This is a genomic window from Flavobacterium davisii, from assembly GCF_042182265.1.
GTDB lineage: Bacteria > Bacteroidota > Bacteroidia > Flavobacteriales > Flavobacteriaceae > Flavobacterium > Flavobacterium davisii.
The window spans coordinates 3052913-3110583 of sequence record NZ_CP097869.1; the positions used below are offsets into that span (position 1 = coordinate 3052913).

Below are 57671 nucleotides of genomic sequence, written 5' to 3' on the forward strand. Positions count from 1 at the left end.
AAGTAACTGCTGCTGAAAAGAAAATAGCTATTAAAGCAGCCAAAGCAATGGATTTAAAGGTAGCTGGAGTAGATATTATTCGATCCAGTAAAGGACCTCTATTATTAGAAGTAAATTCTTCTCCAGGTCTAGAAGGCATAGAAGGTGCTACACATAAAGATATTGCAGGTGAAATGATAAAGGCGATTGAAAAAAATTTTAAAATTAAATGATGAACGCTTTTTTAGATATCATAATACGTAGTGCATCTGTTTATTTATTCATGATAATTGCCCTTCAATTATTTGGAAAAAAAGAACTTTCACAACTTAATACAGCTGATATTATTCTAATTTTACTAATTAGTAATTCCGTGCAAAATGCAATGGTAGGAAGTGACACTTCTCTTTCAGGGGGCTTAACAGCAGCTTTAGCACTTTTTATAATTAATCTCATTTTTAAAAAAGCAATGATAAAATCAAGTACGATCAAAAACTTGATGACAAATAAACCCGAAATATTAATACATGACGGAATTACTGATTATAAAGCATTAACACGTTTAGGAATAACTTTAGAAGAATTAGAACAAGCCGTACGAGAACATGGTATTGAACATTTTGACAATGTTAAACTTGCAATGTTTGAAACAAATGGAAATATCAGTGTCATTTCTGGAGAAAATAATTTAGTCCAAACTAAACATAAACGTAAACACATACACAAGTCCATGCTTTAATCTATAAAATACCTAAAATCCGAGTTCCCTCAATAAAAAAATAAATAATCATTTGGCATGTAATATAATTTTAATAAATTATAATCAGATTAGGTGCTAAACTTAATAATCGAAATAAAAAAGTAAAGAAGATAAAAGATATACAGCTTTTTCAGGTAGATCTAATTCTACTAAATTAAGAGTAAAAAAGGCAAAGTTATTTTTATCTAGAACGACTTAATTATCAATATCAAATCTATCAAAAAACAGTTAAAATATTACAATTTATAAAAAAATCAACTATGTTAATCTTAGCCAAAACTATTATTCTTTTTATAACATTCATTCATATATATATCCTATGGATTGAAATGTTTGCTTGGACTACAAAGGCTCCTAAAGTATTTAAAACCATTCCTAAAAACCTATTCGAACCTACCAAAACTCTAGCTGCAAATCAAGGCTTATATAATGGTTTTTTAGCTGCTGGGTTAATATGGTCTCTCTTAATAAAAAACATTGAATGGTTTGAAAATATTGCTCTATTTTTTCTAGGTTGTGTAGCTGTTGCGGGCATTTATGGTGCTTTAACAGTATCTAAACGCATTTTATTTGTACAAACAATTCCTGCATTACTAGCAATAATTACTCTCTTATTTAGTTAATCCTTTTTTAAATTTTATATGTCCTTATCATTTTCAATTAAAAATAAATTTACAAAGGAACTACCGGCTGATCCTATTAACGAAAATACAGTTCGAAAAGTATTTGAGTCTGCTTTTTCATACACAACCCCTACTTATCCAAAAAAAACCAGTTTAGTACATGTAAACATTCTTTTTGCTAAAGAATTAGGTCTTTCAATAAATGACCTAAAATCAGAGGACTTTATATCTATTTTTTCTGGAAAAAAAATATATCCTGAAACTACCCCATTTTCAATGTGTTATGGCGGTCATCAATTTGGTGTCTGGGCTGGTCAACTAGGAGATGGCCGTGCTATTAATTTATTTGAAATTGAAATTAACAATAAACAATATACACTTCAATTAAAAGGAGCTGGAAAAACACCTTATTCAAGAAATGCCGATGGTTTAGCTGTACTACGATCTTCCATTAGAGAATATTTATGTGCCGAAGCCATGAATGCTTTAGGTATTGCCTCTACTCGGTCACTTAGCATCATAACAACAGGTAATGATGTACTAAGAGATATTCTATACAGCGGAAACCCAGCTTATGAAAAAGGGGCTATTGTATGCCGTGTTGCTCCTTCATTTATTCGATTTGGAAATTTTGAATTATTTGCCGCTCGAAATGATTTAAAAAATTTACAATTATTAACTGATTTTACCATCAAACATTATTTTCCTGAAATTAAAAAAACAGGAAAAGAAGCATATATCCTTTTTTTTAAAACAGTTGCTCAATTAACACGAAAATTAATCACAGATTGGCAACAAGTAGGTTTTGTACACGGAGTTATGAATACAGATAATATGTCTATTCACGGTATTACTATTGATTATGGCCCTTACGGTTGGTTAGAAGACTACAACCCTAATTGGACTCCTAATACTACCGATTCTCATCAGCATAGATATGCTTTTGGTAATCAACCTCAGGTATCTCTTTGGAATTTATATCAACTAGCAAATGCCTTATATCCTTTGATCAATGAAACAAAAGACTTAGAAGAAATACTTCATGAATATGAAAATGAGTACGAAAATGACTATATCAATATGATGCGAAAAAAATTAGGTCTTATACAAACTCATGATTCTGATCGCGAATTAATCTACCAATTAGTTAATTTATTACAATTAAAAGAAACAGATTATACTATATTTTTTCGATTGTTAGGCAATATTTCAAAAGAAAAAACGATACAAGATGCTTTTCAAGTCATACAAGATGCTTTTTACGAAGTAGCAAATAATACTCCTGAAAATGAAAATTCATGGTTCGTATGGTTTGAAAATTATTTGAATAGAATTAATTTAGAGTCTCTTTCTAATGAAGAAAGAAGAAAAAATATGAACTTAGTAAATCCAAAATATATCCTTAGGAATTACATGGTTCAACTAGCAATAGAAAAATCTGATTTAGAAGACTATAGTTTATTAGAAGAGCTATATCAAGTAATACAACATCCATACGATGAACAACCAGAATATGAAAAATGGTTTGCTAAAAGACCCGATTGGGCAAAAGAAAAAATAGGCTGCTCTCAATTATCTTGTAGTTCTTAATTTTTTAATAATTCCGGTTTTATACTTCCAAAATAGAATGGAAGTATAAAACCGATTTTTTTTCAAAAATTATATTAGAACAAAATTTTAATTATTTTATCTTCATCGCAAAATCTATAACGTAACTCTATCCAACTTAGCTAAAATTATTCTATACGAGATAACATAGTGTTTGATCATTGATTGTCTCAAAGGACTTCCAAATGGAGGCTTTTTTACATTTCAGCACTTTTTACAAAGGCTTCGCTCGCAAATGCAAATTAGCTCTCATTTCTCAAAGAACAATACTTTCTTGAAATCGGGGTTAAAAACCTCAAAGATCTTAAATCATACCATTAAACCCAGATTACGCATTAGACCCGAGCGTAGCGAATAGACGAAGTAAATCTATTCAACTTTATTTTCCTCAAATTCAAGCACGTACTCAAATTTTAATCATCAAAATAGTTCACTATTTCTTCTTCTAAAATTTTCCGTGAGCACTTGAATTTATTTAAAAATTTTGTTTCACAACCAAGTCTAATACAGAATCTGGGTTAAAAAGAGAAATTACATAACATTGATAATGTAATTTCTCCTATGGGGTTTAGTATACTAGTGCTCTTTAAACCGTTTTATTACTAAAATGTTTTTTTATCATCCTTAAAATTTCCAATCAAATTCATCCGAACTATCATTAAATACAGCTCCTAATTCAAAACGGATTACTTGATTGTACTCAACTTGAAAAATCATCCAATTTGATTCGTTAAAATAATTATCAACCGAGTCAAACGATTCTATTTCTAATGGTTTAAAATTTTTGGCTTTCAGTAATTCTTGAATTAGATGAATAGGTTTTGCTATGATTGTTTGATCAAATAATAACAAATTGGGATTTGATGAAATAATATATCCCAAACGAAATTCTTCTTCTTCATAAAATGTCAAACGCCATTTTTGTTCATTATAAAGGTAAATTAAGTTTTCTTCTTCATCTTTAAATTCTTTGTTGGGTTGTCCATACAACTTTACTACATCATTGGGTTTCATCCCGAAAACCAATTGATCAATTCCTATTTTTGGATTAATTTTCATCTTTACTCAGCAAATTCATCATATCGCACAGGGACTTGCGGATCGTATAATGGACATTTAAATTCATCCATAATTTGACACAGTTTATCCATGTCAGTTCCTTTTGTACCGTAACAATTTATCAATAGACTTTGATTCGTTATTTTTATATGAAACGCTCCAACTCCTGTTGTATTTTTAAAACTCATGGAGTCTATTTTTTCCCATTTAGCAAACACATTTGATATACGACTCAAAATAATCGTAACGGGAAGTTCTTCTAGACCTTCAATTAATTTGTTTTCTAACAATTTTTCATAAACTTCATGATTGTTAAGATAAACTTCCTCTTTGTATCTCCAAAATAGTAATTCGTACATTTAATATTTATTTTAGATTAGTTGTTTAATTTTTTTACTATTAATAAATAATCATTTAGCATTTTTTTTTATTATTCTTATCTAAAATTAGTATTCAAAATTACCAAATTCAGATTTAATCGTTAATTTTTTGGTTCTAGAAGCTTCCACTCGCCCTATAATTTGTGCGTCAATACTAAACGATTGGGCTATGGTTATGATATCATTTGCTATTTCGGCAGGTACATATAATTCCATTCGATGACCACAGTTGAAAACTTGATACATTTCTTTCCAATCGGTTTTTGATTGTTCTTGAATTAACTTAAATAAAGGGGGAATTTTAAATAAATTATCTTTAATAATGTGAAGGTTATCTATGAAGTGTAAAATTTTTGTTTGAGCTCCTCCACTACAATGTACCATCCCATGAATTTGATTTGGTGTATATCTTTCTAAAATTTGTTTAATTACTGGAGCATAAGTGCGCGTAGGAGATAATACTAATTTACCTGCATCTATTGGAGATCCTTCAACTGTATCCGTTAGACGAACTTGTCCTGAATAAACTAACTCTGACGGTACGGAAGCGTCATAGCTTTCAGGATATTTAGTGGCTAATTCATGAACAAATACGTCATGTCGAGCTGAAGTTAAACCATTACTTCCCATTCCGCCATTATATGTTTTTTCATAAGTAGCTTGTCCATAGGAAGCTAAACCTACAATCACATCTCCTTCAGTAATACGGGCATTATCTATGACTTTTGAACGTTTTATACGAGCTGTAACTGTTGAATCTACAATAATAGTACGAACTAAATCTCCTACATCGGCTGTTTCGCCACCTGTGGAGTGAATTGTAACTCCAAAAGTTTTTAATTCTTGTATTAATTCTTCTGTCCCTTCAATAATAGCAGAAATAATTTCTCCTGGAATTAAATTTTTATTACGTCCAATAGTAGACGATAACATTATATTATCTACTGCGCCCACACACAATAGGTCGTCTATATTCATAATAAGCGCATCTTGTGCAATTCCTTTCCATACGGATAAATCGCTTGTTTCTTTCCAGTACGCATAAGCTAATGAAGATTTTGTACCGGCACCATCGGCGTGCATAATTAAGCAATAGTCTTCATCTGCTGTTAAATAATCGGGAACTATTTTACAAAAAGCTTTTGGAAATAAACCTTTATCAATATTTTTTATAGCGTTATGTACATCTTCTTTGGATGCAGAAACACCTCGCATTGCGTAACGCTTTGAAGTATCGGAAGTCATTATATAAAAGTTATGTTGTTGTGGCGCAAAGATAAAAAGAAGTTAATTCTTAACCGTAAATCATATCACTTTTTTTAGATTGCTAATTTTCTACTATTTCTATTTCTACTCTTCTATTGGCGGCTCTTTCTTCTTCGCTTTTTTCAGGCAACTCATATAATGGTTGACTACTTCCAAAACCTTTGTAAGACATTCTGGACTTATCAACATTTTTAAATTCTAAAAATTTATATACGGCTTTTGCCCGTTGGGTTGACAAGTCTTGTCTATCTTTATTAACACAACAAACGTGGCCTTGTATTTGAATTTTTAATTTTGGATTTTGTTGCATAACTAACCATAACTCGTACAGTTTTCCTCTCGATTCTTGGGTTATAGCATAGGTATTTAATACAAAATTTAAATTTTCGATTTTTAACTTCTCTCCTACTTTTGCTTCATGTATTTTTTTCATGAATTGCGTATCTAATTTTATTTCTGTTTCGCTACCATCTGGATTATTTAGTAGTAGGCTGTGGGGAAAAATAACTAAATCACGGGAGTTATTCGTTGGCAATTTTGGTGCTATAATTTCTTTTTCTTTATTTAAATCTTTTTCTTTTAAATAGAAGACTACTACTTTTCTATTTTCTGCTTTTATTTTGGATTGTTGGTGTAATTCTCCAAAACTTATTTTTTTAAAATCTTCTCGAATTACAATCTTTCCTTTTATTAAATTAAAAATAGTTTCTGTTCTTTTTTTAGCTAAACTATCATTGTATTGATTGCTTCCATCTTCATCTGTATAACCACTTAATGTTAATATCTTACTTTTTTTATTTTCTTGAATCCAATTTTCTACTCCCTGCTTTTCAGATGGGGTTAAATCATATTTATTGCTTTTAAAATAAATTGAAAATTGTTCTTGTCCAAAGAACTTCCAATTAAAAAAAAGCATAATAATAAGGAATGATAGCTTACTCATCTAATTTCTTTTGTTTAGATTAAAGTTAAGAATATAATATATAATATGTAAGAAAAAGTTATAATATTATACCAGAAATGCTTATTTATATCAAATTCAACTCAATTTACGTATTAGAAAAAGAGGTTTAAGGCAATAAGAAATTTCTTTTATATTTTTGTAAAAATAAAAAAGTTCGAAATTTTCGAACTTTTTTATTTTCTTTTTTCAAAGTATTAGTCTTCTAAATAAATTTTACATTTTCTTAATTCTGGTTTTTCATGTGTGTACTGATAAAACCAAGATGATAACTCTTCTACTTCATAAGGCAAAAGGTTTTTAAGTGCTTTTTGTAATTCTTTTGCAAACAATTTGGCATCAAAACTTACTCTCTCTAAGATTGATTTAACAAAATCAATATTTCTCTTTGGCATGTTATTCTAGTTTAATTTTTGTTTACCAAATTTAATATTTTTGGGGTTAAATAATTCTTAAAATAACTATAATTTTTTTTTAAATTTTCTTAAATCCTATCATCATTTCTCTTTTACCTGGAGGCCCTGGAACCTTAACTACCTCAAAACCAACAGATTTCATATTTCGTTTTACAACACCTCTAGCGGCATACGTTACTAATATCCCTTTGTCCTTTAGTGCGTTATACATTTTAAAAAATATTTCTTCTGTCCATAAATCAGGTTGTACTTGATAGCCAAAAGCATCGAAATAAATTAAATCAAAGCGATTAATATCTTGTATCTCATGAAAAAATTGTTTTCTTTTTTTTAATGTGAATTTTTCGCTTAAGTGTAACTCTTGCTCCCATTTTGAATAATGTATTTTTTCAAAAATATGTCTTTTACTACCCTCTTCTAAAGCGGTGGCATAATTCATATTTTGAGCTTCTTCTAAACTTATAGGATAAGCTTCTATTCCTTCATATAGTATATTTTGTTTTTTTCTTTCCGATTCTAAAAATGTAATAAAAGCATTTAATCCTGTTCCTAAACCTATTTCTAAAATTGAAACAGATTCGTCTTCAAAAAAATCCAAACCATTTTTTATAAAAACATGATAGGCTTCTTGAATTGCTCCCATTTTTGAATGATAACATTCATTCCAATCGACTAATTGAATTGTTGTTGATCCGTCTAAAGTTGTTATTATCTTTCTTTCCAATGTTATTTTATATAATTTCTATTTATTTTGTAAACTTATTTTGTATCAAAGATATTTTCTAGATTTCAATGCGTTTTATCTTTTTTACAAATCTATAAAGTTCATTTCATTTTTTAAAGAAGTGAATCCTTCTGATTTTTTATTATATTTATCTAATACATAATATACTTATCTTACTATTGATTTATTTTTTCTTACGAATATTTCACTAATTGATGAAACTATAATTTTCATATAATCTAATGCTTATCAGTCTATCTCTTAAAATTTAATTTTATTTACTCAAAAGCTTTTTTGTAAATAAATTTAATTCAATTCTTCTTAATTTATAAAAAAAACACTAACAAGAAGCATTTTTTTTTAATAAAACAAAAAAATAAACTCTTTTAAATGAAAAAAATTACATATTTCACAACAAAACGTATTATTTTTTTAACTTAGCAAAAAAAAAGGTGATGAGCTTACAAACTATAAGTGACATTGAAATAATTAGAAGTACTTCTTCCAAAATCAGTCAAATTGATTTTGATAATTTAGCTTTTGGTAGCGTATTTACAGATCACATGCTTGTTTGTGATTATAGAAATGGTATTTGGGAAAAACCTATTATCAAACCTTATGAACCCTTTACTTTAGATCCTTCTGCCAAGGTTTTTCATTATGGACAGGCTATTTTTGAGGGGATGAAGGCTTATAAAGCAGAAGATAATTCTATTTGGTTATTTCGTCCTGAAGAAAACCATATTCGCATGAATAAATCGGCTGTACGTATGTGTATGCCTGAGGTTCCTGAATTTATATTTATAGATGCTTTAAAAGAATTATTAAAGATTGACGAGGAATGGATTAAAAAAGGAATAGGTAACACACTTTATATCAGACCATTTATGATAGCTATAGGTAGTGGTGTTATAGCACAACCTTCTTCGCAATATCGTTTTTGTATTATTTTATCACCAGCTAAGGCATATTATTCGGGAGATGTAAAAGTAATGATTGCGGACTATTATAGTAGAGCTGCTAATGGTGGAATTGGTGCCGCAAAAGCTGCCGGTAATTATTCTGGGCAATTTTATCCTACTAAACTTGCTAATGAAGCAGGATTTCAACAAATAATATGGACTGACGATGCAACTCATACACAACTGGAGGAATGTGGCACGATGAATGTATTTTTCAGAATTAACGATACGTTATTTACAGCTCCTACTAGCGATCGTATTTTGGATGGTGTAACACGCAAAACTCTAATTACTCTAGCGGAAAGTGAAGGAATAGAAGTAATGGTTCGTCCTGTTCTTGTTTCTGAATTAATTAAAGCGGCAAAAGAGGGCAGTTTACTTGAAATTTTTGGAGCTGGTACTGCTGCTGCTGTAAGCCCTATAAAAGGTTTTCAATATAAAGAGGAATATTATGAACTTCCTAGTATTGATCATTCTTATGCAAAAAGATTAAAAGATAAATTAACGTGTATTCAACACAAAATAACAGAAGATCCTTTTGAATGGACCGTTATGATATGATTGAGTTTGCTCATTCATGAATAAATGAAGATTTAAGAGCTTATTACTCCTAAATTTAACCCCCTTTTTTAAGTAAAAGCCTTAAAAATGGGGGTTACTATTTTTTTTTAATACATTCTATGGAAAATATTTTAAAAGTAAAAATCAAAAAGGAACACCATATATTTTTATTTCTTTTTGAATATTTGAAAAATTATCCTGATTTTGTTTTCTCATTAAGACCTAGAATCCTGATACATTTCCTTATAATTTTACTAAATGTCTTTACTATAAGTACATCTTCTTTTTGTTATTTTAGGATTAAAATTTTTCCAAAGGTTTTGTATTGCTGCATTTTCTTCTAGCTCTGGCGTACGAACACATTTTGTTACACCTTTTTTAGTAAAAACCTTGTGATATTCTTCAAATATAACAGCTGTTACGCCTTTACTTTGATATTCGGGTGCTATACCTATTAAATAAAAGACTGCTTCTTTATTATTTTTTTTTGCCTGAAGCATTTTTAAAAAACCAAAAGGGAAAAGTTTTCCTTTTATTGCTTGCTGAGCGGGAGCATAATTAGGCATAACAATGGCAAAAGCAATAATATTCCCGTTAATATCTTCTACAAATTTTATATATTCTGGGTTGACAAAGGGGATATATTTTTTCTTAAAATAATTAACTTGGTCTTTATTAATCGTTACAAATGATTGTAATTTTACGTATGTTTTATTAAACAATTCAAACATTCGATCAACATAAGGTTCAATTTCTTTTGTATTATTAAAATTTATAGATTTAAAACCATAACGTTTTTTTACAATATCGGAAGCTTTTTTTATTGGTTCATAGGCAACTTCATGAAAACTAAATTCACTTTCTATATATTTTTTTTCTACCTTAAAACCCAATTCTTCAAAATGCTTTATATAATAAGATGGTGTATACCAACCTATAGCCGTACTTATTTGGTCATATCCCTCTGTAAGAAAACCTACTTTATCTAAATTAGAAAAACCCATTGGTCCTTCTATATGATCCATTTGATTTTTTAAACCTAACGCTCTTACTTTTTCAATTAATTGTTTCGTTATTTCTATATTATCTATAACTTCAAACCAACCAAATCGCGTTTTTTTTCTACCTAATTGTTCTACTTCATCCCAATTAATAATGGCTGCTACACGTCCTACTATTTCATTATTCAAATAAGCTAAATAAAAATGGACTTCTGCATTTTTAAAAACAGGGTTTTTATTTTTATCAAAAGTTTCCATTTCGTCACTAATTAATGGCGGCACCCAATAAGGATTATTCTTATATAATTGAAATGGAAATTTTATAAATTCTTTTATTTGTTTTTTTGTCTTTGCTTCAATAATTGTTATCATAATATATAAAACAGCTTAATTACCTGATTCTTCTAAATCATCAACGCGCTTTTTCTTTTCCTCTACAGGTTTTACTTCTTCTATTTTATTTTTTTCATTTTTCTTTTTTTTCCTTTCTGCTTTTTCCGCTGCTTTATCTAATTCTTCTTCTGACAAGATTCCTGTTTTTGATTTTTTCTTTTCTTCTTTTTTAACTTCTTTAACTTCTTTACCCTCTTTAATTTTTGGATCTTGATGATTTTTATCTAACCTCCAGGAAACACCAACTCCACCGTATAATAAATCAGGAGTCGATTTTATATTTTTACTAATAGAGGCATCTAATTGAAGATTCTTGTTTAACAAATAAGTTCCTCCTACAGTAAAAATACCATCTGAGTAATAATTCCCTTTAATCCCTCTATTTTCAAGCATTGCAGACCATTTTTCATTAATTCCATACGTAACAGTTATTATATAACCGTAATTAAATGTTTTAGAAATAATTTTATCTGCAAAAAAATTGGCAACAATTACCCATCTTCTATCTAAATGATGTTGCGTAATTAACATGGCTTTGGGTGAAAGAGTTAGTTCATCAGGTATGGCGTAATCATTATTCATTGTATAATTAACTCCTACATAACCTGATATAGCGGGGATCAATCGTTTCCAATCAAATTTATGATTAGCCCTCCAACTGTAAATATTAGGTTTTTTTTCTTTCGCTTTGAATGGATCGTAAAAAAGATATTTACCTCCTAAAGTTGTTTGACGTAAACCGTTTCTATTTTTTTTAAATATACCTGTTGTATACTGATCCATTTGAAATTGTAAATCAAGAGACAACTCTAATTCTTCTTTTAAAAGACCATAACGGGTGGTTAAATCAACCCCAAAACCATTTGCATCATAATTTAGGACTGAATGGGATTCATTAGCATAATATACGCCTGCTTCTACTTGTAAAACCTTTTTTCCAACTGAAAAGGCACCAGCTGAATTACCCGGTCTATTGGTATTAATTTCATCTGTATACTGTGCAGTTAGTTGATTAAAAGCGATTAAATAAATTGTTATAATTAAATGTTTGATTGACTTCATGACTTATGTTATGTAGTTTCAAAAGTACTATTTTATTTTTAAGAAAAAAGAAATTTTAAAACAAGGCTTTTAAAAATAATCGCAATAATGATAAAAAATAAGTTAAAACAGTTTAACTGTGAAATGAATCTTTTTATTTTTGAAAAAAAAATAAAAATGCAAGAAGCTTCTATACCTGGATTATTTAAAACTATTGTTTACATTTTAGGTTTTTATTATTTAATAAAAATTTTAAGTCGCGTTTTTCTACCAATCATCATGCGAAAAGTAATAAATAAGGCGCAAGAAAATTTTAATCGTCAGTACTCAAATGAAAATTTTGATCAATCTACAAAAGAAACTTACTATGATGAAAAGAATTCAACTAGAGATTTTAAAAAACCAACGAAACAAGTAGGTGAATATGTGGATTATGAAGAAGTAGAATAAACTCTTAAAATAGATGCTTTATTCTTTTTTATCTCTTTTTCACTTTAATATGAAGTCAAAATTATTTTTTACTTTTTTAAGAATAATCTAAAAAGTTACGGAGTAGCATTCAAGAACCTTAGATAAAGGGATGAAGAGTGAATTAAATTTTAAAGTAACCAATCTAATGACAAACCTTGGTAAAGTATATTCATTATAACTTGTAATTCCTACTATCTAAAATTTTACTATCTTCACGCCTTATTTTGATTGTGCTTCATTTATGAATAATTTAAAACGTTTTTATCCACACGTACTAGCCATAATCGGTTTTGTACTCGTTTCTATCATTTATTTTTATCCTGTTTTAAGTGGTAAAAAAATTCTACAATCTGATATTGTTCAATATACAGCAATGGCTAAAGAACAAAATGATTTTAGAGCACAATATCATGAGGAACCTTATTGGACTAATAGTGCTTTTGGCGGAATGCCTACTTATCAATTAGGAGCTAATTACCCTTATAATTATATCAAGAAAGTTGATTCTGTTTTGCGCTTTTTGCCAAGACCAGCAGATTATTTATTTCTTTATTTTCTTGGTTTTTACATTTTATTAATAGTATTAAAAGTAAAACCCATAAAAGCTTTTTTTGGTGCTTTAACTTTTGGTTTTTCTACTTATCTAATCATTATATTGGGAGTAGGACATAATGCAAAAGCCCACGCAATTGCTTACATGCCTATGGTCATAGCTGGTGTACTACTGGTTTTTCAAAAAAGATGGATAATTGGAGGGATTTTAACCATGATTGCTGCAGCATTAGAACTTAATGCTAATCACTATCAAATGACTTATTATTTGTTTATTTTCTTACTTGTTTTGACTATTTATTACATTTATAAAGCTATTAAAGAAAATGATTTAAAAGAATTAATTTATAGTTTTGGAATATTTGTAATAGCTGGAATTGTATCTATTGGGGTTAATGCAACAGGAATATTAGCTACTCAAGAATATGCTAATGAAAGTACAAGAGGCAAAAATGAATTAACTTTTAGTCCTGATGGTAAAAAAACTAATACTAAAACTTCTATGACTTATGACTATATAACGGAATATAGTTATGGGATTGCAGAAAGTTTTAATTTAGTATCTGCCAGAATTTTTGGCGGTTCTAATAGTGAAAATGTAGGCACAAAATCAGCTATGTATAATTTTGTTTTATCGCAAGATGTACCTGAAGATCAAGCTAAAGAAATAGTAAAAGGCCTACCTACCTATTGGGGAGATCAACCTATAGTAGCTGCTCCAGCATATATAGGGGCTATTGTTTTCTTTTTAGCCATTTTAGCCTTACTCATTGATAAAAGAAAAATTAAATATGCTTTTTTAGCAGGTGCTATTGTTTCATTAGTTCTATCATGGGGGAAAAACTTTCCGTTATTAACTGATTTCTTTATCTATTACGTCCCTTTTTATGATAAATTTAGGGCAGTATCATCTATACAAGTTATTTTAGAACTTTGTATGCCTGTTTTGGCTATACTTGGACTTCAGGCTTATTTTATTGCTGAGAAAAAAGAACAAAAAGAAGGTCTTATAAAGGCTACTATAGTGAGTATAGGAACACTACTACTATTATTATTATCTAAATCTTTATTTAGTTTTTCAGCTTCAGGAGATACCTACTTTATTGATTCTTATGGTCCTGGGTTTGTTGATGCCTTAAAAGAAGATCGTAAATCACTTTTTACATCTGATTTATTACGTTCCATCTTTTTAATAGGATTAACGGCTGGAAGTTTATTTTTGAGTTTCAAAAAAACTATTTCAAATAAAGCAGCTACTTTATTTGTGGGGTTATTAATGGTAGCTGATTTGTTTTTAATTGCCAAAAATTATGTAAATGCTTCTGACTTTGTAAATGCTTCCGAAGTAGAAATCCCTTTCGTTATGGCTCCTTTTGATGAAGCCATTCTGCAAGACAAATCACACTATCGCGTTTTTGAAGTTTCCCAAAATGTAATGAGTGATCCTCGTGCATCATACTTTCATAAATCTATTGGTGGTTATCATGCAGCTAAACCAAGGAGAATGCAAGAACTTTTTGATTATCAAATTTCAAAAAACAATATTGAGGTTTTGAATATGCTTAACGTAAAGTATTTGATACAAAAAAATGAAAAAGGAGAACAATTTCCTATTCGCAATGAACAAAGTAATGGTAATGCTTGGTTTGTAAAATCTATACAATTTGTAAAGTCAGCAGATGAGGAAATGAAATCTTTGAATAAATTTAATTCAAAAGAGGTTGCTATCTTAAATAGTACTTCAATAAATGAAGATTTTAGAGAGAATAAAAAGATTTCAAATAAAGATGCTAAAATAATATTACAGTCTTATAAATCAAATGATTTAAAATATGAATCCGTAAATCCTCAAAATGGTTTTGCTGTATTTTCAGAAATGTATTATGGCAAAGGATGGAATGCTTACATAGATGGAAAATTAAAGAATCATTACCGTGTAGATTATATATTAAGAGGCTTACCTATTCCTGCTGGCAAACATATCATTGAGTTTAAATTTGAACCTCAAGTCGTTAAAACGGGTAGTATTATAGCTTTGATTAGCTTTATCTTAATGATAGGTCTTATAGTAGGAGGTATTTATTTAATTAAAAAAAATCAAAGAAACTGAAATCATTTTTTTATATAGGATTAGGAGGAGGCATAGGTAGTATTTTACGCTATCTAGCCTCTCTTTTTTTTAATCGTTTTTTTATAAGCAATTTTCCTATTAGCACCTTTATCGTAAATAGTTTAGGTTGTTTTTTAATTGGCTTATTTTTTGGCTATTTTGAAAAACAAACTGATAATACTACTGAGTTAAAATATTTTTTAATAACTGGATTTTGTGGTGGATTTACTACTTTTTCTACTTTTTCTAACGAAAACATTCAATTATTACAAAACAATCAAATAGGTATTGCTTTCTTATATACTTTTGTAAGTTTAGCTATTGGTTTTGGCATGACTTATTTAGGTATTTTTTTGATAAAAAGTTGAATTACTAAATCTTTTTTAATTATTGTAATGAAAAAAGTATTAATTATAACATATTATTGGCCTCCTGCTGGAGGGCCAGGTGTTCAAAGATGGTTAAAATTTGTAAAATATTTACCCGATTTTAATATCGAACCTATTGTATATATACCTGAAAATCCTACTTATCCTTTACTTGATCAAAAATTAATCGAAGAAATATTACCTACTACAACTATTTTAAAAAAAACAATTATAGAACCTTATGCTTGGGCTTCTCTTTTTTCAAAAAATAGTACAAAAAAAATAAGTTCTGGAATTATTCCAGCTCAAAAAAAGCAGTCCTTTATCCAGAAATTATTATTATGGATCAGGGGTAATTTATTTATTCCTGATGCACGTGTTTTATGGGTAAAACCTTCTATAGCTTATTTATCAGAATACATACAACAAAATAACATAGACACTATAATTACCACTGGTCCTCCCCATAGTTTACATCTCATTGGATTGGGTCTTAAAAAAAATCTAAATATCAAATGGCTAGCCGATTTTCGAGATCCTTGGACTACAATTGGATATCATAAATCGTTGAAATTAAGTAAAAATTCGGCTCTAAAACATAAAGAACTAGAGTATAAAGTAATGAATACTGCGGATGAGCTAATTGTTACGAGTCCAACTACCAAAAAAGAATTTCAATCTATTACATCTAAATCTATACATGTCATTACAAATGGTTATGATATAGAAAAAGTAAATAAACAAGTCTTAGATTCAAAATTTACATTAGCTCATATAGGTTCTTTTCTTTCTGATAGAAATCCTCAAATTTTATGGCAAGCTTTAAGGGAATTAATTTCCGAAAACCCTAATTTTTCTGAACATTTTGAGTTAAAATTAATGGGTGCAATCAGTCAAGAAGTTCTTAATTCTATCAAGGTATTTCATCTCGATTCATTTACAAATAATTTAGGATATGTTTCGCATGAAGAAGCTGTTATACATCAGCGAAAATCTCAAGTATTACTTTTAATAGAAATTGACTCAGAGGAAACAAAAAGTATTATCCCTGGTAAAGTTTTTGAGTATATAGTTTCTGAACGTCCCATAATAGCAATTGGCCCAAAAGATTCTGATTTTGCTTCTATTATAACAGAAACTAATACAGGTAGCTTTTTTACTTATAATGAAAAGGAAGCTCTTAAAGAGAAAATATTAATTTATTTTAATGCTTATTTAGAAAATAATTTAAAGGTATATGCTGTAGGGCTACAACAATATTCTCGCAAAAACTTAACAAAAAAGTTAGCTGATATATTATAATATTCTTATTAACAGGTAATTTTAGAGGGTATTCAAAAGACTCCCGTTTTATTCATTTCGACCAGCGAAAGTAATGATATAATACTGATAATATGCCTTCTACTCTTTTATTATTAGGCAAAAGTCTGAGACTTTAATAAAATATTTAAAAGAAGAGTAATTTATTTTTTGGATTTTTTCTTGAAATAGTATTCATGCAAATCTATTAAAACAAACCCTGTTTTTAGAGCAAAAGCCTTAAAAACAGGATTTGAATTCAGAAATAAGAAATCTTAAGCCTTGATTTATGATACATCTTATTTCTAAATATTCATAAGAAATAAGAAAATTTAAGATTTAATTTTTAAGCCAAATTCCGAATTAGACTCGAACGAAGTGAATTGGCGAAGTAAATCTATATCTTTCTTTTTTGCTTTCTTCTTATTCAGACACGCACTTTGTTTTAATTATCAAAAAGTATCTTTATTTCTTCTTCTAAAATTGTCCGCGAGCATTTGAATATATTGAAAATTTTTATTTTACAACGAACTAATATCGAATCTTGGGTCAAAGGAGTCTTAAAAATAAAAACAATCTAATTAATTAGCTTATTCTAATCTTCATTTAATGAACTAGTGGAGCTACATAATCTTTTTACTTTTAGGACTTCTTCTTTACATCTTTTTAGTTTCTATTTTTTATTTAACTTACTATTTTTAAATCCGTATGAAAAATAGATTATTAATCCTATAATTAACCAAATTCCAAACCATTTCCAATTACTTACAGCCATTCCTGTTAACAAATAACAACATGATATTAGTCCCAATAAAGGAATCAGTGATAGTTTTTTTAAGAAAGATAAAATAGTCATAACCAAAGTAAAAGCAAAGAAAACTATTAGAGGCAAATTGGTTGCTAAATTAGATTCGTTTAAACTTAAAGTAGAACTAAAATAATCTGGGAATAAAAAATGAATTGTTAAGAATGAAATAACAACTATAGTTGGAAAAATCCATTTTGAATTTATGTATGGTATTCTAAATTTTCCTCTTGTGGGAGCATTTGCTTCTTCTTCATTATGGGGAGCTAACATAAGAACACCGCCACAAACTAATACAAAGGCAAATAGAGTGCCTATACTTGTAAAATCTAGGACAAAATTTTCATCTGTAAAAAAGATAGGTAATCCTACAACAATTCCTGTTACTATTGTAGCAAATCCTGGTGTCTTATATTTAGGATGTATAGAAGCAAATTGTTTAGGCATTAATCCATCACGACTCATCGTCATCCAAATACGAGGTTGTCCCATCTGAAAAACTAACATTACACTAGTCATGGCTGCCACTGCTGCAATTGATACGATGAATAACATCCATTTAATTCCTTTTAAGGCAAAAATTTCAGCTAAAGGATCACTAACGCCTAATAAATCATATTTTACCATTCCTGTTAATACTAGAGCTAAAATGATATATACGATCGTACAAATCACCAATGAATAAATCATTCCTCTAGGTAAATCATGTTGTGGATTTTTACTTTCTTCTGCTAAGGTAGAAACAGCATCAAAACCAATATAGGCAAAGAAAACAGCTGAAACTCCAGCCATAACTCCTTTGAAACCGTTAGGCATAAAAGGATTCCAATTATCAATATCTATATAAAAGACTCCTACTGCTATTACAAGTACTATGACTATCAACTTTAAATAGACCATAAAGTTGCTGACATTTTTTGATTCGCTGGTTCCTTTATAAATTAAATAGGTTATCAATACGTTTATTAATACAGCTGGCATGTCAAAAATAATTTTAAATCCTGCTATTTCAGGAGCATTTTGCCAAGCTAATAAACCTTCACCTATTTTATTTTCTAGAAAAGCTGTATGTGCTGATTTGTAATTTATTGTTAACCATTCTGGTAAATGTAATCCAAAAGATTCTAACAAATTAGTAAAATATCCACTCCAGGAAAAAGCTATATAAATATTTCCAATAGAATATTCCATTAATAATGCCCAGCCTATAATCCAAGCAAACAATTCACCAAAAGAAACATAGGCATAGGTATAAGCGCTACCTGAAACAGGAACTCTTGCTGCAAACTCAGCATAACACATAGCTGTAAAACCGCATGCAATAGCACAAATAACGTATAACAGAATTACACCTGGCCCTCCTGAAAAACAGGCATTTCCTATAGCTGAAAAAGTCCCTCCTCCTATAATAGCTGCAATTCCAAAAAAGGTTAAATCTTTTACTGTTAACACTTTATTTAATCCCGAGTGTTCTCCATCACCTCCTTGTTTTAAGATTACGTCAAGTGATTTTTTTCTAAATAAACGTGTTAATGACATATTTTTTTGATTGTTTTTTTTATATTAAGATGAACAAATATATAAAACTTGTCGAAAAATTTTTATTTATATATTTTTTTTTACGTTTTTATTTGTTTTTTATATAATATCTCTATTATGAAATGAAAAATTTATGACATCTTTAAAGAGTATCTAAGCCGTATATATTATGGCTATTTTTATATAGTGTTATTTTTTTAGAATTGTTTAATTTTAAGAAATCTATTTTAATTTCTTAAAAGTCTATCTATTTTTACTAAGGATCCTTTTTTTAGATTTTCAATTTTTATAAAATAGTAATCTAAAATTTAACCTAAATCCCACATTAGGCTCAAACAAAGCGAATTGAATACAGCTATCTATTCTACTTTACTTTTTTTTAAAGTTCAAGCACATACTCCAATTTTAACCATCCAAAAGCTCTCTATTTCTTTTTATAAAATTCCTTATAAACACTTGATTATCAAAAATTTTTATTTCAAAATAAAGTTTAATACGGAAATCTGGTTTAAAAGAAAAGTATTCAATTATTTCTAAGATATTTTTTGATACTACTTTGAGTATATTGATTATTTCTTTTAACAATTGAATACTAATCTAGAAATACTAACAATGTATAAAGGAGATTAAATACCTGCTAAGTATTTTAATTCGTTAACAAAACGTTCTGCTAAAACATCTGCTTCTTTTTGAGAAGGTGCTTCTGTATAAATACGAATAATGGGTTCTGTATTTGATTTTCTTAAATGTACCCATTCCGTTGGAAAATCAATTTTTACGCCATCAATTGTTGAAATGTTTTCATTAGCATATTTTTCTGCTATTTTATTCATTATGCCATCAACATCTATTTGAGGTGTTAATTCTATTTTGTTTTTACTCATGAAATACTGAGGAAAATCGGCTCTCATTTTTGCGACTGTTACGTTTTGATTTGCTAAATGAGTTAAAAATAGGGCTACTCCTACTAATGCGTCACGTCCGTAATGAATTTCAGGATATATAATCCCCCCATTACCTTCTCCTCCAATAATTGCTTGTGTGGCTTTCATTAATTCTACTACATTAACTTCTCCTACAGCACTTGCTTGATAGGTACCTTTGTGTTTTTCGGTAATATCTCTTAACGCACGGGATGAAGACATATTGGATACAGTATTTCCTGGTGTTTTACTTAACACATAATCTGCTACAGCAACTAATGTATATTCTTCACCAAACATTTCACCATCATTTGAAATAAAGGCCAAACGATCTACGTCTGGATCTACTACAATTCCAAAATCAGCCTTTTCTTCTACTACTAATTTACAAATATCGCCTAAATGTTCTTTTAAGGGTTCAGGATTATGAGGAAAATGCCCATTAGGTTCACAATATAACTTAACTACTTCTACCCCCATTTGCTCTAATAACTTAGGAATAATAATTCCTCCTGATGAATTAACGCCATCAACAACTACTTTAAACTTTTTTTGAGCAACAGCTTGAGCATCTACTAAAGGTAAATTCAACACCTCATCAATATGAATATCCATATAGGCATCATTTTCAATAACTTTTCCTAATGAATCAACTTCTACAAAATCAAATGCTTCTTGTTCTGCAATTTCTAATATTTTAGCTCCATCAGCACCACTTAAAAACTCGCCTTTATCATTTAATAACTTTAGAGCATTCCATTGTTTAGGGTTATGAGAAGCGGTTAAAATAATACCTCCATCGGCTTGCTCTAAAGGTACTGCCACCTCAACTGTAGGGGTTGTAGACAACCCTAAATCTATAACATCTATTCCTAAGCCTATTAATGTATTAACCACTAGGTTATGAATCATTGGTCCTGAAATACGCGCATCACGACCAATACAAACTTTTAATTTATCTTTTGTTGCATTTTGTTTTAAAAAAGTTCCGTAAGCTGAAGCGAATTTTACCGCATCTACTGGGGTCAAATTATCTCCTACATTTCCTCCTATCGTCCCTCTAATTCCTGATATTGATTTTATTAAAGTCATTTTTGTTATGTTTATAATTGGATAACAAATATACTTTAAAGATTCAAGTAAAAAAACTATATTTATAACACCTATAAAACAATATATAATTGAATTTTCTAGCTCACATTTATTTATCTGGTAATAATGAATTACTAAAAATAGGCAATTTTATGGCTGATGGCATACGTGGAAAAGAATATAATAAATTTGATATTGAAATTCAAAAAGGAATACTTTTACATCGATTTATAGATTCTTTTACGGATAGTCATCTTATTTATAGAAAAAGTAAACATCGACTTCATAAAAATTACGGGCATTATGCAGGTGTTATTATGGATATTCTTTATGATCATTTTTTGGCCAAAAACTGGTTAACTTACCACTCTACACCTTTGGAAGAATATGCTGATGATTTTTATCAATCACTAAAAAATAATTATAATTTACTTACTCTTAAAACTCAAAACATGCTTCCCTATATGATAGCTCATAACTGGCTTGTGAGCTATGGCTCACTTTCTGGAATTGAGAAAATTCTTTTTCAAATGGATCATAGAACGCAATACAGAGCTAATATGGGCGGCGCAATTCGGGAATTAAAAGAATTTTATTTACTCTTTGAAGAGGAATTTACTATTTTTTTTGATATTCTGATAAAGGAATCGGAAATAAAGTTAATGGCTCTTGAGAATACTATAGAATTTAATAATAAGCTTATCTAGCTATTTTTGTGCTTTTTTAACGGATTTTCAATTGGTTGCAAAATTATTTTCTACTCTCTATTTCATCTTGCTTATTTGTACCCCTGCGATAGGGTACATATAAACTAAAACATGAAACAAAAATCCTTATTTTCGTTTCAATCAAAAAATTTTGAATTGTTTTTTGTGATAAAAGAGATTATTTTTTCACGCTAGGCTATTCTGACTTTTTAATCCCTTAATATTTTTATAAACCCAAAATCCGCATTAAACTCGAACAAATTAAATTTGCAAAGCCTATTCTCCTTATTACTCTTCAAATGTAAGTACGTACTCAAAATTTTAATTGTCATAATAGTTCTTTATTTTTTCTTCTAAAATTTTTCGTGAACACTTGAATTTGTTTTTTTATTTCACAACGAAGTCTAATGTGGAAGCTGGGTTAATTTTACAATAATATTAAATTTCCAATATTTTTTTATCTTATTGATTCTTTTAAACGATTAAGGTGTTTTTAATATTTGCAATGTATGTTCTTTCGTTTTTACTTTTAGAATAACGTCTTCTATAATTCCTTTTTCATCTATTACAAATGTTGTGCGGTGAATACCGTCAAATTCTTTTCCCATAAATTTTTTAGGTCCCCATACTCCGTATGCTTGAATTATTTCTTTGTCTTCATCTGCTAATAGAGGAAAAGGAAAACTAAATTTATCTGAAAATCTTTTTTGTATCTTCGCATTATCTGCACTTACTCCTAGTAACACATAATTAAGGGCTGTAAATTTTTCAAAATTATTACTTAAATCACATGCTTCAGCTGTACATCCTGGAGTATTGGCTTTTGGGTAAAAAAACAATACGACTTTCTTTCCTCTGTAATTTTTTAATTCTTGTTTATTCCCATTTTCATCTAAAACTGAAAAATCGGGAGCTTTATCTCCAATTTTTAAATTTGTCATTGTTTTACTTATTTTTGGTAAAAATAAATAATAATGAACAAAGCAGAAAAAGTTAATTTTGTAATTAACACTCTTAACGAGCTCTATCCTACTATACCTATTCCTTTAGATCACAAAGATCCTTATACACTCTTAATAGCGGTTTTGCTTTCGGCTCAATGCACAGATGTAAGGGTTAATCAGATTACGCCTCTTCTTTTTGCTAAGGCGGATAATCCTTATGATATGATTAAATTAAGTATTGAAGAAATTCAGGAAATTATTAGGCCTTGTGGTTTATCTCCTATGAAATCAAAAGGAATTTATGGATTATCGCATATTTTAATCGAAAAACACGAAGGAGTAGTTCCTGCTTCTTTTGATGCTTTAGAAGCTTTACCTGCTGTAGGACATAAAACGGCTAGTGTTGTTATGAGTCAAGCATTTGGAGTTCCAGCCTTTCCTGTTGACACTCATATTCATCGACTAATGTATCGTTGGAATCTATCAGATGGTTCTTCTGTACAACAAACTGAAAAAGATGCTAAAAGACTTTTCCCTAGAGAAACATGGAATGATCTTCATCTACAGATTATATGGTACGGAAGAGAATATTCTCCTGCAAGGGGCTGGAGACTTGAAAATGATATTATTACAAAAACAATTGGACGAAGTAGTGTTATAAAAGAATATAACAAAAAAAGCATCCTTAAATAGGATGCTTTAAACATTACATAATCAAGCATTAGCTGGTAACTAACTCAAATTTTTTACCATCTACTTTTATTATTTTTAAATCTTTTGAGTAATTTAAAATAAATTTTATTGTTTCTCTTTTTGGCATTATTTTAGGAAATTGAGATGTATTTTTCATGTAAAGTTTTGCCATAATTTCTTTTTATATTTACTTAAATATATAACGTAAACTTTATCCCTTTATTATCTCAACTTGCTAAAATGATATTATTTTTTTCTATACTTCTTCTCATATTAAGCAAAGCATAGCGCATACGCCCTAAAGCAGTATTAATACTAACGCCTGTAATTTCTGCAATTTCTTTAAAACTTAAGTCATCGTATATGCGCATCTCTAACACCTGACGTTGATCATCAGGTAATTCTTCTATAAGACGAATCAGATCATTTTCTACTTGCTCTGCAATCATCTTCATTTCTATATTAGGTGAACCGTCTGTAATTAAAGAAAAAACTGAAAATTCCTCTGTATCTCTATATTTAGGCATTTTCTTTTCCTTTCTAAAAGTATCTATAATTAAATTATGGGAGATCCTCATAACCCAAGGTAAAAATTTACCTTCTTCGTTATAGTGTTTTCCTCCCCCTTTTAATGTTTTAATTACTTTGATAAAGACATCTTGAAAAATATCATTTGCGATTTCACTATCCTGTACTTTTGAATAGATGAAACTATAGATTTTGGTTTGATGACGATCAATCAACTGAGCTAAAGCATTTTCATTACCTTCTATATAGCTCCTTACTAAGAGTGCATCTGGAATTGAAGTAGTAGTCATAAACAATACTTTTTAAAAGTTATTGGGATAAAAAACTGTAATTAAAAGTATTATTGCTCTATAGGCTTTTGTTTAAGTGTTATAACACAAAGTTATAATTATTTTTCAATAAAAATAATTATATACTTTTTTTTAACATATTTTTTAAACTTTTTTTTAATTCTTTCATAGGTTTTTTTAGTCTATTTAAATTCAATACTAAGTTAACAAAATAAAAATCCCAACCGCCAATAAACCTCCTAAAATAGGGCCTAAAACAGGAATCCAACTATAAGACCAATCAGGGCTTCCTTTTTGTTTAATGGGCAAAATGGCATATACAATACGAGGTCCTAAATCTCGTGCTGGATTAATAGCATATCCTGTAGCTCCTCCTAATGAAAGGCCTATCCCTAATATTAATAAAGCAACGGGTAACGCATCCAAACTTCCTAACGATTTTTCTGATCCTGTTAGGAATAAAATTCCCAAAATTAAAACAAAAGTCCCTATTATTTCTGAAATTAAATTATATGAAACATTTCTAATAGCTGGTTCATTACAAAAAGTAGCTTTTATTAATGCTATATCCTCTGTTTGATCATAGTGTTTTTTGTAGGTTAAATAAACCAATATTGAACCTGCCATAGCACCTAAAAACTGGGATATAATATAGAAAGGCAGATCCCTCCAGGCTAATTTTCCTAAAATAGCTAAAACGAATGATACAATGGGATTTAAATGTGCCCCACTACTTGATGCTGTCATATATACTCCTACAAAAACAGCTATTGCCCATCCAAAAGTGATAACAATCCAACCTCCATTATTACCTTTTGTTTTATTTAAAACAACATTAGCAACTACTCCGTTACCCAATAATAATAAGATCATTGTTCCTATAAATTCTGCTAAAAAGGGATTTATCATTTTGAATTAATTAAATATTGCTTGGTTAATTTTTTAAAATCTTCTATTTCTTTTTCCATGCTTTGAAATGTGATTCCTCTTTCTAAAGCTATTATTTGTCCTACGATCTCTATACATTCAAAACAGGCAAGCGCATCTAAAAACAGTAAACGTATACGTCTTGCTAAAATATCTTCTATTGTTTGAGCCATTTCATTTCTAAGAAACCATACTACTTCTGCTTTTGTATAAGGATATTTAGGGTGAAGTAAGTCTCTTAATTCCGTATTTTTATATAATAATTTCTTTATTTGAGGTGCATCAGTTCCATAAACAGCAAAATGAGTAGTATCATTTTGATTAGTCCAACCGTGAATTTTTAGTTGTTTTGTTCTGCATTTTTTAACTGGTAATTTAGCGGCTTGAATAGCGGTATCTATAGTATGTTCTGCCATACTTCTATAAGTTGTCCACTTCCCTCCTATAATATGAATTAATCCTGAAGGAAGAACTGTTACTACATGATCTCTAGGCATTACTTTAGTAGCACTTACCCCTTCTTTTTTCACTAAAGGTCTTAATCCAACAAATACACTTTTGATATCGTTTTCTGTTATCTTTTTTGAAGAATATTTATTAAAATGATTTAAAACAAACTGAATTTCTTCTTCTAACGCTAGAGGTTCGACTAAAACCTTATTTATAGCGGTGTCCGTAGTCCCTAAAATTATTTTATCATACCAAGGAATAACGAAAAAAACTCTTCCATCATCGGTTTTAGGCATCATTAGTGCGTGATTTCCTTTAAAAAAACAGGAATCAATTACTAAATGTATACCTTGTGAAGGTGCTATAGTTTTAGAGATATTATTTTCGGCTAAGGATAATAGATCATCGGCAAAAACACCTGTAGCATTAATGATTACTTTTGATCTGATACAATATTCTTCTTGAGTTAGTACATCTTTTACTTTAATGCCTTTTAAATCTTCTTTTTCTTTTATAAAATCAAATACTTCAAAATAATTAACAATTATAGCATCTTGTTCAATAGCTGTTTTTGCTAGGTTTATTGCTAATCGACTGTCATCAAACTGTCCATCATAATATAAAACTCCTCCTGATATTTTTTTTGATTTTAAATCAGGTAACAGTTCTTTTGTTTGTTTTTTTGATAAGAAGCGAGTATTTCCTAAACTTAATTTACCAGATAACAACTCATAAATCCACAAACCAATTCCGTAAAACCATTTATCATACCAACGATAGGCTGGCATTACGAAAGGGATTTTTTTACAAACATGTGGTGCATTTTTAAGTAATCTTCCTCTTTCTATTAAGGCTTCTCGAACTAAACGTACATTACCTTGTGCTAAATACCGAACTCCTCCGTGAACTAGTTTTGTAGCTCTACTTGAGGTACCTTTTGCAAAGTCATTTTTTTCAACTAATAACGTTTTATATCCACGAGAAGCTGCGTCTACTGCACATCCTAAACCTGTTGCTCCACCTCCTATTATAATAAAATCAAAGTCGTTTATCGACTTTAATTTAGTTATTTGATTTTGTCTGTTCATTTATATAGATGCTAATGAGGCATTAATAGCTTTTTTCCAACCTTCATTTAAAGCATTTCGCATTTCGGGTTCCATAGTTGATGTAAATGCTTTTTGTACTTGCCATTGTTTTTGTAATTCTTCTAAACTTTGCCAAAAACCAACAGCTAAACCAGCTAAATAGGCTGCTCCTAAAGCTGTTGTTTCTGTTATAATGGGTCTTATTACTTTAGTATTTAACAAATCTGCCTGAAATTGCATGAGTAAATTATTAACAGTAGCTCCTCCATCTACACGTAATTCTTTTATATAAATATGGCTATCTGCTTGCATGGCTAATAAAACATCACGGGTTTGATAAGCAATACTCTCTAAAGATGCTCTAGCTATATGACCTGATGTAGTACCTCTTGTTAATCCTGTAATGGTTCCTCTTGCATGCTGATTCCAATAGGGAGCTCCTAAACCAGCAAATGCAGGAACCACATAAACACCTTCTGTTGTTTGTACTGTGTTTGCTAGTCTTTCTATATCTTCTGAAGATTTTATAATTCCTAAACCATCCCGTAACCATTGTACAACGGCGCCTGCAATAAACACACTCCCTTCTAGAGCATAATGTGTAATACCGTTTATTTTCCAAGCAACGGTTGTTAATAAATGGTTTTGAGAAGGGATTAGTTCTTCTCCTGTATTCATTAACATAAAACAGCCTGTCCCGTATGTATTTTTAACCATTCCTGGCTGAATACACATTTGACCAAAAAGAGCTGCTTGTTGATCTCCTGCTATACCTGCAATTGGAATATTAATTTCTGAATTTAAGACATTTGTATAACCGTAAATCTCACTACTACTACAAATTTGTGGTAAGATAGAAGCTGGAATATTTAAAATATCTAACAATTCTTCATCCCATTCACAAGTATGAATGTTACATAATAAGGTACGACTTGCATTACTTACATCTGTGGCATGAACTTTACCTTGAGTTAGATTCCATAGTAACCAAGTATCAATGGTGCCAAATAAAATTTGATTTTCTTCGACTCTTTTTCTTGCTTCTTGAACGTTATCTAAAATCCATTTTATTTTTGTTCCACTAAAATAGGAATCAACGACTAGCCCTGTTTTTTGCTGAATTATATTATTTAATCCTCTAGATTTCAAATCATCACAAAAGGCAGCAGTTCTTCTATCTTGCCAAACAATTGCGTTATAAATAGGTTTTCCTGTATTTTTATCCCATAATACTGTGGTTTCACGTTGATTAGTAATACCAATAGCTTCAATTTGAGAGACTTTAATTTGGGCTTTTTCTAATACTTCAAAAATGGTGGCTAGTTGTGATTCCCAAATTTCTATAGGATCATGCTCTACCCAACCTGGCGTAGGAAAAATTTGAGAAAATTCTTTTTGTGATACGGCTACAACGTTTCCTTGTAAATCAAATAAAATGGAACGGCTACTTGTAGTTCCTTGATCTAATGATAAAATATAACTTGACATAATATGCACGCATAGTTTTATCAAATATAACGAAATAAAAACCTATTTTAAACAATAATTATTAAATTTTGTTGTTTTTATTATTTTATAACTTTTATTGCATTTAACCCAGATTACGCATTAGACCCGAGCGTAGCGAATAGACGAAGTAAATCTATTCCACTTTATTTTTCTTCAAATTCAAGCACATACTCAAATTTTAATCATCAAAATAGTTCACTATTTCTTCTTCTAAAATTTTCCGTGAGCACTTGAATTTATTGAAAAATTTTGTTTCACAACCAAGTCTAATGCGTAATCTGGGTTTAATTCGTATTATAAAAAAATAATAAGATAAAATATTTATTCATTTTAAGAATTAGACAAAAAAGAGGCTATCCCAAAGATTGTACTTGCATTTTATTTTCTAATTCAACTCTATAATAAGTTTGATTATCAGAATTATAAAACTTCTTCCGCTGATTGTGATGAAAACAACAATCTTTAGGAGATCCTCTTTGTTCTTTTTTTGTTCTTAAATAGTTGTTAATTTTTAATATTATCTTAATTTCTGAAAACCAAGTGATTATCAAAACAATCTAAAAGGATCATAGTATCAGTTGTTATTTTTCCTGCCAAGATTTCTTTTGATAATTGATTTAAAACTTCTTTTTGAATTACTCGTTTTACTGGTCTTGCACCAAATTCTGGATCAAATCCTTTTTCTGACAAATAGTTAATAGCTTCGGGAGTTGCATCCATTGTTACATTTTGATGTGCTAACATTTTCGTAACACTTTTTAGCTGTAAGGTTACAATTTCTTTAATATTAGCATTTGTTAATGGTGTAAACATCACAATCTCATCAATTCTATTAATAAATTCTGGTCGAACTGTTTGTTTTAATAACCCTAATACTTCTATTTTTGCTAACTCTGTAGCGGCTTCTATGGATCCTATTAAATTTTCAAATTTTTCTTGTATTATTTGACTTCCCATATTGGAGGTCATGATAATAATTGTGTTTTTAAAATCTGCTAATCGTCCTTTATTATCGGTTAATCTACCTTCATCTAGAACTTGTAATAAAATATTAAAGGTATCTGGATGTGCTTTTTCAATTTCATCTAGCAAGATTACGGAATAAGGCTTTCTTCTAACGGCTTCTGTTAGCTGTCCCCCTTCATCGTATCCAACATAACCTGGAGGTGCTCCAACTAATCTACTTACACTATGACGTTCTTGATATTCGCTCATGTCAATACGAGTCATGGCATTTTCATCATCAAAAAGATATTCTGCTAATGCTTTAGCTAATTCTGTTTTACCTACTCCTGTTGTTCCTAAAAACAAAAAGGAACCAATGGGTTTTTTCACATCTTGTAATCCTGCGCGACTCCTGCGTACTGCATCACTAATAGCCTGTATTGCTTCTTCTTGTCCTACAACTCTTTCATGTAATTCATCTTCTAATTTTAATAATTTTTCTCGCTCACTTTGCAGCATTTTAACTACAGGTATACCTGTCCATTTAGCTACTACTTCGGCAATATCATCTTGTGTAACTTCTTCTTTTATTAATGTATTTTCTTGCTGATTTTCTTTTAATTGTTTTTGTAATTGATCCAATCGTTCTTGGGCTTCTTTAATTTTCCCATATCTAATTTCAGCTACTTTACCATAATCACCGTCTTTTTCTGCTCTTTCTGCTTCTAATTTAAGATCTTCAATTGTTAATTTTACATTTTGAATACCATCTACTAGATCTTTTTCTGATTTCCAACGGGCAAAAACTTCATTTCTTTCTTCTTTTAAATTAGCGAGATCTATACCTAATAATTTTAATTTAATTTCATCATTTTCTCTTTTTATGGCTTCGATTTCAATTTCTAATTGCATGATTTTGCGATCTAAAACATCTAGTTCTTCTGGCTTAGAATTGATTTCCATGCGTAATTTAGAAGCGGCTTCATCCATTAAATCAATTGCTTTATCGGGTAAAAAACGATTTGTGATATAACGTTGGGATAGTTCTACAGCAGCTATAATTGCATCATCTTTGATACGTACTTTATGATGAGCTTCATATTTTTCTTTAATTCCTCTTAATATTGAAATAGCGCTTTCAATATCTGGTTCATCAATATTTATTTTTTGAAAACGACGTTCTAGGGCTTTATCTTTTTCAAAATATTTTTGATATTCATCTAATGTAGTAGCACCAATAGCTCTTAATTCCCCTCTTGCTAATGCTGGTTTTAATATATTTGCAGCATCCATTGCTCCTTCTCCACCTCCAGCACCTACTAACGTATGGATTTCATCTATAAACAATACAATATCTCCTCCTGCCGAGGTTACTTCTTTTACAACGGATTTTAAACGTTCTTCAAACTCTCCTTTATATTTTGCTCCTGCTATAAGGGCTCCCATATCTAAAGAAAAAACAATTTTATCTTTTAAGTTCTCTGGTACATCTCCATCTACTATTCGATGTGCTAATCCTTCTGCTATAGCTGTTTTTCCTACGCCAGGTTCACCTATGAGCATTGGATTGTTTTTGGTTCGTCTTGTTAATATTTGTAATACTCTTCTTATTTCTTCGTCTCTCCCTATAACTGGATCTAATTTTCCTGTTCTTGCTAATTCGTTTAAATTTTTAGCATATTTACTTAATGAGTTATAGGTTTCTTCCGCAGATGCAGATGTTACTCGTTCTCCTTTTCGTATTTCAGCGATGGCGCTCTCAAGCCCTTTTTCTGTAACGCCTTGATCTTTTAAAATCTGGGCTACTTTACTTTTTGATTTAAAAATAGCCAAAATGAGATGTTCTATTGAAACATATTCATCATTCATTTTTTTAGCTATATTGTTCGCTTCAATTAAAGTAGCATTTGCTTCGCGAGAAAGCATCAAATCTCCCCCTGATACTTTAGGAAAACTTTGAATGGTACTTTCTATTATTTTTTTAAAAAGTTCAACATTTACATTCAATTTTTTTAGTATAAAAGGAGCTACATTTTCATCTACTTCTAATATTCCTTTAAAAATATGTTCATTTTCTAATTGTTGTTGTCCGTAACCTTGCGCAATTTGCTGTGCTTTTTGTAAGGTTTCTTGTGATTTAATTGTTAAATTATTTAAGTTCATCTTATTTTAGTTTCAAGTTCAACATTTTTAATTTTAATCTTTTACTTAAGCTTGAAGTTTATTTTTATTTAGAATAGACAATTTATATTCCATTGTATTATTTAGGACAAAATGTCTATATTTAAAATAAAAAACAAACAAAAACAAGTCAAAATGACATATTCTAACTCTATTTACAGGTTGGAAATTTATTATAAGTAAAAAGACTTTAACCCAGATTTCAAGAAAGTATTGTTCTTTGACAAATGAGAACTAACTTATAATTGCGTGCTAAGCCTATCTATAAAATGATGAATTTATCCCCTCCTAAATTTTGGCTGAAATGTGAAAAAGCTTCCATTTGGAAGCTCTTTAAGACAATCAATAATCAAACACCATCTTATCTCGTATAGAATAATTTTAGCTAAGTTAGATAGAATTACGTATTAAAAATTAAAAATCTATTCCACTTTATTTTCTTCCAATTCAAGCACGTACTCTCATTTTATTCACCAAAATAGTTGACTATCTCATCTTCTAAAATTTTCTGTGAGTATTTGAATTTATTCAAAGAATTTATTTTACAACGAAACCTAATGCAGAATCTAGATTTAAACACTCGTTACTTTGAGAAATTTTTTTTGTGCATTTATAACTTCTTTTTCCTTTTTTATCTTTACCACGAGGTCTAATGCGGAATTTAGGTTAAAGAAATACGATTTCTTGAATAAGCTATTTATAAAAAAATAAATTCATATCAAACATCTAAATCGAACAATTTTCTTAGAACATCTAAGGCAGGATTGATATCTCGCATTAATTGATATTTTTCCTCTGCTGTAAATGCTTTTTTTGTTTCAATCGTCTCATTGAGTCTAATTTCTAGATTAATGGTGTGATTATGCAATTTACCTCTTAGATATCCCAAAAGGTCATGCTTTTCTCCTTCAAAATCTATTTTTGAACTTTCGTTAGGTAATTCATGAATAATGGTGGTTCCTTCTAAAATGGGATCATTAATTAACATCAAAGATTCTAAGATCTTATATCCTTTATTACCTAATTTTTGTGCATACTTCAACCATTGCTCTAACATTTCTGTTTCTGTAAACGGTTCTACAGGTAATTCGTCGTGCTGTTTTTGCTCTGGTTTTAGTTGCGCTTCTAATTCTTTTTTAATCCTAATACTGGACAATGATAAAGAGGATAATTTAGGTTCTGTATTTTGAGGGGTTACAGATTTAGTTTCTATCTGTTGTTGAGTTATTTCAACTTTTTTTAATTCATCTTCAGTATTAGCAACTTGAGAAATTGGATTATGAACAACTGGTTTTACTTCTGTAATAGAAAAACTGGAATTTTTATAATAAGTGGGTGGAATTATAAATGAGTTAGCTTTTTTTTTTCTCCATCAAAAGTGATAGAGGCTAACTGCATTAAACACAATTCTACTAAAAGTCGCTGATTTTGAGATGCTTTATATTTTAAATCACAATCATTAGCCAATTCAATACCTTGTAGTAAAAAATCTTGTGTTGCTTTTTGTGCTTGTTCTCCATATAACTTTTGAGCGTGTTCTCCTGCTTCTAACAATACTAGGGTTGCTGGATTTTTACAAACTAATAAATTCCTAAAATGAGAAGCCAAACCTGCAACAAAGTGATGACTATCAAAACCTTTTGCTAAAATTTCATTATAAGCTAATAACAAATCGGGAATTTTATTTTCTAAAATTAAATCTGTTACTTTAATATAGTACTCAAAATCAAGAACATTCAAATTTTCAGTAACAGCAGCTCTTGTTAAATTTTTTCCACAATAAGAAACCACTCGATCAAAAATAGACAAAGCATCACGCATAGCTCCATCTGCTTTTTGTGCAATTATATGTAAAGCATCGTCTTCAAATAGTATACTTTGACTTCTTGCTACTTCTGCTAAATGTTCTTTAGCGTCTTTAACTGTTATTCTCTTGAAATCAAAAATTTGACAACGAGATAAAATAGTTGGTATAATTTTATGTTTTTCCGTTGTAGCGAGTATAAATATAGCATGTTTAGGAGGCTCTTCTAATGTTTTTAAAAAAGCATTAAAAGCGGCAGTTGACAACATGTGTACCTCATCTATGATATATACTTTATATTTACCTGTTTGAGGGGGTATACGTACTTGATCTATTAAATTACGAATATCATCTACTGAGTTATTAGAAGCCGCATCTAACTCAAATACATTAAAAGCAAAATCTTCATTCGGATCATCATATCCTTCTTGATTAATTTTTCTTGCTAAGATTCGAGCACAAGTTGTTTTACCAACTCCTCTTGGCCCTGTAAACAACAAAGCTTGAGCTAAATGATTATTATCAATGGCATTTAATAATGTATTAGTAATAGCCTGCTGCCCCACTACATCTTTAAATGTTTGAGGTCTATATTTACGAGCTGATACAATAAACTGTTCCATAGATAAAAATGAATTACAAATATAACAGATTAAACCTATAGCTTCCAAAAGGAAATTTCTTTTTATTTATTTTAATTTATACATAAGTGAATTCACTAATCATCGCTAATAAATTAATAGTAGTTAACAAAAAAGTATTCTAAACAAAAACAAATAGAAATAAGTATAAATTAGGAAAGGCTACACTCCTTTGTTTTCTTATTAAATTTAAATGATACTAATTTATTCTGCATTAAAATGATTTTAAATCTAAAAAAGCATTCCGTTTTTATTCTGACACTGTAAAGTTTTTCGTGTATTTTCACAATTTCTTCATCTTTTTTGTTTTATCATATATTACAAGACCTATCATATCTGGAAGACTTAAACACTTGAAATTTCTAGTTTATTTTATAAATTAAATTTTTAATCTATCAATTCCATAATTATATCAATTCTATTCTTAAATTTGCACAGCAGGTCGCCTTATCGCTTCTTAAAATATTTAAGGGGAGGAAAGTCCGGACACCACAGAGCGAGCATAGCGGGTAACGCCCGTCACTTTAAAGAAATTTAAGGGAGGACAAGTGCAACAGAAAGGATGTACAGGTAATGCTGTAGTGAAATCAGGTAAACTCTATGCGGTGAAATGCCATGTATATCAGCAGTTAAGGGTTGCTCGCCCGTTGCTGAGGGGTAGGCAGATGGATCAAATTAGCAATAATTTGACTAGATAAATGATAAGGACATATTTTTTATGTACAGAATCCGGCTTACAGATCTGCTTTTTTTACCTAATCTTCAACTTTTGGAATTGACCGTATTTAAAAAAATAAAAAAGACCAACTTTTTAAAGTTGGTCTTTTTTATTTTTATGACAAAACAAGATAAGATTTATTATTAAAACGTTTCAATACTTCCTAAAAATGAAAGAAAGCACCTCTATTCTTGGGGATAAGAGGCACTTCTCAATCAAATAAACAAACTAAAAAACTAAACTATCATGAATTTATTTTCAGATTTATTAAAACTCTAAAAACAAATGTTGTTTTGATTTCTGATACAAATATAAAACAATTTTCGATTAAAGAGCAAATAAAATCGATAAAAAACATAATTTTATTTAAAAAATAAGAAATACCTTACAAAAATAATGATTTTAAGGTGATAATCTATCCATTTCCCAAGTAAAATCCTCTTTTAGTTTGTATCTAATTCGATCATGTAAACGATTCGGGCGTCCTTGCCAAAACTCTACTTCTTTTGGTTCTACTAAAAAACCGCCCCAATAATCAGGCCGAATAATTTCTTTTCCTTTTAAATCTATTTCTAATTCGTATAGCTTTTGATCTAAAAAGGCTCTACTTGGAATTACTTCACTTTGTTTTGAAACAATTGCTCCTAATTTACTACCATCGGGTCTTGAATCAAAATAGGCGTCTGAAATGGATGCTGTTACTTTTTTTGCTTTTCCTTTTATAATTACTTGACGTTCCATCGAATGCCAAAAAAAAGAAAGACATATATTGGGATTTATACTAATTGCTTTCCCTTTTTCTGATAAATAATTGGTATAAAAAATAAACCCTTCTTCGTTGTATTTTTTTAACAAGACTACTCTTGCCTTTGGAAAACCATCTAATCCTATTGTTGAAACAGTCATAGCATTTACTTCGTCTACTCCTCCAAATTCTTCTACTTCATGAAACCAACGGTGAAAAAGATTTATAGGATCTTCTGGAATATTTATTTCCAACAATTCACTTTTTTGATATATTTTTCTATAATTACTTAAATCTTCCATTTTATTCTTATTTATTGTCGTCTTTTATTATTTAAGAAATACCTATTCTATTTTACCTGTTTACTTAAAAAAACTAACGTAGCTACTTACTTATTTTTCTTTCTAGTTTTTAAAGTTAATTTGAATGGTTTTTAAACTCTTTTTAAACCAAATTATGCACTAGAAATTTATTCCAAATAAACAAGAACTTTGAATCTAAAAAAGCATTCTTTTTTGCCTTTTGTTAGATTGTCTTAAAAGTTTAAAATCTTATTATTTATACAACAGGAGAAATAACATAATTTTGATAACATGACTTCTCCCTTTGGTCGAAGTGACAAACAACGCGTTAAGTTACGGCTTTTGTTCCCACAACTGCAAAAAAAATTTCTGTGTTTTTATTTCCTTTGCCTTTTCATATTCACCACGAAGTCTAATATACAATCTGTGTTTAATCTAATATCCTTACTACATTGTAAAAGAATAGATTTTTTTTCAACATCTATTTAGTATAGTATGTATATTATAATGCTATATGTAAAAATAAAAAGTTTAGAGTTATCTTTTTATAATAATTTTATTTGGAATTTAAGTTTTTATTTAGAAAGATTTATTAAATAACTCTAAACTTCAGGAGAGGTGATTTAACAATAACTTCATTGCATTTTTCTGAAGTTTTCAATTCTTTTTCATTTATTTAAAATTCTATTTTATTAGAACTAACAAGGTGAATTACTTCGCTATCTTTACTTAAATGGGAATGGTCTGAAATATAAAAATACTTTTCGCCCTTCTACTCCTACCTCACAAACTTATAGTATTGGTGATTTTTTTATGTATTCATATTTTCACTTGTAAAGTTTACTATTAACTACAAGATATAAAGTTAATTTTATTCTTACAATCATCACCTTCAAATTAACAGTCGTTATAGACTTAAAAGAGTTTTAAAATTTAAAATTAACACCATCATCGCCTAGTAATACATTTTTAAATACAGTTTCTGCCTCTTTTTTAAAAGGCTTTATAGATTCATAACGAGTGGAATAATGTCCTAAAATTAATTTTTCTGCATTAGCTTGTTGAGCAATTTGAGCGGCTTGCTGAGCGGTTGAGTGCATTGTTTTTTCGGCGATATGTTCTTCTGTATTTAAAAATGTAGACTCATGATAAAGGACTTGCACTCCTTTAATGATAGGCACTATACTTTCATCGTATTGTGTATCAGAACAAAAAGCATAGCTTTTTGATTTAGGAGGATCAAGGCTTAAAACATGGTTTGGAACTACGGTACCATTATCTAAGACAATATCGTGTCCGTTTTTTATATTTTGAAAATAACAAGTCTCTATTCCATATTCTTGTATTTTATCTACATTTAGTTTACGTTCTTTAGTTTTTTCTGTAAATAAAAATCCGTTTGTATAAACTCTATGTTTTAAAGGAATTGTTCGTACTATTACTTTTTTATCTTCATATATAATTTCGGATTGTTTAGATTTAAGTTCTACAAAATTTAGCTCGTACTGAGGCCATGAATTAGCTAAACGAAGTTGTAGCTTAATAACCTCTTTTATCCCGACGGGACCGTAAATGGTTAACGAATTATGTCGGTTAAGCAAGGTAAAAGTAGAAATTAATCCTATTAACCCATAAAAGTGATCTCCATGTAAATGAGAAATAAAAATTTGATTAATAGCTGTAAAACGAATTTTATTTTTTCGTAACTGAGTTTGTGTTCCTTCTCCACAGTCAATTAAAAATAATCGATTACTAATTTCTAAAACTTGTGATGTAGGATTGGTAAATGTCCTAGGGGTAGCGGCATAACAACCTAAAATAGTTAAATTCATCTAAATTATATAATATCATAAAATTTGCAGTTTTAAAGATCGGAAGAAAAATAAAACTGCAATGTCTTTTATTCTCCTTTTCTTCTATTTCGCTCTCTTTTAATCAGAGTCAGTTCTCTACTTGTTTGACCTGCAACTGAAGTATTTTCTTCTGCTCTTCTAATTAAATAGGGCATTACGTCTTTAACGGGGCCGAAAGGTAAATATTTAGCCACATTATAACCATTAGCTGCTAAATTATAGCTAATATTATCGCTCATTCCGTATAACTGACCAAACCAAACTCTAAAATCATCCTTCGCTATTCCTTCATGCACCATCATTTCCATTAGTTTATATGAGCTATCTTCATTATGAGTTCCTGCAAAAATGGCCATTTTATCTATATGTTCCATCATGTAAGCTACGGCATCGTTAAAATTAGAATCGGTTGCTTGTTTGGATTCGCATATTGGACTTTTATAGCCTTTTTCTTGTGCTCTTGCATTTTCTTTTTCCATATAGGCACCACGAACTAACTTCATTCCTATATGAAATCCTTCTTTTTCGGCTTGAGCATGCAAATTTTTCAAATATTTCAAACGATCCCAACGATACATTTGTAGTGTATTATATACTATGGCTTTTTCTTTGTTATACTTTTGCATCATTTGCGCTACCAAATTATCAGCCGCATCTTGCATCCAACTTTCTTCTCCATCAATTAATAGCGCTATATCATTTTCATGAGCTGACTTACACACTTTATCAAAACGCTCTTCTACTCGTTTCCACTCTGCTTGTTCTGATTCGGTCAATTCTTCTCCTTCGCCTATTTTTTGATATAATTCAAATCGTCCGAATCCAGTAGGTTTAAAAACAGCAAAAGGGATTGCTTTTTTTTCTTTTGCAAAAAGAATAATTTTTAAGGTCTTATTCATTGCATCATCAAAAGCTGACTCGTCTTCTTTTCCTTCTACAGAGTAATCTAAAACAGATGAAACACCTTTTGTAAACATTTTATCCACTACTGGAATACAATCGTCTTCAGAAACGCCTCCACAAAAATGATCAAAAACAGTAGCTCTAATTAAACCTTCTACTGGTAATTTTGCTTTTAGAGCAAAATTGGTTACTGCTGTTCCTATTTTAACCAAAGGTTCTGAATCAATAACTTTAAACAAAAAATGAGCCCTTTCTAACTCCGTATCGCTTTTTAGGCTAAAAGCATTTTGTGTATTATCAAATATTTTTTTCATTGGTGTTTTAATTTTTTATGCAAATATAGCATGAGAATTTTATTATTTTTGTTAAACAAAAAAAAACAAGCATGAGCTCTGAAGACCTATCTCTAAAAAATAGTAATTATAATTTTTCCTTTGAATCAATCTTTGTGGTCTTAACTCTTAGCATTTATTTATTACTTGATTTTGCCCCAGTATTAAACTCAATTGATGTAGCAGGTTTTCAATGGTTAACAATGTCTATATTAAATGTAGGTATAGGATATTTTGTGTTCCATTTTATTAAAAGCGAAAACTTAAAAGAATTAAGAACTTTTAAAGTTAATAATATAATTATTCTATACTCAATATTCCTTTTCTTCTCTGGGATTTCGATTTTTTATGCACCTAATTTTTCTGAAGCTATTTTAACTTTTAATAGATTAATTCTAATTGCTTTTTTAGTTTTTACTCTTAAACTTTTTAGCCAAATAAAAATATTTTTTTTACCAAACCTTTCAATTGCAATTAGTATCATTGCGTTTTTTCAATCTTTTATTGCTTTTACTTCATTTATTTCTAAAGTAAATGAAGCTCCTCTAAATGAAATTTATAATATTTTGACCCAAAACTCAGGTAATATTAATATTTTTTCTGCAACATTGGTTTTTAAAATCCCATTCATATTATATGGGATTCATTATTTTACAGGAATAAAAAAAGTTTTTTTCTCTTTAACTTTTATTCTTGTTTCAATTATTCTTTTTTTAACGCTTTCTAGAACGAGTATCATAAGTCTCTTAATAGTTTCTGTATGCTTTATAATAGCTTCATTAGTCAAAAAAAATAATCTTATTAATACCTTTATAGTATTAATAGGGTTATTTATTGCTTTTGGTTTTCAAACAAAATATTTGAAATATTTACCTAAGAAAGGCGTGATTGAAGTGTATATGAGTGATGCAGAGTCAGACGCAACAAGTGGACGTATATATCTTTGGAAAAACACAATAGAAATAATTAAAAATTCACCCTTTTTAGGAACAGGACTGGGTAGTTATAAGATTGAGTCAATTCCTTATGAAAGTAAACAAAGAACAACATGGTCAATCTCAAAATATTCGCATAATGATTTTTTACAAACTGCAAGTGAAACTGGAATAATTAATGGTTTAATCTATTTAAGCTTATTTTTAATAATTGCTTGGAAGTCATTTAAAATTCTTATAAAAAAATCAACAGAAAGTGATACTTTTTGGTTGGCTCTTATTGTTTTTACTTCTGTTTTTGCTTACGGTTTTGACTCTTCATTAAATTTTCCAAAAGAAAGAATAATTACTCAAATTCATTTTGTTATAATAACTTTCTTATTCTTTATTCTTACAAGAGATTTGAAAGAATTTTTCGTAGTGAAAACAAAAAATATATTAGTTATTTTTATTGTATTTTCTGTTTTAACAATATATCCAAACTACCTACAACATAAATCACTACAAGGACAAAATGAAATTGTACTCGATGAAAACAAATTAACTTTGTCTTCATCAAAAGTAGATGAAATTTTACCTAGTTTCCCTACACTAACCACACTAGGTTATCAAATAGACGCGGTAAAAGCAAGGTATTTAGAAAAAGAAGGGCATTTTGATCAAGCTATACAATTACTGAATAGTTCTAGAAACCAAAATAAGAATATGATGATAAACGAATCTATATTAGCAACTATTTATACCAAGAAAAATATTACTGATAGTATTAATACTAATTGGGAAAAATGCTACAAAATGTTTCCATTATATGAACCTTTCTTCGCAAATCATTTAAATATTTTATCTAAAAGGAAAGACACTATAAAGTTAAAAGAAGTAGTAAACTATATTAAAACCTTAAATTATTATCCAAAACTTATTTATATAGCTACAAAATATTTAAAAGAAGCAAATATTTCTAATAACGAGATTAAAAAAATGTATAAAGATGTTATAAAAAAGCACCCTAAAGACAGCCTCATAAATATTATTTCAAAAGTAATAGAACAAAAAGACAAAATTGATACTAATGAAGCGGACAAAGAAGCTATGTTCTTAAATAAACTAAAATCAATTCGTTCTGACAACTGGGAAGCTCAACTGAATACATATATCGAGTTAGAAAAAATAAATCCAAAGGAAATAATTTACACTGAAAATATTGCAGTTTGTTATTATCAATTAAAAAAATATAATTTTGCAATCCCCTATCTAAAGAAAGTGATAGACTCTAAAATCTTTAAAAATGGTAAATCAGAATATATAATTGCTGCTTGTTACCATTACATGAAACAATCTGAACTGGCTTGTAATTATGCTCAAATGGCACTGAATAATAATTACATCCCTAAAGACTGTAAAGAAATTATGATAAAAAATTGCACAAAATGATTTCAAAAAAATCTACAATCCATTTTTTAGATGGAAACTATTTACTTTTAAATCAATTTCTAAAAGAAAATAATTTTTCAAAAATTTTCATCATGGTAGATGAAAATACGAATGAATATTGTCTTCCTTATTTTTTACCGAAATTGGAAACCGAAATTGAATTTGAAATTATTGAATTAGAGGCGGGTGAAGAAAATAAAACTATAGAAACTTGCATAAGTGTTTGGGAAGCTTTAACTGAATTAGGCGCTGATAGAAAGACGCTTATTATTAATATTGGAGGTGGAGTCGTAACAGACATGGGAGGCTTCATTGCCTCAACTTTCAAAAGAGGTTTAGCATTCATCAATATTCCGACCACTTTATTAGCTATGGTGGACGCTTCTGTAGGAGGAAAAAATGGAGTAGATTTAGGAGGTCTAAAAAATCAAATAGGTACTATTACGCAACCCGAAATGGTTTTAATAGACACTTCATACCTTCAAACATTATCACAAAGAGAAATGCGTTCAGGGTTAGCTGAAATGTTAAAACACGGATTAATTGCCCATAAAGAACATTGGAATAAATTTAAAAATTTATCCGAAATCCATTTTGATAGTTTTGATAGCTTAATAAAAGAATCGGTATCTATAAAAACCAAAATAGTATTAGAAGACCCTAAAGAACAAGGAATAAGAAAAACCTTAAATTTTGGTCACACTCTCGGTCATGCTATCGAAACTTACTTTTTAGAAACACCTTCTAAAGAAAGACTATTACACGGCGAAGCCATTGCTTGTGGTATGATTTTGGAAAGTTATTTATCATTTAAAAAAGAGCTTTTATCTATAGAGGAATATCAAGAAATAAAACGTTTAATACAAAACATATATTCTCCCATTTCTTTTGAATCTGATGAAATTAATACAATCATTAATTTATTAATTCACGACAAAAAAAATGAATTTGGAAAGATACAATTCAGTCTTCTAAATTCTATCGGTCAATGCGTAATAAATCAAACGGTAGAAGACTTAGATATATTAACTGCTTTTGATGATTATAAAATTTAATTTTTTTAAAAATTTTCTTTGGAGTAAAAAGTTATTATTTTTTATTTTTGCCTGCTATGGATGAACCCCTTTATACCGAACTAGAAATCATTTTTGCGAATATTCGCATTTGAATAAATTGTATAGAGTTTTTTTTATTAATTTTAATTTACAATTTATTTATAGCTAAATGAATACAAAATATTTCGACTTAATCAATCAAACATTTTATTTTCCTCAAGAAGAATTTACTTTAAACAAAGACCATCTTCAGTTTCATGGTATTGATCTAATGAAATTAGTAGAACAGTACGGTACTCCTTTAAAGTTTACTTATTTACCTAAAATTTCTCAAAACATTAACAAAGCCAAAATGTGGTTTCGTAATGCTATGGAAAAACACGGCTATGAAGCTAAATATTATTATTGTTATTGTACTAAAAGTTCACATTTTGAATTTATCTTAAATGAAGCTTTAAAAAACAATATTCACATAGAAACCTCTTCTGCCTTTGACATTAATATCGTTGAAAAATTAATGGAAGATGGGAGAATCAATAAAAATACTTTTGTTGTTTGTAATGGTTTTAAACGTGGACAATACGTTACCAATATCGCTCGATTAATCAACAATGGTCATAAAAATACCGTTCCCGTAATTGATAATTTTGAAGAATTAGATTTATTACAAGAAGAAATTGACGGTAAATTCAAAATAGGTATTCGTATAGCAGCAGAAGAAGAACCTAAGTTTGAATTTTATACTTCTCGTTTAGGAATAGGTTATAAAGATATAGTTCCTTTTTACAGAAAAAACATTCAGGATAATAAAAAAGTCGAACTAAAAATGCTTCACTTTTTTATTAACGCTGGTATACGCGATACAGCTTATTACTGGAACGAGTTACTAAAATGTATGAAGGTTTACATAAATCTAAAAAAAGAATGTCCTACTTTAGATAGTTTAAATATTGGTGGTGGATTCCCTATTAAAAACTCTTTAGCATTTGAATATGACTATCAATACATGGTAGATGAAATCCTAAACCAAATTAAAATCGCTTGTGATGAAGCAGAAGTACCTGTTCCTCATATATTTACCGAATTTGGATCTTTTACAGTTGGAGAAGCAGGAGGAGCTGTCTATCAAGTACTATATCAGAAAAAACAAAATGATAGAGAAAACTGGAACATGATCGATTCTTCCTTCATTACGACATTACCTGATACATGGGCAATAAATAAGCGTTTTGTCATGTTAGCTGTAAATCGATGGAATGATACTTATGAAAGAGTGCTATTAGGAGGCTTAACATGTGATGGAGACGATTATTATAACTCGGAACAACACATGAACGCCATTTATCTTCCTAAATACAATAAGGAAAAACCTTTGTATATTGGTTTTTTTAATACAGGTGCCTATCAAGAAACCATAGGAGGGCATGGAGGTTTACACCACTGTATCTTACCACAACCTAAACATATCTTGATTGACAAAGATAAAAATGGCATTTTTGCAACAGAAGTTTTTTCAGAAGAACAAAAAGCTGAAGAAATACTAGAAATACTAGGTTATAACAAAAAATAAAAACAAAAATAAAAACAAAAAATACAAACACAAACAATAAATAAAAATGAGTAAAGGACCTATTAGTCAATTTATTGAAAAACATTATCTTCATTTTAATGCAGCTGCCTTGGTAGATGCCGCTAAAGGATATGAAGAACATTTGTTAGACAATGGTAAAATGATGATTACTTTAGCAGGAGCTATGAGTACTGCTGAATTAGGTAAATCATTAGCCGAAATGATTCGTCAAGACAAAGTACACATCATTTCATGTACCGGAGCTAACTTGGAAGAAGATATTATGAACCTTGTTGCTCATAATTCATACAAAAGAGTTCCTAACTACCGTGATTTATCACCACAAGAAGAATGGGACTTATTAGAAAATCATTACAACCGTGTAACTGACACTTGTATCCCAGAAGAAGAAGCCTTCCGTCGTTTACAATCACACTTATATAATATTTGGAACAAAGCAGATAAATCAGGTGAAAGATACTTTCCTCATGAATTTATGTATCAAATGATTAATTCTGGTGTCTTAGAACAATATTACGAAATTGATCCTAAAGACTCTTGGATGGTAGCTGCTGCTGAAAAAAATCTTCCAATAGTTGTACCCGGCTGGGAAGACAGTACAATGGGTAATATATTTGCTTCTTATTGTATAAAAGGGGAATTTCAAGCTACCACAATGAAAAGTGGTGTAGAATATATGATGTGGTTAGCTGACTGGTATACTAAAAACTGCGAAGGAAAAGGAATAGGTTTCTTCCAAATTGGAGGTGGTATTGCTGGTGACTTCCCTATTTGTGTAGTTCCTATGTTATACCAAGATATGGAAATGCATGATGTTCCTTTTTGGAGCTATTTCTGTCAAATTTCAGACTCAACCACTAGTTATGGTTCGTACTCCGGTGCTGTTCCTAATGAAAAAATAACTTGGGGTAAATTAGATATTACAACTCCAAAATTTATTGTTGAATCTGATGCAACTATTGTTGCTCCATTAATTTTCGCATACGTTTTAGGTCAATAAAAAAAAGATTATCCCCAATTTATGAAAAGAGTTATTGTAGATTATTCAAAGCTTACAAGTGAAATTTTAAACCTTCTAGTAGAAAAGTTCCCTGAAGGTTATGATGATTCTGACATCATTCGCTTTAAAAATGCTAAAAACGAAACAATCGAAGCTGTTGAAGTTAGAACTGAAGATACTATTTATTTAGTAAAAGTAAGCACTAAATTAGCAGATCGAATTGTTAACTTTGATGACGATGACGATATGGATGGTGATGATACACTAGACGCATTAAAAGATTTAGAAATCGATTCGGATGAAGCATCGGATGAAGAAAAAGAGGAGCAATCTGAAGACGAAGATTCTGATGAAGACGAAGATTCTGATGAAGACGAAGGCGAAGAGGAGGAAGACTAACTAAGCAAGAACAAAGAAGGTTGCCTATTTTTAAAATTACACCAAAAAGTTAGATAATTTTAATGAGAATGAGAATACCTAAAAGTAAGTAATAACTTAACGTCTAACTTATTACTTCAACAATAAGAAAAGTCGCATTATCAAGTTATATTATTTCTCCCTTTGAAAGAAAAACTTTCTTAGGGAGAAATTCTTTTAGGAAAGTGACATTCCTTTTTACCTCAAATTCCGCACAGATTCGAACGAAATAAATTGGCGAAGCAAATTATCCATTCATTCTACTTTATTTTTTCTAATTTAAACAGGCACTCCAATCTTAACCATCAAAATAGGTCGCATTTTTTCTTCTAAAATTTTCCGTGAGCACTTGAAATTATTGATTTTTTTGTTTCTAAACGAAGTATAATCTAGAATCTGGATAAAAAAATACCCCTTTTTTTCTTACTGATATGGGTAAAAGCAGTAATTTAATGACTGATTTTTCTTCCTTCAAGCAAAGAAAAAGATCTAAAAAATCAGTATTCAACACCTAATCTATCACTTATATAACAGGAGAAATTATCAACTATATAATCTCTCCTTTTGGCTGAAATGAAGAAGAGTACAGACTTTTAAGACAACTTAATTGAAAGCAAAAAATGGGGTAATTTTTTTAAATTCAAAGTCCTTTCTATTTATAATACATTTCTAACACACAATCTGGGGTAATCAGATTTTATGAATGCTATTTGAAGAAGTAAAAATTGAAAAGCACTACATTCCCGTTAAATATTTAAAATATGTCTAATAAAAATTTTTCATTAAAATATAAAAGACCTAAGCCTTTACTTATAAATTTGTCTAACGATAATCTATTTATGAAAAAACTATTTTCTTTGAGTCTTCCTTCTCTTTTCTTTCTACTTATTTATAAAATTAAAACCCTAAATCACGTTCTATTTCTTCCATTTCTATTATATCATGTGCCTCCAACAAAGTAGGAACAACCAAAATATTTTCAGGAACTTCACTAAAATCAATTCCTTTAGCCACTAAAACAAAAGATTTCTTTAAAGCTTTATGTTTATCTGATAATTCTAAAAAAGAACTAATAGCATCTAAATTAATTGAATCATCATGGGTAATGTCTATGATTAGATTAACATCTTTAAATGTATTATATTGGCTTGTCAATTTTTGTAAAAACACATCAAAACTTCCTTCTGTATCTTTTATAATAGCAGTATGTTCTTTATGATCTACTTTCATCATTCTTTTTTTACACTAAATTAAACATTCATTTATTAAATAAAAAATATTTTATTTAATCTTCGAAGCTAACAAATAAATTACTGCCATACGAATTGCAACTCCATTTTCTACCTGATCTAAAATAACCGACTGTTTAGAATCTGCTACATCACTAGTTATTTCAACTCCTCGATTAATAGGACCTGGATGCATTATTACTATTTCTTTATTCAAAGAGTTTAATAATTCTTTGTCTAAACCATATTGCATGGTATATTCTCTAGTGGAAGGAAAATAGCTTACATCTAATCGTTCATTTTGTACACGTAACATATTTGCCACATCACACCACTCTAAGGCTTTACGTAAATTTGGTTCCACCCCTACTCCTAATTCGCGTATATAACGCGGAATTAATGTATTTGGTCCACATACTTTAACCTGCGCTCCTAATTTTTGTAGAGAGTAAATATTAGATAATGCGACACGTGAATGCAGAATATCGCCCACGATAACCACTTTTTTTCCTCCTACCTCTCCCAAACGTTCTCGAATGGTATACGCATCTAATAAAGCTTGTGTAGGATGTTCGTGTGCTCCATCACCCGCATTTACAATACTTGCATTTACATTTTTTGACAAAAACACAGCAGCTCCTGGTGATGAGTGACGCATTACCACCATATCTACTTTCATTGCTAAAATATTATTTACGGTATCAACAAGTGTTTCTCCTTTGGTTACAGAAGAACTTGAAGCTGCAAAATTAACTACATCAGCTGATAATCTCTTTTGAGCTAATTCAAATGAGAGTTTTGTTCGTGTACTGTTTTCGAAAAATATATTAGCAATCGTTATATCACGTAAAGAGGGTACTTTTTTTATTGGACGGTTAATCACTTCTTTAAAATGGTCAGCTGTTTCAAAAATCAACTGAATATCTTCTTCTGTAATATATTTTATTCCTAAAAGATGATTTACACTTAGTTCCTTCATTTTATTTAGTAATTATTTCAACTGAATCTTCTCCGTGGATTTCATGCCACTTTACTACAACTTTCTCATTATTGATAGCATCTACTTGACGACCTCTGTAATCTGGCTGTATAGGCAAATGACGACTAAAACGACGGTCGATCAACACTAACAATTCCACTTCTACCGGACGACCAAAGGATTGCATAGCTTGTAAAGCGGCATTGATACTTCTACCTGTATACAATACGTCATCAATAAAAATAACCTTCTTCCCTTCTATCAAAAAGTCGATTTGTGTTTTATTAGCTTCCAAAGTTTCGCCTCGACGGAAGTCATCTCTAAAAAAAGTAATATCTAAAAATCCAAGTGGAATATTTTTTATTTGATATTGTTGTTCTAGAATTTGTACTAACCGTTTTGCTAAATAAGTTCCTCTAGGCTGTATACCAATAAGAACAGTTTGAGAAAAATCGAGATGATTTTCAATAAGCTGACAAACCAAACGATGCAGTATAATATTTACTTCCTCTGAAGTTAGGAGCGTTTTATGACTCATATTGTGTTATTTCGTTTGGAGTGTAAATTTAGTCTTTTTATTTGAATTTAAACATATTTCTGATTTAAGAAATTAAAGCAAATACCAATTAAACTCAAATTTAGCATTGGATTCGAAGTGAATAGGCTTAGCCTATTCAACTTATTTTTATTCAAAAGATCTTTACTCAATCCATATAAACTTGTTACGACAATATGTATACAAAAAAACCCCGCAAATGCGGGGCTTAATTATATAAAGAAATCAAAGATTATTTTTCTCCTCTTTCCATTTTAGCTTTTAATTCAGCTAAAGCGTCGATATCACCTAAAGTTGATTTCTCAGCTTGATTAGAAGTAGTTTTAGTTTCAGCTTCTTTAACTACTTTCTCTTCTTCTTCACGGAAGATAGCTGTATGAGATGCTACTACTCTTTTGAATTCTTTATTGAATTCAATTACTTTGAAGTCAGCAGTATCCCCTTTTTTCAATTTTTTTCCATCTTCTTTTTCTAAGTGACGTGTAGGAATGAAAGCTACAACATCATCACCGAAATCTACAGTTGCCCCTTTGTCAACCATTTCAGAGATAGTACCATTGTGTACTGTACCTACAGCGAAAGCATCTTCATGCTTATCCCAAGGGTTAGCAGTAGTTTGTTTGTGACCTAATGACAATTTACGTGCATCAACGTCTAATTCTAATACTACAACATCTAATTTATCACCTACGTTAACAAATTCAGATGGGTGTTTGATTTTTTTAGTCCAAGATAAGTCAGAAATGTACACTAAACCATCAATACCTTCTTCTAATTCTACGAAAATACCAAAGTTAGTAAAGTTTCTTACTGTACCAGTATGTTTAGAACCTACAGGATATTTAGAAGTAATATCAGTCCAAGGGTCGTTAGATAATTGTTTGATACCTAAAGACATTTTTCTTTCTTCTCTATCTAAAGTTAAGATAACTGCTTCAACTTCGTCACCAATTTTCACGAAATCTTGAGCTGAACGTAAATGTGTAGACCAAGACATTTCAGAAACGTGGATTAAACCCTCAACACCTTCAGCAACTTCGATGAAAGCACCGTAATCAGCTAAAACAACTACTTTACCTTTTACTTTATCACCAACAGCTAAGTTAGCATCTAAAGCATCCCAAGGGTGAGCGTTTAATTGTTTTAAACCTAATTGGATACGTGTTTTCTCATCATCAAAGTCTAAGATAACAACGTTTAATTTTTGGTCTAATTCTAATACTTCAGATGGGTGGTTGATTCTTGACCAAGATAAGTCAGTGATGTGGATTAATCCATCTACACCTCCTAAGTCAATGAATACACCGTAAGAAGTAATGTTTTTAACAACACCTTCTAATACTTGACCTTTTTCTAATTGACCGATGATTTCTTTTTTCTGAACCTCGATATCAGCTTCGATAAGCGCTTTGTGAGATACAACAACGTTTTTGAATTCGTGGTTGATTTTAACCACTTTGAATTCCATCATTTTATTCACATATTGATCGTAGTCACGGATCGGTTTCACATCGATTTGAGAACCTGGTAAGAAAGCTTCAATACCAAATACATCAACAATCATACCGCCTTTAGTTCTACATTTCACGAAACCATTAACGATTTCACCAGACTCATTCGCAGCGATAACTCTATCCCATGCTTTGATTGTTCTAGCTTTTTTGTGAGATAATACTAACTGACCTGATTTATCTTCACGGATATCAATTAATACTTCTACTTTATCACCTACTTTTAAGTTAGGATTATAACGGAACTCGTTTAAAGATATAACACCTTCTGATTTTGCATTGATATCAACAATAGCATCTCTTTCAGTAATTCTAACAACAACACCTTCTACAACTTCTTCAGCACCTGTAGAAATAAAAGTTTTTGCTACTAAATCTTCAAACTCTTGTAAATTTTTAGCGTCTACTGCATCAATACCTTCAGCATAGTTATGCCAGTTAAAATCTGCTAAAAATTGTTCTTGTTCTTTTGTAATTTCAGACATGATCTGATTTTTAAATTTGTATTCTGTTTCTTCGGTGTTTCATTAAGCAGTAAAAAACAGAAGCGTTTTACATATAATTACTTGAATCCCTTTCAGATACACCTACTGCTAAAAGGTGTGCAAAATTACACATAATAAATTAATTAACAAATAGTTTTCTTTTTTTACAAACAAAAAAAGCCGATTTTTAATAAAATCGGCTTTTAATAGTGTATTAGTGTATTCTTTTTTAGTGTGAAAAAGATTCTACATCTTTAGGATTGTGTTTATGCTTGAATAAAAAGGCAAAAGCTATTGCTATAATTAAGGCATAAATAGCAAAAGAAAACCAAATGCTATGCCAATCTCTTTGTCCATTGATTGTAAAATAGGCATCTATTACTTTTCCACTAATTAATCCTCCAAAAAATGAACCAAAACCATTTGTCATCATCATAAATAATCCTTGTGCAGAGGAACGAATAGAGGAATCTGTTGTTGTTTCTACAAATAAAGAACCTGAAATATTGAAAAAGTCAAATGCCATTCCGTATACAATACAGGATAAAATAATCATCCATAATCCACTCGCAGGATTTCCATAAGCAAATAAACCGAAGCGTAGCACCCAAGCCAACATAGAGATTAACATTACTTGTTTAATACCAAAACGTTTTAAAAAAAATGGAATTGCTAAAATAAATAGTGTTTCTGAAATTTGAGAAATAGACATGATTAAAGTAGAATTTTTCACAATCAAGCTATTAGCGTACTGAGGCATATTACCAAATTCCGACAAAAACACATCTCCATACATATTAGTTAATTGCAATGCTCCTCCTAAAAACATGGAGAAAACAAAAAACAATGCCATTTTATATGTATTAAATAACTTAAATGAGTCTAAACCTAATTTTTTAGATAAGGTAGCATTTTCATCCATCAAATTTTGAGGTTTACAAGCTGGAAGGGTAAACGAATAAATCCCTAAAATAATTGCTGTTAATGCAGAAATATAAAACATATTAGCAGACGCTTTATTTCCTGTTAAGTTAGTCGTCCACATAGCTAAAATAAAACCTACAGTACCCCATACACGAATGGGAGGAAAAACTTTAACTACATCAAAATCATTTTCTTTTAAAATAGTATATGCTACAGAATTAGACAAAGAAATAGTAGGCATGTAACACATCATAGCAGCAAAGATAACCCAATAAAAGGTGGTTGGATTATCTACTTGCGGAAGATAAGCCACACACAAACCTCCTAATATATGAAGTATACCATATAATCTTTCTGCATTTATCCATTTATCAGCCACAATACCCGTAATAGCTGGCATAATAATAGAAGATATTCCAAGTGTTGAAAATATGGCTCCAAACTCAGCACCACTCCATTGTTTGGTTCCAAACCAGTAATTCCCAACTGTAATTAACCAAGCTCCCCATACAAAAAACTGTAAAAAGCTCATTAAGGTTAGTCTAATTTTTATATTCATACGTTTTGATTTGGTTATTATATTCTAAAAAGCGGGTAAATCTATGAAAAAATCAGTACTTTCTGATGGTTCTATAAAAAAATATTCGCTTTTTTAAATTTTTGCTTTAATTATTTCCATAACTCTTTTAAATTGTTCTTCTCTTGTTAATTCTGAATTATCAATTTCTATTGCATCGGCTGCTTTAACTAATGGTGAATCTTTCCGAGTGGTATCTATAAAGTCACGTTCTAAAACATTTTCTAACACTCGATCATAGGAAACTTGTTGTCCTTTTTCTGTCAATTCATCAAAACGGCGTTGTGCTCGAACATTTGCTTTAGAAGTCATAAATAATTTAATTTCTGCATTTGGAAAAACAACGGTTCCTATATCACGACCATCCATAACGACTCCTTTATCAATTCCCATTTGTTTTTGTTGGCTTACAAGTCTAGATCGAACTTCTGATATTTCAGCAATTCTGCTTACATAGGTAGAAACTTCTAATGTTCTTATTTGCTTTTCCACATTAATTCCATCTAAATACATTTCGGCAAAACCGAGGCTTGAATTAAATTGAAAATTTAAGTTTAAACTTGGTAAAAGTTTTATTAATTGTTTAACATCAAATTGAAATTCATCAATTAAATTATGTTGCATAGCAAAATAAGTAACGGCACGATACATAGCTCCAGTATCTACATATACATATCCTAGCTCTTTTGCTATTTGTTTAGCTAAAGTACTCTTTCCTGTGGAGGAAAATCCATCAATTGCAATTGTAATTTTTTTCAATTTTTAAAGATTTATAGTTAATCCAAACATAGATGTATTGGATGCTAAAGTATATCTTGCATAAGAATAATCGAAACGAAATTTAGAAAAACGGATTCCTACTCCTGCTGAAAATCCTGCAAAAGTACGTTGTTCTAAAATTTTAAGTTCAGCTGCTCTTCTAAAATTATAGCTTATTCTAAAATTAATTCCTTTATCTGGTAAAAGTTCCGCTCCTAAAACTACATGACGCATAGCGTTTCCTAAAAAACTTATTTCTTCTTCTTTTACCACTCCATCTAAAGTTTGTTCGTTTCTTGCGGGGTTAGAAAATGCAAGTTGCCATTTTTGCAAATTATCTATTGTTAAATGCCATCTAATTGGCAAATGTTCCAACTTTTGTGAAACTCCCAACATTACTTCTAATGGTAATTTTTCTTGTATTCCGTTATAGGTTATGATTTGTGTTCCAAAATTTTTGACTAATAAAGCATAATTAACGGATTTTTGTTCGTCTAAATAATTAATTCCTATATCAGTAGCAATCCCAAATGATTGATAATTTTCTAAAGAAGAGGCTATCAGCTTAGCGTTTGCTCCTAAATACCAATCACTTCTAGGGATATTATATGCGTATCCTAAGGACATAGCTAATTCATTAGCTGTGAAACTACCTGTTTGCCCCCCAAATTCGTCTCTTCCATCAAATTTACCGTAATTAATATAGGATATTCCTGCATGAATTGTTTGAATATGCCTATCATAATTTAAAGCATAAGACGCTGTACCATAATTTATATCACCTAAATAGCTTCCGTAATTAACTGCTAATTTTCCATCCATTTCTTGATTCACAGAGGCTGGATTTAGCATCGGTTGATTTACATCATTGTCGTATATTGTAATAGCTTTCCCTCCTAAGGCTGCTTGTCTTGGAGATGTAGTTAAATTTAAAAAACGATAAACACCACTACCCCCTATTTGTGAATAGATAGGTAGAGAGATAATAAAAGCTAATAATAGGAATTTAGACTGCATCAAACATTGCGTTAAATTAATATTTGTAACGCTGCAGCGAAGATATTATTTTTTAATAAAAAAACGGCTATTTTAACATAGCCGTTTTTCATCTTACAATTTTTTTGCATTTTTTGCTTTCTCTTTTGTTATTGCAATTTCGAGTACTTCACTCATTTCGCTTACATAATGAAAGGTTAAGCCTTCTAAATATTCCGGATTAATTTCATCTATGTCTCTTTTATTTTCTACACATAGAATTATCTCTTTTATTTTAGCTCGTTTAGCTGCTAGTATTTTTTCTTTTATACCTCCTACTGGTAACACTTTTCCTCTCAGCGTTATTTCTCCTGTCATGGCCAAGTTTTTTTTGACTCTTTTTTGTGTTAACAATGACACTAAAGAGGTTAACATGGCAATACCTGCACTTGGTCCATCTTTAGGAGTTGCTCCTTCTGGAATATGTACGTGAATATTATATTTTGTAAAAATATCAGTATCAATACCTAAACTACTCCCATTTGCTTTTACATACTCCATAGCAATCGTAATTGACTCTTTCATTACAGTTCCTATATTTCCAGTAAAAGTCAAGCCTCCTTTTCCTGCTGAAATAATTGACTCAATAAATAAGATATCTCCTCCTACACTAGTCCATGCCAAACCTGTAACAACTCCTGCTATTTCATTATTTTCATATTTGTCGCGTTCCATACGAGGTGCTCCTAACACTTTAATAACATCTTCATCTGTCGTTTTTACATTATACTCTTCTTCCATTGCTATCGATTTTGCAGCATTACGAACCATTTGGGCAATTTTTTTCTCTAATCCTCGCACTCCTGATTCTCTAGTATAACCTTCTACTATTTTTTCTATTTGTTTTTTGCCTATAGAAAATTGTTTAGCGTTTAATCCATGATCTTTAATTTGTTTAGGAACTAAATGCTGTTTTGCTATTTCAACTTTTTCCTCTATTGTATAACCTGTCATCGTTATAATTTCCATGCGGTCTCTAAGTGCTGGTTGTACAGCTGAAATATTATTAGAAGTTGCAATAAACATGATTTTAGATAAATCGAATCCCATTTCTAGGAAATTATCATAAAATTCTTTGTTTTGTTCTGGATCCAATGCTTCTAATAAGGCAGATGATGGATCGCCACTATGACTGCTTGATAATTTATCTATTTCATCCAGAATAAAAACAGGATTTGATGATTTTACTTTTTTCAAATTTTGCAAAATTCGACCAGGCATTGCTCCTATATAGGTTTTTCTATGCCCTCTAATTTCAGCTTCATCACGCAAACCTCCTAAAGACATACGTACATACTCACGACCTAATGCTTCTGCAATAGAACGTCCGATAGAAGTTTTACCTACTCCTGGAGGTCCTGTAAAGCATAATATAGGGGACTTCATATCATTACGTAATTTTAAAACAGCTAAATGTTCTATAATTCGTTTTTTGATTTCTTCCATTCCATAATGATCACGATCCAATATCGTTTGGGCTCTTTTTAAATCAAAGTTATCTTTCGTGTATTCGTTCCAAGGCAATTCTAAAAAAAGCTCTAAATAATTACGTTGAATACTAAAATCAGGTGAATTAGGATTTGTACGTTGTAATTTTTGCAATTCTTTTTCAAAATGCTCGCCTACTTTTTTCTTCCATTTTTTAGCTTTTGCTTTTTTACGCATTTCTTCTATTTCTTGCTCAGTAGAATTACCTCCTAATTCTTCTTGTATGGTTTTCATCTGTTGTTGCAAGAAATATTCGCGTTGTTGTTGATCTAAATCAAAACGAACCTTTGATTGAATATCGTTCTTCAATTCTAACTTTTGAAATTCGATATTCATATATTTTAATGTTTCTAAAGCACGTTCTTTTAGATCATGCATTTCGAGCAGCTCTTGTTTTTCTTCTGCCGTTAAATTCATATTAGAAGAAACGAAACTTACTAAAAAAGGATCGCTTTCTATATTTTTGATGGCAAAGGTTGCTTCTGTAGGAATATTAGGGCTTTCTTTAATAATTTGAATCGCCAACTCACGAATTGAATCTATAATTACATTCAATTCATTATCTTCTTCAGCTGGACGAATTTCAGGAACTTCTTTTATAGTAGCTCTTATATAAGGTTCTGTGGTTGTTACAGTATCTATTTCAAAGCGTTTTTTCCCTTGTAAAATAACGGTTGTATTACCATCAGGCATTTTAAGAATTTTTAAAATACGTGCTACTGTACCTATTTTATTAATTTGTTCCGCTGTAGGATCTTCATCTTCTTCATTTTTTTGCGAAACAACTCCAATGATTTTATCTAAAGCATTGGCATCATTTAGCAATTTTATTGACTTATCTCTTCCTGCTGTAATAGGTATTACAACGCCTGGAAAAAGCACTGTATTACGCAAAGGTAAGATAGGTAAATCTACAGGTAGACTTTCTTTATTCATTTCTTCCTCATCTTCTGGTGTTAAAAGAGGGATTAATTCTGCTTCATGATCTATTTCCTGAAGTGACATATTGTCAAGTGTAATGATTTTTTGTTGTGACATATTGTAAACTAAGCCATTTTGACATTAAAAAAAAATTATTTGTATTCTCTTTACTATAGAAAATACAACAAAAAAAACTGATTTACAGATAGATATACACAAATAATAATCTATAAACCGAGTTAAACTTTCAAGGATTATGCCATACCTTCTAATCATTTGTGTATTTATTCCTTGGCACTCTTAAAAGTAATAATAGACCTATAATAAAAAAAACAGCTAAAAACAATACTGAGTTTCTCATTGTTCCTGTAATTTGATCTATAATTCCGTAAATAGACATTCCTATTACGATACCTATTTTTTCGGTTACATCATAAAAACTAAAATAGGATGCTGTATCTGTAGTTTCTGGTAAAAATTTTGAATATGTAGAACGCGCTAATGATTGAATCCCTCCCATTACTAATCCTACGAATCCTGCTGTTCCATAAAACTGAATAGGCGTTTTTACGTAAAAGGCTACAATACATAAAATAGCCCAACATGTATTTAAAAAAATTAAAACTTTAATATTTCCAAATTTTCGCGAAGCTATGGACGTAAAATAGGCTCCTACAATTGCTACCAATTGAATTAACAAAATACTTATAATTAGTCCTGATGTTTTTTGACTATCGGTTTTCCAACTTATTTCTTCGGCTCCAAAATAAGTAGCGACTAACATTACTGTCTGAACAGCCATAATAAAAACAAAATAACTAGCTAAATATCGTTTAAGTGCTAAATTTTTTTTCAATTCTTTCCAAACTAATTGCAATTCATGAAAACCATCTAAGATTACAGCTCGTGTTACTTTATTTCCTGTACTTATTCCTTTAGGAAGATAATAATAAGTAATATGACTAAATCCTATCCACCAAATACCTGTCATTACAAAAGAATAACGCATCATATCTATTGCTTTTTCATTAGAATCGACACTCATTACCATTCCTAAATTAACTAACAACAAAAGGGTACTTCCTAAATATCCCATTGAAAATCCACGTGCACTAACGGCATCTTGTTGTTCAGGATAAGCAATATCGGGTAAATAAGAATTATAAAAGACTAAACTTCCCCAAAAACCTATTAATCCCAAAAGATAGATTACAAAACTTAAAAAAAAGTTATCTGAATCAAACCAATATAAGCCTATACATGCTACACCTCCCATATAACAAAAAAAACGAAGAAAGGCCATTTTGTTTCCAACATAATCAGCTATTCCTGATAATATTGGTGAAATAAGAGCAACTATAACAAAAGCTATTGCCGTTACAAAAGAAATCACAGCAGTATCCTTAAAATGATATCCTAAAATATCAACATAGTGGTTTCCTCTGATCTTAAAAATAGCACTATAATAAATAGGAAAAATAGCAGAAGTTATGACTAAACTATATACTGAATTTGCCCAATCATAAAAAGCCCAAGCATTTAATAATTTTTTATCTCCTTTTTGAAGTGGTTGCATTTTTTTTTTGATTTAAATTAAAAAATAAAAGCCCTTATTAGGGGCTTCTAAAGTAGTCTTTTTTATTTAAATACAACACCAAATTTGGCCGCTTCTATTTTTACATTAGGAATCCATTGTTTTAGATTGGTTATACGTGTTTCATTGCTAGGATGTGTACTCATAAACTCAGGTGGTGCTTGTCCATTTGATTTAGCAGACATACGTTCCCATACGTATACTGCATTTTCAGGATTATAACCTGCAATAGCCATCAGCAATAATCCTATTTGATCCGCTTCTGATTCATGAGCTCTACTAAAAGGCAACATTCCCCCTACTTGAGAAGCTAATCCATAATATTGCATAAACTCTGCCTGTTGCTGTTGAGACTTACTACTAGTGGCAATAGCAACTCCTATAGCTCCTGCTTGTTGTAACAAACCCGCACTCATACGCTGTTGTCCATGATTAGCGAGTGCATGTGCTACTTCATGCCCCATAACTGCTGCCATACCTGCTTCATCTTTCGTTATTGGCAAAATACCTGTATAAACTACTATTTTTCCTCCAGGCATACACCAAGCGTTTACTTCTTTACTATCTACTAAATTATATTCCCATGCGTAATTTTTCAAATAAGTCGAATTTCCATTTGCATTTAGCCATCTTTCTGCTGCTGTCTTTATTTTTATTCCAATATTTTCAACTCGTTTTGCTTCTGTAGTTCCTTTTATAACTTTATTTTCAGATAAAAATTGATTATATTG

General features: G+C 29.9%; 48 protein-coding genes and 1 other RNA gene (2 of these 49 running past the window's edge). 17 read left to right on the forward strand and 32 right to left on the reverse strand.

What is annotated here, in order from left to right; genetic code table 11:
* The 4 genes from rimK to NAB20_RS13095 all read left to right on the forward strand — a co-directional run.
* Nucleotides 1-212, forward strand: partial view of a 30S ribosomal protein S6--L-glutamate ligase gene (gene rimK, locus NAB20_RS13080; RefSeq protein WP_105196567.1) — the 3' portion only. Its footprint begins 1159 nt before the window's first position; only the last 212 of its 1371 coding nucleotides appear in the window; the start codon falls outside the window, past its left edge; the stop codon is at nt 210-212.
* A complete protein-coding gene (locus tag NAB20_RS13085) occupies nt 212-718 on the forward strand; it encodes a DUF421 domain-containing protein (RefSeq protein ID WP_105196568.1) in 507 nt (168 codons plus the stop codon). The genes rimK and NAB20_RS13085 overlap by 1 nt, the downstream gene beginning before the upstream one ends.
* A gap of 281 nt (nt 719-999) precedes the next feature.
* Complete coding sequence (locus tag NAB20_RS13090) at nt 1000-1362, forward strand: DUF1304 domain-containing protein (protein WP_105196569.1); 363 nt, start codon at nt 1000-1002, stop codon at nt 1360-1362.
* A gap of 18 nt (nt 1363-1380) precedes the next feature.
* Nucleotides 1381-2952, forward strand: a complete 1572-nt coding sequence (locus NAB20_RS13095; RefSeq protein WP_088393218.1) for a YdiU family protein — start codon at nt 1381-1383, stop codon at nt 2950-2952.
* A gap of 642 nt (nt 2953-3594) precedes the next feature.
* Here the strand turns inward: NAB20_RS13095 and NAB20_RS13100 are convergent.
* The 6 genes from NAB20_RS13100 to mnmD form a co-directional block, all read right to left on the reverse strand.
* Complete coding sequence (locus NAB20_RS13100) at nt 3595-4029, reverse strand: hypothetical protein (RefSeq protein WP_127822844.1); 435 nt, start codon at nt 4027-4029, stop codon at nt 3595-3597.
* A gap of 2 nt (nt 4030-4031) precedes the next feature.
* A complete protein-coding gene (locus NAB20_RS13105) occupies nt 4032-4388 on the reverse strand; it encodes a hypothetical protein (RefSeq protein ID WP_088394533.1) in 357 nt (118 codons plus the stop codon).
* Between the two features lie 87 nt (nt 4389-4475).
* Nucleotides 4476-5654, reverse strand: coding sequence for an AIR synthase related protein (locus NAB20_RS13110; RefSeq protein ID WP_088394531.1), 1179 nt, complete (start codon nt 5652-5654; stop codon nt 4476-4478).
* 82 nt (nt 5655-5736) lie between these two features.
* Nucleotides 5737-6618 carry an OmpA family protein gene (locus NAB20_RS13115; protein WP_240668921.1) on the reverse strand — a complete coding sequence of 294 codons (882 nt, stop codon included), beginning with the start codon at nt 6616-6618 and terminating at the stop codon, nt 5737-5739.
* Between the two features lie 215 nt (nt 6619-6833).
* A complete protein-coding gene (locus NAB20_RS13120) occupies nt 6834-7031 on the reverse strand; it encodes a hypothetical protein (RefSeq protein ID WP_088394527.1) in 198 nt (65 codons plus the stop codon).
* 79 nt (nt 7032-7110) lie between these two features.
* A complete protein-coding gene (mnmD, locus tag NAB20_RS13125; protein ID WP_375605239.1) occupies nt 7111-7776 on the reverse strand; it encodes a tRNA (5-methylaminomethyl-2-thiouridine)(34)-methyltransferase MnmD in 666 nt (221 codons plus the stop codon).
* A 455-nt stretch (nt 7777-8231) separates the two neighbouring features.
* Between mnmD and NAB20_RS13130 the strand changes: the two genes are divergently transcribed.
* Nucleotides 8232-9299, forward strand: a complete 1068-nt coding sequence (locus NAB20_RS13130; protein ID WP_105196574.1) for a branched-chain amino acid aminotransferase — start codon at nt 8232-8234, stop codon at nt 9297-9299.
* 254 nt (nt 9300-9553) lie between these two features.
* Here the strand turns inward: NAB20_RS13130 and NAB20_RS13135 are convergent, their stop codons facing one another.
* Both NAB20_RS13135 and NAB20_RS13140 read right to left on the reverse strand, forming a co-directional pair.
* Complete coding sequence (locus NAB20_RS13135; RefSeq protein ID WP_105196575.1) at nt 9554-10672, reverse strand: GTP cyclohydrolase; 1119 nt, start codon at nt 10670-10672, stop codon at nt 9554-9556.
* Nucleotides 10673-10687: 15 nt separating this feature from the next.
* Nucleotides 10688-11755, reverse strand: a complete 1068-nt coding sequence (locus NAB20_RS13140) for a transporter (protein WP_127822842.1) — start codon at nt 11753-11755, stop codon at nt 10688-10690.
* A gap of 87 nt (nt 11756-11842) precedes the next feature.
* Here NAB20_RS13140 and NAB20_RS13145 point away from each other — a divergent pair, with 87 nt between their 5' ends.
* From NAB20_RS13145 to NAB20_RS13160, 4 genes are all read left to right on the forward strand, one after another.
* Nucleotides 11843-12184 carry a DUF4834 family protein gene (locus tag NAB20_RS13145; RefSeq protein WP_240668920.1) on the forward strand — a complete coding sequence of 114 codons (342 nt, stop codon included), beginning with the start codon at nt 11843-11845 and terminating at the stop codon, nt 12182-12184.
* Nucleotides 12185-12446: 262 nt separating this feature from the next.
* Nucleotides 12447-14867 (forward strand): YfhO family protein, encoded by a 2421-nt coding sequence (locus tag NAB20_RS13150; protein ID WP_375605240.1) that lies wholly within the window; start codon nt 12447-12449, stop codon nt 14865-14867.
* A 41-nt stretch (nt 14868-14908) separates the two neighbouring features.
* Entirely contained in the window at nt 14909-15235 is a 327-nt protein-coding gene (crcB, locus tag NAB20_RS13155) for a fluoride efflux transporter CrcB (RefSeq protein WP_240668923.1), read from the forward strand.
* 27 nt (nt 15236-15262) lie between these two features.
* Nucleotides 15263-16537: a glycosyltransferase family 4 protein gene (locus NAB20_RS13160; protein WP_088392967.1), complete on the forward strand. Its 1275-nt coding sequence runs from the start codon at nt 15263-15265 to the stop codon at nt 16535-16537.
* A 670-nt stretch (nt 16538-17207) separates the two neighbouring features.
* Here the strand turns inward: NAB20_RS13160 and NAB20_RS13165 are convergent.
* Both NAB20_RS13165 and glmM read right to left on the reverse strand, forming a co-directional pair.
* Nucleotides 17208-18878 (reverse strand): amino acid permease, encoded by a 1671-nt coding sequence (locus NAB20_RS13165; protein ID WP_174647577.1) that lies wholly within the window; start codon nt 18876-18878, stop codon nt 17208-17210.
* Nucleotides 18879-19504: 626 nt separating this feature from the next.
* Complete coding sequence (gene glmM, locus NAB20_RS13170; RefSeq protein ID WP_105196587.1) at nt 19505-20893, reverse strand: phosphoglucosamine mutase; 1389 nt, start codon at nt 20891-20893, stop codon at nt 19505-19507.
* 89 nt (nt 20894-20982) lie between these two features.
* Here glmM and NAB20_RS13175 point away from each other — a divergent pair, with 89 nt between their 5' ends.
* A complete protein-coding gene (locus NAB20_RS13175) occupies nt 20983-21600 on the forward strand; it encodes an ACP phosphodiesterase (RefSeq protein ID WP_105196586.1) in 618 nt (205 codons plus the stop codon).
* A gap of 482 nt (nt 21601-22082) precedes the next feature.
* Here NAB20_RS13175 and bcp read toward each other — a convergent pair whose 3' ends face one another.
* On the reverse strand, nt 22083-22541 hold the full coding sequence (gene bcp / locus NAB20_RS13180) for a thioredoxin-dependent thiol peroxidase (protein ID WP_105196585.1): 459 nt from the start codon (nt 22539-22541) through the stop codon (nt 22083-22085).
* Nucleotides 22542-22574: 33 nt separating this feature from the next.
* Between bcp and nth the strand changes: the two genes are divergently transcribed.
* Entirely contained in the window at nt 22575-23237 is a 663-nt protein-coding gene (nth, locus tag NAB20_RS13185) for an endonuclease III (RefSeq protein WP_088394149.1), read from the forward strand.
* A gap of 28 nt (nt 23238-23265) precedes the next feature.
* On the opposite strand, the gene NAB20_RS13190 is transcribed toward nth, so the two are convergent.
* The 8 genes from NAB20_RS13190 to dnaX all read right to left on the reverse strand — a co-directional run bounded on the left by NAB20_RS13190 (nt 23266) and on the right by dnaX (nt 33582).
* Entirely contained in the window at nt 23266-23409 is a 144-nt protein-coding gene (locus tag NAB20_RS13190) for a hypothetical protein (RefSeq protein ID WP_164849045.1), read from the reverse strand.
* Nucleotides 23410-23464: 55 nt separating this feature from the next.
* Entirely contained in the window at nt 23465-24055 is a 591-nt protein-coding gene (locus NAB20_RS13195) for an RNA polymerase sigma factor (RefSeq protein ID WP_088394151.1), read from the reverse strand.
* Between the two features lie 198 nt (nt 24056-24253).
* Nucleotides 24254-24961, reverse strand: coding sequence for an MIP/aquaporin family protein (locus NAB20_RS13200; RefSeq protein ID WP_164849050.1), 708 nt, complete (start codon nt 24959-24961; stop codon nt 24254-24256).
* Entirely contained in the window at nt 24961-26520 is a 1560-nt protein-coding gene (locus NAB20_RS13205) for a glycerol-3-phosphate dehydrogenase/oxidase (RefSeq protein ID WP_105196583.1), read from the reverse strand. The genes NAB20_RS13200 and NAB20_RS13205 overlap by 1 nt, the downstream gene beginning before the upstream one ends.
* Nucleotides 26521-28008, reverse strand: a complete 1488-nt coding sequence (gene glpK, locus NAB20_RS13210) for a glycerol kinase GlpK (protein ID WP_088394156.1) — start codon at nt 28006-28008, stop codon at nt 26521-26523.
* Nucleotides 28009-28551: 543 nt separating this feature from the next.
* Nucleotides 28552-31137 (reverse strand): ATP-dependent chaperone ClpB, encoded by a 2586-nt coding sequence (gene clpB / locus NAB20_RS13215; RefSeq protein WP_127822839.1) that lies wholly within the window; start codon nt 31135-31137, stop codon nt 28552-28554.
* Between the two features lie 736 nt (nt 31138-31873).
* The gene (locus tag NAB20_RS13220; RefSeq protein WP_088394988.1) at nt 31874-32311 is read right to left on the reverse strand and encodes a DNA polymerase III subunit gamma/tau; all 438 of its coding nucleotides are present in this window, start codon (nt 32309-32311) and stop codon (nt 31874-31876) included.
* A 185-nt stretch (nt 32312-32496) separates the two neighbouring features.
* Nucleotides 32497-33582: a DNA polymerase III subunit gamma/tau gene (gene dnaX, locus NAB20_RS13225; RefSeq protein WP_127822838.1), complete on the reverse strand. Its 1086-nt coding sequence runs from the start codon at nt 33580-33582 to the stop codon at nt 32497-32499.
* 452 nt (nt 33583-34034) lie between these two features.
* On the opposite strand from dnaX, the gene rnpB reads away from it, so the two are divergent.
* An RNA gene (gene rnpB, locus NAB20_RS13230) (RNase P RNA component class A) lies at nt 34035-34353 on the forward strand.
* Between the two features lie 367 nt (nt 34354-34720).
* Here the strand turns inward: rnpB and pdxH are convergent.
* The 3 genes from pdxH to NAB20_RS13245 form a co-directional block, all read right to left on the reverse strand.
* Nucleotides 34721-35365: a pyridoxamine 5'-phosphate oxidase gene (gene pdxH, locus NAB20_RS13235; RefSeq protein ID WP_088393277.1), complete on the reverse strand. Its 645-nt coding sequence runs from the start codon at nt 35363-35365 to the stop codon at nt 34721-34723.
* Nucleotides 35366-36291: 926 nt separating this feature from the next.
* On the reverse strand, nt 36292-37197 hold the full coding sequence (locus tag NAB20_RS13240; protein WP_105196312.1) for a ribonuclease Z: 906 nt from the start codon (nt 37195-37197) through the stop codon (nt 36292-36294).
* A gap of 68 nt (nt 37198-37265) precedes the next feature.
* Nucleotides 37266-38435 (reverse strand): proline dehydrogenase family protein, encoded by a 1170-nt coding sequence (locus tag NAB20_RS13245; RefSeq protein WP_105196311.1) that lies wholly within the window; start codon nt 38433-38435, stop codon nt 37266-37268.
* Between the two features lie 71 nt (nt 38436-38506).
* On the opposite strand from NAB20_RS13245, the gene NAB20_RS13250 reads away from it, so the two are divergent.
* From NAB20_RS13250 to NAB20_RS13270, 5 genes are all read left to right on the forward strand, one after another.
* A complete protein-coding gene (locus tag NAB20_RS13250) occupies nt 38507-40819 on the forward strand; it encodes an O-antigen ligase family protein (protein ID WP_375605241.1) in 2313 nt (770 codons plus the stop codon).
* On the forward strand, nt 40816-41874 hold the full coding sequence (aroB, locus tag NAB20_RS13255; protein WP_105196309.1) for a 3-dehydroquinate synthase: 1059 nt from the start codon (nt 40816-40818) through the stop codon (nt 41872-41874). The genes NAB20_RS13250 and aroB overlap by 4 nt, the downstream gene beginning before the upstream one ends.
* A gap of 169 nt (nt 41875-42043) precedes the next feature.
* Nucleotides 42044-43444, forward strand: a complete 1401-nt coding sequence (locus tag NAB20_RS13260; protein ID WP_105196308.1) for an arginine decarboxylase — start codon at nt 42044-42046, stop codon at nt 43442-43444.
* Nucleotides 43445-43490: 46 nt separating this feature from the next.
* On the forward strand, nt 43491-44465 hold the full coding sequence (locus NAB20_RS13265) for a deoxyhypusine synthase family protein (protein WP_088393266.1): 975 nt from the start codon (nt 43491-43493) through the stop codon (nt 44463-44465).
* Between the two features lie 21 nt (nt 44466-44486).
* A complete protein-coding gene (locus NAB20_RS13270) occupies nt 44487-44864 on the forward strand; it encodes a DNA primase (protein WP_088393264.1) in 378 nt (125 codons plus the stop codon).
* A gap of 915 nt (nt 44865-45779) precedes the next feature.
* Here the strand turns inward: NAB20_RS13270 and NAB20_RS13275 are convergent.
* From NAB20_RS13275 to NAB20_RS13320, 10 genes are all read right to left on the reverse strand, one after another.
* The gene (locus NAB20_RS13275) at nt 45780-46115 is read right to left on the reverse strand and encodes a ribonuclease Z (protein ID WP_375605242.1); all 336 of its coding nucleotides are present in this window, start codon (nt 46113-46115) and stop codon (nt 45780-45782) included.
* A gap of 48 nt (nt 46116-46163) precedes the next feature.
* A complete protein-coding gene (locus NAB20_RS13280) occupies nt 46164-47090 on the reverse strand; it encodes an aspartate carbamoyltransferase catalytic subunit (RefSeq protein ID WP_375605243.1) in 927 nt (308 codons plus the stop codon).
* Between the two features lies 1 nt (nt 47091).
* Complete coding sequence (pyrR, locus tag NAB20_RS13285; protein ID WP_088394393.1) at nt 47092-47628, reverse strand: bifunctional pyr operon transcriptional regulator/uracil phosphoribosyltransferase PyrR; 537 nt, start codon at nt 47626-47628, stop codon at nt 47092-47094.
* A gap of 250 nt (nt 47629-47878) precedes the next feature.
* Nucleotides 47879-49642, reverse strand: coding sequence for a 30S ribosomal protein S1 (gene rpsA, locus NAB20_RS13290; RefSeq protein ID WP_088392875.1), 1764 nt, complete (start codon nt 49640-49642; stop codon nt 47879-47881).
* Between the two features lie 229 nt (nt 49643-49871).
* Nucleotides 49872-51125: a nucleoside permease gene (locus NAB20_RS13295; RefSeq protein WP_105196305.1), complete on the reverse strand. Its 1254-nt coding sequence runs from the start codon at nt 51123-51125 to the stop codon at nt 49872-49874.
* Between the two features lie 93 nt (nt 51126-51218).
* Nucleotides 51219-51902, reverse strand: a complete 684-nt coding sequence (cmk, locus tag NAB20_RS13300) for a (d)CMP kinase (RefSeq protein WP_105196304.1) — start codon at nt 51900-51902, stop codon at nt 51219-51221.
* Nucleotides 51903-51905: 3 nt separating this feature from the next.
* Nucleotides 51906-52919, reverse strand: a complete 1014-nt coding sequence (gene porQ, locus NAB20_RS13305; RefSeq protein ID WP_105196303.1) for a type IX secretion system protein PorQ — start codon at nt 52917-52919, stop codon at nt 51906-51908.
* A 93-nt stretch (nt 52920-53012) separates the two neighbouring features.
* Nucleotides 53013-55463, reverse strand: a complete 2451-nt coding sequence (gene lon, locus NAB20_RS13310) for an endopeptidase La (RefSeq protein ID WP_088392883.1) — start codon at nt 55461-55463, stop codon at nt 53013-53015.
* A 151-nt stretch (nt 55464-55614) separates the two neighbouring features.
* Entirely contained in the window at nt 55615-56922 is a 1308-nt protein-coding gene (locus NAB20_RS13315; protein ID WP_127822832.1) for an MFS transporter, read from the reverse strand.
* A 62-nt stretch (nt 56923-56984) separates the two neighbouring features.
* On the reverse strand, nt 56985-57671 hold the 3' portion of the coding sequence (locus NAB20_RS13320; protein WP_088392887.1) for a M48 family metallopeptidase. It continues 129 nt past the right edge of the window; the window shows 687 of its 816 coding nt (coding positions 130-816); its start codon lies off the right edge, out of view; its stop codon occupies nt 56985-56987.

Excerpts from the sequence above, each read along its gene's own strand:
- NAB20_RS13240 (WP_105196312.1), bottom strand. The coding sequence starts at position 37,197 with ATGAATTTAACTATTTTAGGTTGTTATGCCGCTACCCCTAGGACATTT.
- pyrR (WP_088394393.1), bottom strand. The coding sequence starts at position 47,628 with ATGAGTCATAAAACGCTCCTAACTTCAGAGGAAGTAAATATTATACTG.
- NAB20_RS13135 (WP_105196575.1), bottom strand. The coding sequence starts at position 10,672 with ATGATAACAATTATTGAAGCAAAGACAAAAAAACAAATAAAAGAATTT.
- NAB20_RS13280 (WP_375605243.1), bottom strand. The coding sequence starts at position 47,090 with ATGAAGGAACTAAGTGTAAATCATCTTTTAGGAATAAAATATATTACA.
- clpB (WP_127822839.1), bottom strand. The coding sequence starts at position 31,137 with ATGAACTTAAATAATTTAACAATTAAATCACAAGAAACCTTACAAAAA.
- NAB20_RS13100 (WP_127822844.1), bottom strand. The coding sequence starts at position 4,029 with ATGAAAATTAATCCAAAAATAGGAATTGATCAATTGGTTTTCGGGATG.
- NAB20_RS13260 (WP_105196308.1), top strand. The coding sequence starts at position 42,044 with ATGAATACAAAATATTTCGACTTAATCAATCAAACATTTTATTTTCCT.
- NAB20_RS13150 (WP_375605240.1), top strand. The coding sequence starts at position 12,447 with ATGAATAATTTAAAACGTTTTTATCCACACGTACTAGCCATAATCGGT.
- nth (WP_088394149.1), top strand. The coding sequence starts at position 22,575 with ATGAACAAAGCAGAAAAAGTTAATTTTGTAATTAACACTCTTAACGAG.
- NAB20_RS13265 (WP_088393266.1), top strand. The coding sequence starts at position 43,491 with ATGAGTAAAGGACCTATTAGTCAATTTATTGAAAAACATTATCTTCAT.
- NAB20_RS13095 (WP_088393218.1), top strand. The coding sequence starts at position 1,381 with ATGTCCTTATCATTTTCAATTAAAAATAAATTTACAAAGGAACTACCG.
- bcp (WP_105196585.1), bottom strand. The coding sequence starts at position 22,541 with ATGACAAATTTAAAAATTGGAGATAAAGCTCCCGATTTTTCAGTTTTA.
- NAB20_RS13105 (WP_088394533.1), bottom strand. The coding sequence starts at position 4,388 with ATGTACGAATTACTATTTTGGAGATACAAAGAGGAAGTTTATCTTAAC.
- NAB20_RS13295 (WP_105196305.1), bottom strand. The coding sequence starts at position 51,125 with ATGAATATAAAAATTAGACTAACCTTAATGAGCTTTTTACAGTTTTTT.
- NAB20_RS13110 (WP_088394531.1), bottom strand. The coding sequence starts at position 5,654 with ATGACTTCCGATACTTCAAAGCGTTACGCAATGCGAGGTGTTTCTGCA.
- NAB20_RS13130 (WP_105196574.1), top strand. The coding sequence starts at position 8,232 with ATGAGCTTACAAACTATAAGTGACATTGAAATAATTAGAAGTACTTCT.
- NAB20_RS13145 (WP_240668920.1), top strand. The coding sequence starts at position 11,843 with ATGATAAAAAATAAGTTAAAACAGTTTAACTGTGAAATGAATCTTTTT.
- NAB20_RS13205 (WP_105196583.1), bottom strand. The coding sequence starts at position 26,520 with ATGAACAGACAAAATCAAATAACTAAATTAAAGTCGATAAACGACTTT.
- porQ (WP_105196303.1), bottom strand. The coding sequence starts at position 52,919 with ATGCAGTCTAAATTCCTATTATTAGCTTTTATTATCTCTCTACCTATC.
- NAB20_RS13140 (WP_127822842.1), bottom strand. The coding sequence starts at position 11,755 with ATGAAGTCAATCAAACATTTAATTATAACAATTTATTTAATCGCTTTT.
- lon (WP_088392883.1), bottom strand. The coding sequence starts at position 55,463 with ATGTCACAACAAAAAATCATTACACTTGACAATATGTCACTTCAGGAA.
- NAB20_RS13165 (WP_174647577.1), bottom strand. The coding sequence starts at position 18,878 with ATGTCATTAACACGTTTATTTAGAAAAAAATCACTTGACGTAATCTTA.
- NAB20_RS13315 (WP_127822832.1), bottom strand. The coding sequence starts at position 56,922 with ATGCAACCACTTCAAAAAGGAGATAAAAAATTATTAAATGCTTGGGCT.
- glmM (WP_105196587.1), bottom strand. The coding sequence starts at position 20,893 with ATGACTTTAATAAAATCAATATCAGGAATTAGAGGGACGATAGGAGGA.
- NAB20_RS13245 (WP_105196311.1), bottom strand. The coding sequence starts at position 38,435 with ATGAAAAAAATATTTGATAATACACAAAATGCTTTTAGCCTAAAAAGC.
- NAB20_RS13090 (WP_105196569.1), top strand. The coding sequence starts at position 1,000 with ATGTTAATCTTAGCCAAAACTATTATTCTTTTTATAACATTCATTCAT.
- NAB20_RS13120 (WP_088394527.1), bottom strand. The coding sequence starts at position 7,031 with ATGCCAAAGAGAAATATTGATTTTGTTAAATCAATCTTAGAGAGAGTA.
- NAB20_RS13190 (WP_164849045.1), bottom strand. The coding sequence starts at position 23,409 with ATGGCAAAACTTTACATGAAAAATACATCTCAATTTCCTAAAATAATG.
- NAB20_RS13115 (WP_240668921.1), bottom strand. The coding sequence starts at position 6,618 with ATGAGTAAGCTATCATTCCTTATTATTATGCTTTTTTTTAATTGGAAG.
- NAB20_RS13275 (WP_375605242.1), bottom strand. The coding sequence starts at position 46,115 with ATGATGAAAGTAGATCATAAAGAACATACTGCTATTATAAAAGATACA.
- aroB (WP_105196309.1), top strand. The coding sequence starts at position 40,816 with ATGATTTCAAAAAAATCTACAATCCATTTTTTAGATGGAAACTATTTA.
- NAB20_RS13085 (WP_105196568.1), top strand. The coding sequence starts at position 212 with ATGAACGCTTTTTTAGATATCATAATACGTAGTGCATCTGTTTATTTA.
- NAB20_RS13270 (WP_088393264.1), top strand. The coding sequence starts at position 44,487 with ATGAAAAGAGTTATTGTAGATTATTCAAAGCTTACAAGTGAAATTTTA.
- rpsA (WP_088392875.1), bottom strand. The coding sequence starts at position 49,642 with ATGTCTGAAATTACAAAAGAACAAGAACAATTTTTAGCAGATTTTAAC.
- NAB20_RS13250 (WP_375605241.1), top strand. The coding sequence starts at position 38,507 with ATGAGCTCTGAAGACCTATCTCTAAAAAATAGTAATTATAATTTTTCC.
- dnaX (WP_127822838.1), bottom strand. The coding sequence starts at position 33,582 with ATGGAACAGTTTATTGTATCAGCTCGTAAATATAGACCTCAAACATTT.
- glpK (WP_088394156.1), bottom strand. The coding sequence starts at position 28,008 with ATGTCAAGTTATATTTTATCATTAGATCAAGGAACTACAAGTAGCCGT.
- pdxH (WP_088393277.1), bottom strand. The coding sequence starts at position 35,365 with ATGGAAGATTTAAGTAATTATAGAAAAATATATCAAAAAAGTGAATTG.
- NAB20_RS13195 (WP_088394151.1), bottom strand. The coding sequence starts at position 24,055 with ATGACTACTACTTCAATTCCAGATGCACTCTTAGTAAGGAGCTATATA.
- NAB20_RS13160 (WP_088392967.1), top strand. The coding sequence starts at position 15,263 with ATGAAAAAAGTATTAATTATAACATATTATTGGCCTCCTGCTGGAGGG.